This is a genomic window from Streptomyces sp. NPDC002851 (genome assembly GCF_053591935.1).
Map to the genome: position 1 here is coordinate 1 of NZ_JBSFUT010000008.1, position 56,730 is coordinate 56,730.

General features: G+C 70.0%; 44 protein-coding genes, 1 tRNA gene and 6 pseudogenes (1 of these 51 only partly in view). 31 read left to right on the plus strand and 20 right to left on the minus strand.

Going from position 1 to position 56,730, the window contains the following annotated elements:
* The 3 genes and pseudogenes from ACWD10_RS10920 to ACWD10_RS10930 form a co-directional block, all read right to left on the minus strand.
* Nucleotides 1-1,785, minus strand: a pseudogene (locus ACWD10_RS10920) (hypothetical protein); the annotation flags it as partial.
* Nucleotides 1,786-1,800: 15 nt separating this feature from the next.
* Nucleotides 1,801-2,151 carry a helix-turn-helix domain-containing protein gene (locus tag ACWD10_RS10925; RefSeq protein ID WP_451089288.1) on the minus strand — a complete coding sequence of 117 codons (351 nt, stop codon included), beginning with the start codon at nucleotides 2,149-2,151 and terminating at the stop codon, nucleotides 1,801-1,803.
* 4 nt (nucleotides 2,152-2,155) lie between these two features.
* Complete coding sequence (locus ACWD10_RS10930; protein ID WP_451089677.1) at nucleotides 2,156-3,295, minus strand: tyrosine-type recombinase/integrase; 1,140 nt, start codon at nucleotides 3,293-3,295, stop codon at nucleotides 2,156-2,158.
* A gap of 607 nt (nucleotides 3,296-3,902) precedes the next feature.
* Here ACWD10_RS10930 and ACWD10_RS10935 point away from each other — a divergent pair.
* Entirely contained in the window at nucleotides 3,903-5,045 is a 1,143-nt protein-coding gene (locus ACWD10_RS10935) for a DUF6183 family protein (RefSeq protein WP_451089290.1), read from the plus strand.
* Between the two features lie 89 nt (nucleotides 5,046-5,134).
* On the opposite strand, the gene ACWD10_RS10940 is transcribed toward ACWD10_RS10935, so the two are convergent.
* The gene (locus ACWD10_RS10940) at nucleotides 5,135-5,464 is read right to left on the minus strand and encodes a hypothetical protein (RefSeq protein ID WP_451089292.1); all 330 of its coding nucleotides are present in this window, start codon (nucleotides 5,462-5,464) and stop codon (nucleotides 5,135-5,137) included.
* A 963-nt stretch (nucleotides 5,465-6,427) separates the two neighbouring features.
* Here ACWD10_RS10940 and ACWD10_RS10945 point away from each other — a divergent pair.
* A tRNA-Trp gene (locus tag ACWD10_RS10945) sits at nucleotides 6,428-6,501 on the plus strand.
* A gap of 394 nt (nucleotides 6,502-6,895) precedes the next feature.
* Here the strand turns inward: ACWD10_RS10945 and ACWD10_RS10950 are convergent.
* Both ACWD10_RS10950 and ACWD10_RS10955 read right to left on the minus strand, forming a co-directional pair.
* Nucleotides 6,896-7,150: pseudogene (locus tag ACWD10_RS10950) on the minus strand (transposase family protein); the annotation flags it as partial.
* 257 nt (nucleotides 7,151-7,407) lie between these two features.
* Nucleotides 7,408-9,810 carry a hypothetical protein gene (locus ACWD10_RS10955; RefSeq protein ID WP_451089294.1) on the minus strand — a complete coding sequence of 801 codons (2,403 nt, stop codon included), beginning with the start codon at nucleotides 9,808-9,810 and terminating at the stop codon, nucleotides 7,408-7,410.
* 204 nt (nucleotides 9,811-10,014) lie between these two features.
* On the opposite strand from ACWD10_RS10955, the gene ACWD10_RS10960 reads away from it, so the two are divergent.
* Nucleotides 10,015-10,560: a hypothetical protein gene (locus ACWD10_RS10960; protein ID WP_451089296.1), complete on the plus strand. Its 546-nt coding sequence runs from the start codon at nucleotides 10,015-10,017 to the stop codon at nucleotides 10,558-10,560.
* Nucleotides 10,561-11,132: 572 nt separating this feature from the next.
* Here the strand turns inward: ACWD10_RS10960 and ACWD10_RS10965 are convergent.
* Complete coding sequence (locus tag ACWD10_RS10965; protein ID WP_451089297.1) at nucleotides 11,133-11,309, minus strand: hypothetical protein; 177 nt, start codon at nucleotides 11,307-11,309, stop codon at nucleotides 11,133-11,135.
* Entirely contained in the window at nucleotides 11,306-11,590 is a 285-nt protein-coding gene (locus tag ACWD10_RS10970; RefSeq protein ID WP_451089299.1) for a hypothetical protein, read from the minus strand. Before ACWD10_RS10970 ends, ACWD10_RS10965 begins: the two co-directional genes overlap by 4 nt.
* Nucleotides 11,591-11,849: 259 nt before the next feature.
* Here ACWD10_RS10970 and ACWD10_RS10975 point away from each other — a divergent pair, with 259 nt between their 5' ends.
* The 8 genes and pseudogenes from ACWD10_RS10975 (at nucleotide 11,850) to ACWD10_RS11010 (ending at nucleotide 21,268) form a co-directional block, all read left to right on the plus strand.
* On the plus strand, nucleotides 11,850-12,437 hold the full coding sequence (locus ACWD10_RS10975) for a GNAT family N-acetyltransferase (protein ID WP_451089301.1): 588 nt from the start codon (nucleotides 11,850-11,852) through the stop codon (nucleotides 12,435-12,437).
* 51 nt (nucleotides 12,438-12,488) lie between these two features.
* Nucleotides 12,489-12,803 (plus strand): hypothetical protein, encoded by a 315-nt coding sequence (locus tag ACWD10_RS10980; protein ID WP_451089303.1) that lies wholly within the window; start codon nucleotides 12,489-12,491, stop codon nucleotides 12,801-12,803.
* A 79-nt stretch (nucleotides 12,804-12,882) separates the two neighbouring features.
* Nucleotides 12,883-14,340 carry a hypothetical protein gene (locus ACWD10_RS10985; RefSeq protein WP_451089305.1) on the plus strand — a complete coding sequence of 486 codons (1,458 nt, stop codon included), beginning with the start codon at nucleotides 12,883-12,885 and terminating at the stop codon, nucleotides 14,338-14,340.
* 107 nt (nucleotides 14,341-14,447) lie between these two features.
* Nucleotides 14,448-15,704, plus strand: coding sequence for an AAA family ATPase (locus ACWD10_RS10990; protein ID WP_451089307.1), 1,257 nt, complete (start codon nucleotides 14,448-14,450; stop codon nucleotides 15,702-15,704).
* A 32-nt stretch (nucleotides 15,705-15,736) separates the two neighbouring features.
* Nucleotides 15,737-17,042 (plus strand): annotated as a pseudogene (locus ACWD10_RS10995) (vWA domain-containing protein).
* Nucleotides 17,043-17,615: 573 nt separating this feature from the next.
* Nucleotides 17,616-18,284, plus strand: coding sequence for a helix-turn-helix transcriptional regulator (locus ACWD10_RS11000; RefSeq protein ID WP_451089309.1), 669 nt, complete (start codon nucleotides 17,616-17,618; stop codon nucleotides 18,282-18,284).
* Between the two features lie 225 nt (nucleotides 18,285-18,509).
* Nucleotides 18,510-19,208, plus strand: coding sequence for a DUF4255 domain-containing protein (locus tag ACWD10_RS11005; RefSeq protein WP_451089311.1), 699 nt, complete (start codon nucleotides 18,510-18,512; stop codon nucleotides 19,206-19,208).
* Nucleotides 19,205-21,268 carry an ATP-binding protein gene (locus tag ACWD10_RS11010; RefSeq protein ID WP_451089313.1) on the plus strand — a complete coding sequence of 688 codons (2,064 nt, stop codon included), beginning with the start codon at nucleotides 19,205-19,207 and terminating at the stop codon, nucleotides 21,266-21,268. The genes ACWD10_RS11005 and ACWD10_RS11010 overlap by 4 nt, the downstream gene beginning before the upstream one ends.
* Nucleotides 21,269-21,303: 35 nt before the next feature.
* On the opposite strand, the gene ACWD10_RS11015 is transcribed toward ACWD10_RS11010, so the two are convergent.
* Nucleotides 21,304-22,719, minus strand: a complete 1,416-nt coding sequence (locus tag ACWD10_RS11015) for an RICIN domain-containing protein (RefSeq protein WP_451089315.1) — start codon at nucleotides 22,717-22,719, stop codon at nucleotides 21,304-21,306.
* A gap of 272 nt (nucleotides 22,720-22,991) precedes the next feature.
* On the opposite strand from ACWD10_RS11015, the gene ACWD10_RS11020 reads away from it, so the two are divergent.
* Nucleotides 22,992-23,804: a hypothetical protein gene (locus ACWD10_RS11020; RefSeq protein WP_451089317.1), complete on the plus strand. Its 813-nt coding sequence runs from the start codon at nucleotides 22,992-22,994 to the stop codon at nucleotides 23,802-23,804.
* Nucleotides 23,805-23,834: 30 nt separating this feature from the next.
* Here ACWD10_RS11020 and ACWD10_RS11025 read toward each other — a convergent pair whose 3' ends face one another.
* Entirely contained in the window at nucleotides 23,835-25,331 is a 1,497-nt protein-coding gene (locus ACWD10_RS11025; protein WP_451089319.1) for an eCIS core domain-containing protein, read from the minus strand.
* A 327-nt stretch (nucleotides 25,332-25,658) separates the two neighbouring features.
* Between ACWD10_RS11025 and ACWD10_RS11030 the strand changes: the two genes are divergently transcribed.
* From ACWD10_RS11030 to ACWD10_RS11045, 4 genes are all read left to right on the plus strand, one after another.
* On the plus strand, nucleotides 25,659-27,236 hold the full coding sequence (locus ACWD10_RS11030; RefSeq protein WP_451089321.1) for a phage tail sheath family protein: 1,578 nt from the start codon (nucleotides 25,659-25,661) through the stop codon (nucleotides 27,234-27,236).
* Nucleotides 27,237-27,316: 80 nt separating this feature from the next.
* On the plus strand, nucleotides 27,317-27,760 hold the full coding sequence (locus ACWD10_RS11035; RefSeq protein WP_451089323.1) for a phage tail protein: 444 nt from the start codon (nucleotides 27,317-27,319) through the stop codon (nucleotides 27,758-27,760).
* Nucleotides 27,760-28,209, plus strand: coding sequence for a hypothetical protein (locus ACWD10_RS11040; RefSeq protein ID WP_451089325.1), 450 nt, complete (start codon nucleotides 27,760-27,762; stop codon nucleotides 28,207-28,209). Before ACWD10_RS11035 ends, ACWD10_RS11040 begins: the two co-directional genes overlap by 1 nt.
* Complete coding sequence (locus ACWD10_RS11045; RefSeq protein WP_451089327.1) at nucleotides 28,206-28,364, plus strand: DUF6760 family protein; 159 nt, start codon at nucleotides 28,206-28,208, stop codon at nucleotides 28,362-28,364. Before ACWD10_RS11040 ends, ACWD10_RS11045 begins: the two co-directional genes overlap by 4 nt.
* A gap of 679 nt (nucleotides 28,365-29,043) precedes the next feature.
* On the opposite strand, the gene ACWD10_RS11050 is transcribed toward ACWD10_RS11045, so the two are convergent.
* Nucleotides 29,044-29,376, minus strand: coding sequence for a hypothetical protein (locus ACWD10_RS11050; protein WP_451089329.1), 333 nt, complete (start codon nucleotides 29,374-29,376; stop codon nucleotides 29,044-29,046).
* Nucleotides 29,377-31,401: 2,025 nt separating this feature from the next.
* On the opposite strand from ACWD10_RS11050, the gene ACWD10_RS11055 reads away from it, so the two are divergent.
* The 9 genes and pseudogenes from ACWD10_RS11055 to ACWD10_RS11095 all read left to right on the plus strand — a co-directional run bounded on the left by ACWD10_RS11055 (nucleotide 31,402) and on the right by ACWD10_RS11095 (nucleotide 40,980).
* Nucleotides 31,402-31,827 (plus strand): phage tail protein, encoded by a 426-nt coding sequence (locus tag ACWD10_RS11055; RefSeq protein WP_451089331.1) that lies wholly within the window; start codon nucleotides 31,402-31,404, stop codon nucleotides 31,825-31,827.
* Between the two features lie 61 nt (nucleotides 31,828-31,888).
* On the plus strand, nucleotides 31,889-32,629 hold the full coding sequence (locus tag ACWD10_RS11060; protein WP_451089333.1) for a CIS tube protein: 741 nt from the start codon (nucleotides 31,889-31,891) through the stop codon (nucleotides 32,627-32,629).
* Nucleotides 32,629-34,557 (plus strand): VgrG-related protein, encoded by a 1,929-nt coding sequence (locus ACWD10_RS11065; protein ID WP_451089335.1) that lies wholly within the window; start codon nucleotides 32,629-32,631, stop codon nucleotides 34,555-34,557. The genes ACWD10_RS11060 and ACWD10_RS11065 overlap by 1 nt, the downstream gene beginning before the upstream one ends.
* A gap of 50 nt (nucleotides 34,558-34,607) precedes the next feature.
* Nucleotides 34,608-35,093, plus strand: coding sequence for a GPW/gp25 family protein (locus ACWD10_RS11070; protein ID WP_451089679.1), 486 nt, complete (start codon nucleotides 34,608-34,610; stop codon nucleotides 35,091-35,093).
* The gene (locus ACWD10_RS11075) at nucleotides 35,093-37,051 is read left to right on the plus strand and encodes a putative baseplate assembly protein (protein WP_451089337.1); all 1,959 of its coding nucleotides are present in this window, start codon (nucleotides 35,093-35,095) and stop codon (nucleotides 37,049-37,051) included. Before ACWD10_RS11070 ends, ACWD10_RS11075 begins: the two co-directional genes overlap by 1 nt.
* Nucleotides 37,048-37,605: a phage tail protein gene (locus ACWD10_RS11080; protein ID WP_451089339.1), complete on the plus strand. Its 558-nt coding sequence runs from the start codon at nucleotides 37,048-37,050 to the stop codon at nucleotides 37,603-37,605. Before ACWD10_RS11075 ends, ACWD10_RS11080 begins: the two co-directional genes overlap by 4 nt.
* Nucleotides 37,602-38,894, plus strand: coding sequence for an NADase-type glycan-binding domain-containing protein (locus ACWD10_RS11085; RefSeq protein ID WP_451089341.1), 1,293 nt, complete (start codon nucleotides 37,602-37,604; stop codon nucleotides 38,892-38,894). Before ACWD10_RS11080 ends, ACWD10_RS11085 begins: the two co-directional genes overlap by 4 nt.
* Before the next feature lie 279 nt (nucleotides 38,895-39,173).
* Nucleotides 39,174-39,943: pseudogene (locus ACWD10_RS11090) on the plus strand (ABC transporter ATP-binding protein); the annotation flags it as partial.
* 36 nt (nucleotides 39,944-39,979) lie between these two features.
* Nucleotides 39,980-40,980, plus strand: a pseudogene (locus ACWD10_RS11095) (ROK family protein).
* 12 nt (nucleotides 40,981-40,992) lie between these two features.
* Here the strand turns inward: ACWD10_RS11095 and ACWD10_RS11100 are convergent.
* The 3 genes and pseudogenes from ACWD10_RS11100 to ACWD10_RS11110 all read right to left on the minus strand — a co-directional run.
* Nucleotides 40,993-41,511 (minus strand): NUDIX domain-containing protein, encoded by a 519-nt coding sequence (locus ACWD10_RS11100; protein WP_451089343.1) that lies wholly within the window; start codon nucleotides 41,509-41,511, stop codon nucleotides 40,993-40,995.
* A 52-nt stretch (nucleotides 41,512-41,563) separates the two neighbouring features.
* Nucleotides 41,564-42,532, minus strand: coding sequence for an asparaginase (locus ACWD10_RS11105; RefSeq protein WP_451089345.1), 969 nt, complete (start codon nucleotides 42,530-42,532; stop codon nucleotides 41,564-41,566).
* A 289-nt stretch (nucleotides 42,533-42,821) separates the two neighbouring features.
* Nucleotides 42,822-43,142: pseudogene (locus ACWD10_RS11110) on the minus strand (alpha-L-fucosidase); the annotation flags it as partial.
* 223 nt (nucleotides 43,143-43,365) lie between these two features.
* Between ACWD10_RS11110 and ACWD10_RS11115 the strand changes: the two are divergent.
* Entirely contained in the window at nucleotides 43,366-45,138 is a 1,773-nt protein-coding gene (locus ACWD10_RS11115; RefSeq protein WP_451089347.1) for a hypothetical protein, read from the plus strand.
* A 257-nt stretch (nucleotides 45,139-45,395) separates the two neighbouring features.
* On the opposite strand, the gene ACWD10_RS11120 is transcribed toward ACWD10_RS11115, so the two are convergent.
* The 4 genes from ACWD10_RS11120 to ACWD10_RS11135 form a co-directional block, all read right to left on the minus strand.
* Nucleotides 45,396-45,569 carry a hypothetical protein gene (locus tag ACWD10_RS11120; RefSeq protein ID WP_451089349.1) on the minus strand — a complete coding sequence of 58 codons (174 nt, stop codon included), beginning with the start codon at nucleotides 45,567-45,569 and terminating at the stop codon, nucleotides 45,396-45,398.
* Nucleotides 45,570-45,914: 345 nt separating this feature from the next.
* A complete protein-coding gene (locus ACWD10_RS11125; RefSeq protein WP_451089351.1) occupies nucleotides 45,915-46,418 on the minus strand; it encodes a hypothetical protein in 504 nt (167 codons plus the stop codon).
* Nucleotides 46,418-47,659 (minus strand): tyrosinase family protein, encoded by a 1,242-nt coding sequence (locus ACWD10_RS11130; protein WP_451089353.1) that lies wholly within the window; start codon nucleotides 47,657-47,659, stop codon nucleotides 46,418-46,420. Before ACWD10_RS11130 ends, ACWD10_RS11125 begins: the two co-directional genes overlap by 1 nt.
* A 408-nt stretch (nucleotides 47,660-48,067) precedes the next feature.
* Nucleotides 48,068-48,865 carry a VOC family protein gene (locus tag ACWD10_RS11135; protein ID WP_451089355.1) on the minus strand — a complete coding sequence of 266 codons (798 nt, stop codon included), beginning with the start codon at nucleotides 48,863-48,865 and terminating at the stop codon, nucleotides 48,068-48,070.
* 719 nt (nucleotides 48,866-49,584) lie between these two features.
* Between ACWD10_RS11135 and ACWD10_RS11140 the strand changes: the two genes are divergently transcribed.
* Nucleotides 49,585-50,166: an AMIN-like domain-containing (lipo)protein gene (locus tag ACWD10_RS11140; protein WP_451089357.1), complete on the plus strand. Its 582-nt coding sequence runs from the start codon at nucleotides 49,585-49,587 to the stop codon at nucleotides 50,164-50,166.
* A gap of 48 nt (nucleotides 50,167-50,214) precedes the next feature.
* Nucleotides 50,215-50,937, plus strand: a complete 723-nt coding sequence (locus ACWD10_RS11145) for a maleylpyruvate isomerase family mycothiol-dependent enzyme (protein WP_451089359.1) — start codon at nucleotides 50,215-50,217, stop codon at nucleotides 50,935-50,937.
* 119 nt (nucleotides 50,938-51,056) lie between these two features.
* Here the strand turns inward: ACWD10_RS11145 and ACWD10_RS11150 are convergent, their stop codons facing one another.
* Nucleotides 51,057-51,632 carry a CGNR zinc finger domain-containing protein gene (locus tag ACWD10_RS11150; RefSeq protein ID WP_451089361.1) on the minus strand — a complete coding sequence of 192 codons (576 nt, stop codon included), beginning with the start codon at nucleotides 51,630-51,632 and terminating at the stop codon, nucleotides 51,057-51,059.
* Nucleotides 51,633-51,735: 103 nt separating this feature from the next.
* Here ACWD10_RS11150 and ACWD10_RS11155 point away from each other — a divergent pair, with 103 nt between their 5' ends.
* Nucleotides 51,736-52,908 carry an epoxide hydrolase family protein gene (locus ACWD10_RS11155; RefSeq protein WP_451089363.1) on the plus strand — a complete coding sequence of 391 codons (1,173 nt, stop codon included), beginning with the start codon at nucleotides 51,736-51,738 and terminating at the stop codon, nucleotides 52,906-52,908.
* 167 nt (nucleotides 52,909-53,075) lie between these two features.
* Here ACWD10_RS11155 and ACWD10_RS11160 read toward each other — a convergent pair whose 3' ends face one another.
* Entirely contained in the window at nucleotides 53,076-54,470 is a 1,395-nt protein-coding gene (locus ACWD10_RS11160; protein ID WP_451089365.1) for an amidohydrolase family protein, read from the minus strand.
* Nucleotides 54,471-54,742: 272 nt separating this feature from the next.
* Here ACWD10_RS11160 and ACWD10_RS11165 point away from each other — a divergent pair, with 272 nt between their 5' ends.
* Nucleotides 54,743-55,978, plus strand: a complete 1,236-nt coding sequence (locus ACWD10_RS11165) for an acyl-CoA dehydrogenase family protein (RefSeq protein WP_451089367.1) — start codon at nucleotides 54,743-54,745, stop codon at nucleotides 55,976-55,978.
* A gap of 213 nt (nucleotides 55,979-56,191) precedes the next feature.
* Nucleotides 56,192-56,730: the 5' portion of a response regulator transcription factor gene (locus ACWD10_RS11170; RefSeq protein ID WP_451089681.1), read on the plus strand. The gene runs 100 nt beyond the window's last position; the window shows 539 of its 639 coding nt (coding positions 1-539); the start codon lies at nucleotides 56,192-56,194; the stop codon falls past the right edge of the window.

The window sequence follows — 56,730 nt, forward strand, 5'->3', positions numbered from 1 at the left end:
ACCGATCGAGGCGGTGCAGAGGTTGAACTTGCCGACGTTGACGGTGTTGAGGGCGGCGTCGAAGGCGGCGCGGCCGGTGTGCAGGACGTCCTCGACGTGCTTCTTCGTGATCTCCCGTGGGTCGCCGATGCCGGCCGCCTCCCAGGCCCGCAGGGTGGGGGCCACGTCGCGGACGTATCGGTTGATGGTCTCCGAGCTGCGGGGCAGGCTCGGCTTGCTCCCCTGGCCGGTCAGCACGTCGATCCAGGCGTGCACTGCGTCGCCGAACGCCTTGGGCAGCCGGTCCGCGATCCTGCGGGCCGCGGCGATCTGCCCGTCGACCGGCTCCTCGGCAGCCAGGAGGCCGCGGCGTCGCAGGTAGTTGACGACGCGGGCGCCTTGGTGGTTCGAGCTGAGGGAGGCCACCAACCTCACGTCCTTCTCGTGGATCGGTGCGTCGGCTCCGAGGTGGGCGACCAGGACCCGCAGGGTGCGGGTGCTGCCGCTCATCTGCGCCACTGTCCAGCCGCGTTGCTCGATGTAGGTGACGAAGTCGGCCATCACCGCCTCCGCCTTCGCGGTGAGCGCGGGAAGTTCGGCTTCGTCGAGCCGTCCCCAGTCCCGTGGCGGGGTGGGGAACAGCTCCAGCTGCCCGGGGTCGACGAGCTGGGTGGAGACGGGGCGGGCCGCTCTCTCGGCGGCCTGCGCGAGCTTGCGCTTGGACTCGAAGCGGCCCTTGCGGCGGGTTCCCGGGTAGCGGGCTTCGAGCGTCCGCAGCTGCGGGGCAGCCTCCCGACCGAGCCACAACTGATCGCCGCCGGCCAGGGCGATCCCGGCGAAGTCGATCTCGCTCTCCATGGTCACCACCCGGCAGAACCGGCAGAGGCCGTCGGACTCGGCGATCGGAAGGCCGCGGTGACAACGGCGGCATTCGCCAGTGCCGCGGTGCAGGTAGGACCAGTGGCGACAGCCCAGGCAGACCGTGAGCCCATCGTTGGCCCAGGCGAAGCAGTGTCCGCAGCTGCCGTAGTCGAGTTCGTCGGCCGGAACGAGCCGGGGCCGTTTGGGCGCCAGCAGCCCGGCCCGCCGCAATGCCTCGCCGACGGTGGGCTGCATGGTCGGCAGCTGCTGGACCAGCTCCGGGCGGACCTGCCGTTCGCCGGGCTCGCGGGCGGCCAGCGCGAGCCGGGCAAGGTTCCAGGTCATCCGGGACCAGGACGCGGCCGTGACACCCCGCTCGTCGGCGATCTTCCTCAACTCGTCGATTACGTGCGGGAGATCGGGGATCTCGCGGTCGTGGATGCGCCCGCCGTCGTACTTCGTGAAGGTCCGCCGCGGTGCGGGGAACAGTCCGAGTTGTCCGGGCATCTGTGGTGGGCAGATCCGCGGGTCGTCCCGCACCGGCGACGGACACAACTCCCTCACCCATGGCGGGATCTTCTGCCTCGCCATCGGTTGGTCGTGTCTCCGCAGCGGGTTCGCCTCGGGCGGGGTGACGCCGGCCAGGGAGAAGGTCAGCTGCCGGGGCCTGCCCGGCGGCAGGTAGCCGCGGCGGACCTCGGACCACATCCAGTCCTCGTCCTGGCCCGCGCGAACAGCCAGCAGACAGGCCCGGCAGGTGCCGTCCTGGGCGACCGGCTGAGGGTAGCCGCAGCGGCGGCAGGTGCCCAGGTAGCGGCCGTGGGTGCCGTTGTTCACCCAGATCCGCAGTCGCCCGCAGGGCGGGCAGAGCCAGTGCATGGTCACCTCGCCCCAGCTCGCGCAGTACTCGCAGGAGCCGGCCGGGGGCCGTTGCCGCCGTGCCATCGCATCGTCCCCCGGTCAGTTCGGCGGCATCGAGCGGCGTCGGCCGTTGCTGCCCGGCTTGGGGACCGGCCGTGCCGGGCCGTTCGGCCCGGCCTCGGCGCCGCCTGCGGCGGCCCGCCGTTCGGTTTCGCGGCCGCCGTCGGCCACCTCGACCGGTTCGGCCTCCATCAGGTCCGCGACCGTGCAGTCCAGCGCGGTGCAGATCATGTCGAGGTCGTCGAGGCGGACGGTGATCGGCTTGTTCGACCACAAGGCGGCGACCTTGCTCAGCGAGGGCGTGAAACCCACCTCGGCGAAGGCGGCCTGCAACTGGGTGGGGCGCCAGATGTCACGCCGGGCGGCGACCCAGCGCAGGTTCCACTTCATCGGATCACGACTCCATGCTCAGCCGGCGAACCGCTCGCCGGGAGGACTCCAGGCTCTGCCGTTCCGGGTCGCCTTTGGCGGTCGCGAGATACCCGACCGTTGTTGTCGCCCAGGTATGGCCCAACAAGACCTGCACGTCCCACAACGGCATGCCCGACTCGTAGTTGTGGGTCGCGCAAGCGTGCCGCAGCAGGTGCGGGAACAACTCGGTGACCGACCCCTTCAGGTGCTGCTGGGAGGCGGTCTTCAAGGCCCGGCGGAAGGTGTCCGGCAGCACCGCCGGGGCGATCGGCATGTTCAGCACGGCGATCGCCTTCGGCAATCGCTCGGAGGGGAACAACGGGGCGTGCGGATCGCTCGCGTCGTCGCGGAACTCGCCGCGGATCTCCTCGACGTACCACCACAGAAGTTCACGGCCGTCCTGGAACAGAAACGCCTCGCGTTCGCGCGGTCCCGAGCCGTTGGCGCCCTTGCCGTGGACGAGGAAGCGGCCCCACTGGCCGTTCTCCCAGTGGACGTCGCCGATCCGCACCGCGCAGAGTTCAGAGGCCCGCACTCCAGAGATGTAGGTGAGCTTGGACATCACGTAGTTCCTGGCGGCGACCGGATACTTCCGCTCGGTCGGCAGTGCGTCCCGCCAGGAGGCGAAGAACTCCTTCATCGCCCGCGCGGACGGCGGGATCCTCAGCCCGAAGTCGCCGCGGTGCCGGGGCCGGTTGAACGGGTCGATTGGCGACTCCACCGCGGCCCCGAACCGCCGCAGGATCTCGCCCGCGTAGCGCTGTTCGAGGAAGGCGAAGTAGCTGTCGATCTTCGTCAGCTTCGACCGCATGGTCGCGTGCCGGCCCGGCTTGCCCGGCCCGGCGAAGTACCGGTCCAGGTCCCGCGAGGTCAGCCGCCAGGGCACGACGTCGTAGAACGAGCAGACCTCCAGCACCGGCGCCACCAGCGTCTGAAGCGTCTTCGCCGACAGCCCCGCCACGTCCCTCGCCCAGCAGTACTCGGCGAGCGTGTCCTGGAACAGGGCCCTTTCATCCGCCGGCGTGGACGTCTCGAACGCCTGCCGTTGCAGCGTGAGCACGTCGGCGAGCCCGGCTTCCTGCCGGGGTTCGTCCTGTACACCCGTGCCCTTCTCTCCCGCGATGAGTGAGAAGCGACGTGTCCCGGAATCCGCCACGAGCCAGCAAATTACGGGCCGATCTCCAGGAATCTGCCAGTAACAGTGAGAACCTCACACGATCGTGTGGACCACGCCCATAGCGCTGCAGCCAGCACAAACAGCGGATACGTACGTACGGAAGCTGTACGGGAACCCGTCGGATCTCCAGTTCCGTGCACGGCATCGGGGACCGGGACGTCGCCGGCGCCCCGTCCTTCTCCAGCATCGTCGACCGGCTCGCCGACGTGCTCCACAGCAGGCGCGTGGTCATCTACCACGCGCCGTACCACGTCGGGCGCCTGCGGCATGAACGCACCGGATCGAACGACACCGCGCCAACGGCGGGGCGGCCCCGGCGGCGCCGGAGGATCCTCCAGGCGACTCCTCGACCTCAGCCGCCGTAAGGGCGCTGAGCGCCCGCCTCACGCGACAGCAGCAGGCTTACCACGCAGAGGTCGAGAGGCTTCGCAAGGCCCTGGAGGCGGCCCACGGCGAGAACCTCGACCTGCGCAGGCGTCTGGCCCGCTACGAGGCCGACCTAGGCCGCAAAAAGTGCATGACCCTCCGATCAGCCCTCCTTTAGGCTCACGACGTGAGCGACCGGATACAGAAGATCGTTACGCAACTGCCCGACCTGAAGAGCGTTACCAATGTGTGGGACACGGCCGAGCGAAGCCTTGCCAAGGGCGATTCCGCGTTCGTGGCCGACCTCGGCATCGCTTTGGCGAACCGGTACGGTTCCTCCGCTGCTCAGGTCTGGCAGTACCGCAGCGTTCTCGATCGTTGCCTACGTCTACTGACCACCACCCCAGGTCAGGAACATGTCGAGCAGGCGTTGCGGCTCGTGTCCACCGCCGCGTCCACCCATCGGAAGCTGGCCCGGTACGCGGCGTCACTGCTTGCTGCGGGCCAGACCCCGGAGAACCTGACCACGGTCTTCGCGGGCGGCAGCTCACGTGTCGGCGCCTCGGAGGAGCTCCGGATGTGCCTCGTCCACGAGCTGGTGCTCAGAGGCGTGACGCTCGGGGAGATGCCGGAAATCGAGGGGTGGGCCAGGTCACCGCACTGGCGCCATCATCCGCTCGGATGGCTGCCGCTGGAACTCTCCGCACTTGAGGAGACGCCGCCCCTGCCGAGTTACTCAGTGGGCGGGGGCAGCTACTCGATGCCCTACGGGCCGCAGGACGGCTCCGGCGTCACGCTGAGCAGCGTCACGCACGTTCCCTCGGCGACCGAGACGACAACGGAGACATTCAGCTCGGCTGTCGCTGCGGCTGTGGGCAACTGGGTCGATGAGTCCAACGGGCGCATCGAGGCCAGAACGTACGACCTTGCCGAGCCGGTCGAGACGGGCGGTCTTCCCGACCTGCTGGTGACGCTGGGCCTGGAGTGCCTGAGAGGGGTGGGTCCGCGCAAACGCTTCGCGCTCTCCTCCTGTCAGCCGGATCACGTTTGGCGCATGCTCTTCGCGGCGGCATCGACAGGCGGGGCGTACAACCATGGCGAGTACGGCGCATACGGGCGACTTGCCGCCTGGCGGTCCCTCGCTGCCCTGTCCGGCGCAACCGCTGAGGCACCGCCCGGTGAGGTGGAGCGGGAGGCCCAGGCATGCGGCTGGTACAGCTTCGGGGCCGCCACGAAGTGGTTCGAGCGCGTTGCCTGGGACATAGGGCTGGTCGCTGTTGCCCCGGGGTATCGACGGCTCGCGGTCCTGGCCGCCACGGACACGGACTGACCGTGACAGGTAATCCGTAACCTGTCCCATCAGACTCAGTGGAAGGTCGGCGGTATGTCGCTGACGCTTTGAACTGCAGAAATGCTGACTCAGGCCGTCGCAGGTACGGATACGAGGTGGTCGATGTCCAGGGCTCGGGCGTGGTCGACGTAGGTGTCGTCGTACCAGCTGTACCAGCGGCCGCCGTTGAGGGTGCAGCGGCCGGTGACGGTCGGGGCCTCGACGGCTTCCTCCAGAAGTACCTCGGATCGTGTGCTGCAGCCGTCGTGATCGGCGTCGATCCAGTGACGGAACAGATCCCGGTCGTAGCCGGTGCGGTCCTCGTCGGCCACAGGGAGTGCCGCGACAGCGGAACGGAGCCGGAAGCTGATGCTCTCGGCGTGGGCCGGAGAAGCGGCGGTGAGCACACTGATGGCCATAACTCCCGCCAAAAGCAAGCGCATTGGAATCTTCACGACGTGGGGCATGCCCACACACAGAAGGGCATGACGCGCCACTTGGGCGACGCCACACCGGAGAGTGAATTGTCAGACGACGCTATTCGGGTTTGCCCGCCGAAGGGGCGATGCCGGTGCCGTCATCTCCCGGCTTGAAGGAGATGGCCGCTCACCCCAATCCCCTTCGACATCACCGAGCAGCCACACCACGCCCCGGCCAGCCAGCAACCCATGCCTGCGACTCCCGCCTGGCGCATCGTCTCGAGGGCGAGACCCGCTGTAGGCAGCGGAGCGGCATGCTTCAGCAACCCCGCTGCCTGAGCTGCTCACCAGCGAACGACTCGGTCAGGGTCCGCAGCTGCTTCGCCGTGACGCCGGAGGCGATCGCGTCGCTGTCGCCTTGAAGGTGACCGCCTCGCCCCTGCATCGGGCCGTCACCGTGCCGGGCAGGCGTCGCCCCTCGCCGTCGTACCGGAGACGTTTTCCCCAGTCCCCGTACCAGGCACCCAACATCACTTTCGGATAGCGGGACTTTGCGCCCCAGTGGAGATCGCACCGTACGGCGTGCGAGGCCCGGGTACCACTGACCGAGACCCGCGCCCGTGTGGGCAGATCCGCGTGAGCCATCCAATTGCAGGGGGTAGCCGCTGCTTTGTTCGGGGCCACCGGCTGGGGCTCGCGATACACCTTGCCCGTCGGCGGCTTCAGCGGCTTGGCGCCGCAACCGAGTCTGCGGGATGCCTCGTTGGCCGGGACACCGCTGACTTCACGAGCTCGGGCGGGGCCGGTTCGCCGGACCAGGCCCAGCTCTTCTCCACCGGGGAAGAAGGCGTGCAGTGTCAGCCAGTTTGGCGAGCCCCAGTCCACCACGAGCCACTGACAACCGCGGTGCTCTACCCGCCAGTTCAGTCCCCGGCCTCGGGCAGCTAAACTCACGCGTCAAGGTGGGGCGTAGCGCAGTGGTCGTCGCGCCGGTCTCCAAAACTGTGAGGACGCCGGTTCGAATCCGGCCGTCCCACCCCACCTCAGGTTCACCTCCGCTCGCGCGGAGACCACACTTCCTGACCTGCTCTTCTATCGCGGCATTGCCCTTTCTTTGCCATCCCTTTGGAAGGCGACGAGTGTGAGGCCGTCGAAGTCTCTCGGGGTCCGGCGTCGTGTTCCTGCGGTGCGGAGTTCGAAGCCTGTTCATTGAAGCCCCGCCATCTTGAAGTCGCAGGTCATCGGGGTGGCACGGCGTCGTGTCGGGATGCTCGTGCTGGTCGTGGGCGGAGTCTGCGCTCTTGATCGTCTGTCAGGGTGTGACTTCGTGGTTCGAGAGGACCAGCAGGGCGCGCAGAAGGTCGGTGGCGCGGGCGGGGTCGGTGCACTCGGCCGTCAGCAGTCGCCCGGAGCCGTCGCTGGTGGTGGTGGTATTGGCGGTGTTCTGCTTCCTCTGCCGGATACGAACGCCTTGCGGCCCGCCCGTCCGGCCATGGGCCGCTGTACTTGCACCTCGGTGCCGTCGATACGGAGGTTCACGCCCTCGGCCTCGGCGTAGGCGAAGACGTCGGCCAGGGTCCGCAGCCGCACGCCGGGCCGCTGCGGGACGGCAAGGCCACGCAGCGCCAGCAGGGGACGGACCTCGTGGATCGCGCGGGTGACGGTGGGCCGACCCACCCCGTGCAGCTCGGCCGGCGCCGCGTGAGGCAACCGAGGACCGCAACGCCGAGGCCACTGCCGCCCTACACGCCTCCATGGCATGTAGGGCCCACGTGTTCCCCGGCTCGACCATCCGCCGGCCGCGGCGGGAAGTTCTGGACTGCGTCACCACCGGAGAGGACAACTGACCGGGCCGCGGCGGCCCTGAGCATGCGAGAGGCCCCCTCCCCAGCGTAAGCAGCAGGGAGGGGGCCTCTTCGCGTAGCTGTAGCTACGGGTTGAACTCAGCTGGTGGTGGTGTCCGCCTTACGGCGGCGCATCCACCACGTCAGCGCTCCGCCTGCCGCGACGGCGGCGGCGGCGATGGCGCTGATCAGGCCGACCGGGGTATCCGATCCGGTGTCGGCGAGGTCGCCGTCAGGGTCCTTCGCCGGGGGCTGGGTGGGCTTGCCGGTGTCACCGGGGCCCGGGGTGGTGGGATCCGGCGCCGGAGTCGACGGGGCGTCGGTCGGCGTCGGCTTCCCCGTGTCCGTGGGGGTCGGCGTGGGGGTGGGGTCGGGCTTGCCGTCGTCGGTCTTCGCGGCCCCGTTCCCACCGAGGAACGTCACATCGGCATCCCGCGCGGAGGTCTGCGCCCGCACGCTGTCCTTCGTGGTCTGGGGAAGGCGCCGGTGTTGGAGCTGGAATTCCACGGGGGTGATGTTGCGCTTGGGGGCCTTGGAGAAGTCGACGCCGCCGACGAAGAAGGTGTAGACGCGTCCGTCGCCGAGGGGCCATTCGTACGTGAAGTCGCCCTTGGTGAAGGACTTCTCCATCTCCTTCCATACGGTGCGCTTGTCCCAGTCGGCGTTCTCACCCCGCAGCGGCCACCGCTTGAGATTGTTGCTGTTGATGATGGGCCGGAAGTCGGTGGCCTTCTTGGCGTCCTGCTGCCGGATCCACTCGGCGGCTACCCGGGACTTGTAGACGCGGCGCAGGTCGGCGTACTTCTTCTCGGTGTTGATCTGCTTCTCAACGTGCGGAACGAGGTAGCGGGTGATCAGCCGGTGGCTGCGCTCCTTCTCCGCCTTGGTGAGCTTCTTCGAACAGTCCTCGCCCTGCACGGGGGTGTCGAAGTCCATCGCCGCGTGGTTGACCTTGAGCGGGGCGTCGAGGATGTAGATGCCGCCGTCCTGCTCGCGGACCTTCGCCCGGCCGGGAACGATCCAGTTGCGGCCGGATCCCCAGCACGGCACCCCGTCAACCTTGGGGGTGGCGTTCATGAACTCTTTGCCGGGGGACTTCTTGGGGTCCATGGCGCGGGAGAAGTCCCGCTTCATCTCCATGTCGGCTTCGAGGAGGACGCGTCCGGCGTCGGTCTCCCCGAACCCCTTATCCATGATCTTGTCCGGCTGATCCGGATTCAGGTTCACCCACTGCCTGTCGGGGGTGAGGGCCAGCCACGTGAACAGGGCGTCCGAGGCCAGCTCAAGTTTCGCTTGCCCACCCCAGCCGGGATTGTTGTCCTCGTCGGGCATGAAGTCGGCCTTCATGCTGTAGTCCAGCCCCTCGCCCTTGACGGGGCTGCCGACGTACTGGAGCTCCAAGGTGGAGAAGTCGACGCCGCCGGGGCCGCGGCCGAGGACACCGCGGGTGTTCATCTGGTTGTGCTGGTTCTGGATCTGCCGCGCCTGCGCCGGGTTCTTCCCGGAGCCGTAGGCGATGGAGTTGATCGGGCCCTGGGTGCCGGTGTTCGGCCGCGGATTGAACACCGGGTAGGACTTGGTGTACTTCGTCTGCGGCCACAGCCCCTTCGCCGTCGCCCGCCGCTCCGCGATCCGGATCGGGTTGTTGCCCGACCCTCGTTCGGCGCGGAGCTTGGCGTTCTCCGCCTTGTACTCCTTGGTGGTGGCCCCGTTGGGCTTCTCCCCGGCGAACATGGTGAACTTCGACTTCGTGAAGTCGTACTTCGCGTCCTTGTGGCGAAGGATGATCTTGTCGTTCTTGAACTGGCCGGTCTTCCGCTTGCCGTCGGCCTTGAACTCGCCCAGGTCGCCGGTGCGCTGGTTGTAGGCGTCGTAACGCCGGGAGGCGATCTTGTTGCCGTCCTTGTCGAAGATCTCGACCTTCACTTCGCACAGCCAGTCCGGGCCGACGAGGTTGAAGTTCTGGACGGTCTTCCGCTCGAAAACGCCGCCCTTCTCCCGGGAGTGCTGGGCGCCGATCAGGTTCTGCGGCACCCACTTTTTGAATGCCTTCGGGGACGGCTTGTCCTCGGCGTAGCGGGCGTAGCGCGCCCAGATCGCGCGCTTCATGTCCTCCGGGTTCTTCGACGCCCGGTAGGCCGCATCCCACTTCTTGACGTCCGCGTCGGTGTTGCCGACCTTGTCCAGGTCGGCCGCGGTGGGTGCGGGAACGTTCTCGAAGCCCTTGAACTCCAGGTTGAAGTAATACTCTTCGTCCGGACCGCCCTTGGTCCAATGGTGCTGGCCGGTGGGGGCTCCGGAGTTGTTCGGGGTGCGGGGGAACGTCTTGCCGAGGTGCATTTTGTCGCACCGTCCGCCGGACGTGACCTTGGCGTAGTCGCCGGGCGCTGCGTTCGCGGTGGCGGGGAAGCCGACGAGCATCATCCCGGCCGCCGAGGCGACCGCGAGGCAGGAAGCCAGGCGCCGCCGGAGCCGGGTACGGATGGGTATCTGTGTTCTCATGCGTGTCCCTGGTCATGGGGCCACGGGACTTACGTGGCGCGGGCGGGCAGCTGGTTGGGGCCCCGTGTCAGTCTTTCGCCGACCGTCCGGCCAACACACTAGAGGCTCCCAACGCCTCGCGTACAAAGGGTTGTTGAGCGAGTCGGGTGTCAACTTGGCAGCACTGCAATGGTGGTGTCAGTGGTGTCTACTACCGTCGACGGCATGACCGAACCTGACGAGACGTACGACCCGACCCGGCACCCCGACCTGCTCAGGTGGCTGGGTGAGCGCCGGCACGCCCACGAAAGGTGGGCCGAACAGACCTCGTTCGCGGGCGCGCTGGACTTCACCCCGGCCTCCTTGGGAATCCTGGACGATCTGATCCGGGAAACCGCGAACAGCATGGAGGAGGTCACCGACCAGCGCATGACGCCCTTCATCCAGGGCGCGATCTGGTACGTGGGAGAGGTGTTCTGCCGCCACCAAAAGATGGTGTGGAAGTACATCCCCGACATCGTTACCGGGGAGCTTGAGCCGTTCTTCAACACGGCCAGGAAGGTCGCCGCGCTCGATCACCCCTGCGTCGGCGCTCCCGGCGATCCGGAAAGCTACCTGTACCCGCTGAACATGCTCCGCCGGATCCTCCTCACTGAGGACGAGGTCGGCAACCCGGTCGAAGAAACACTGTCGTCGATCTTCGCCAATCCCTTCGACGAGGACGACGAAGACGACGGCGAGGAGCTGGACCCGACCGGCGGTTGGGGATGACCCCGGCCCGCACGCCGACGGTTGCGGCCTCGCCGTTCCCGCAGAACCGACTCGCACCGCGCCGTCCAGGGACCGGCCAGCTCCTCGAGCAAATCCCGAGATGTGCACGATCAAGGCCGCAGAAGGCAGGATGAGACAGGGCCGCGCGTGCCGAGAAGGACGTCACGATCCGCTCAACCCGCGCCCGTCGTCACGTCACAGACCCGGCTCCTGTATATGCCCCGGGGCCGTCATAGGCTCCTGTCCATGCGTGCGCACCTGAATCAGTGAAGCCCCGCCATTTTGAAGTCGCAGGTCATCGGGGTGGCATGGCGTCGTGTCGGGGGATGCTCGTGCTGGTCGTGGGCGGCAGTATGCGCTCTGCCCAGGCGGCAGGGCACGCCAGCGCGAGCCGATCTTCGTGAGGTGACGCTCAGCAGGCCGGTGCAGTGTTCGTTGGTTTTCCGGGACACCGGCAGACGGGACTGGTAGACAGGGAAGCCGGTGTCCCCGGCAGGCTTGTTGATCCTCTTCGGGCACACGTCGAGCCAACGATCGCCGAGGGCACGCCAGTTACGGGTACGACCCCGTACCTACGGCGTGATCTGGAAGCGCCCGTCGGGCAGTTTGTGCAGCCAGCCCCGCCCGGCGAGCTTGCTCAACTTGCCGCGTAGCGGCTCCAGCCGACCCGTCACCTCGACCTCGAGGCCCAGCTCGACGCCGACGTCCTTGACCCGGGCCGGGCCACCGGCATCCCGCACGATCTTCATAAGCCGCTGGTGGTCCGGTGGCAGGATGTCCTCGCCCGCGCCCGGCTCACGGTGCGGGACCAACAGCACGCCCCGCCCGCCCACTTGAACGTTTCCGCCTGCGCCGACGGCTTTTCCGTGTCCAGCTGGGCATACATCCGTTCCCACACGCGCATCGCCACCACGAGTTCCTCGCGCTCGGCACGGACCGCATCAAGCCGTTCGGCCAGGAGTTTCTCCTCCTCATCGAGCTCCGGCCGGCGAGCCGCGACGCGTTCGGCGACCTCGTTGATCTCCGTCATCCCGCGCGCCTACGAACCCGTACACCTCCGCGACCTGGAAACGAACAGACCGGCCTTGACCGCCGCCTGACGATCAAGTGCGCAGACTGCCGCCCGCGCCCCGCGCGAGTATCCCGACACGACGCCATGCCACCCCGATGACCTGCGACTTCAAGATGGCGGGGTTTGAATGCCCTGGCGGTTCCCGGGCGGGCACGTCATCGCGGGGCCTCACCAAGGACGACGGGGCGTACGCGGGCCGACCGACCACCGCGTCAAGATGATCTCCGTCTACGGGAAGATTGCTTGTGTGAGTCTTGCCCAGCTGGTGATGCCGACCGCCGCTCCGTCATTCGGGAACGTACGCCTCCGAGCCTTTGAGGAACGCGATGTGGGCATGCTCATGGACCTGTCGACCGATGCATACGTGCCCAAGACCGGCTCGCTGCCTGGCAACGCCAGCCGCCAGGAAGCCCTCGCATACATCGAGCGGCAGATCAGCCATCTCCGCACCGGGACTGGCTACTCCTTCTGCGTGGCGGACAAGGACACCGATGAGGCGCTCGGGACGGCTGGTCTGTACCTCGCACCCATCGCCGCGGGCCGGGCTACAGCGGGATACTCCGTCGCGCCTCGCTCCCGGGGTCGCAAGGTCGCGAGTCACGCGCTCACCGCGCTGACACGGTTTGCCTGGTCCATACCGGAGCTCTATCGCATCGAGCTCTACATAGAGCCATGGAATATGGCTTCCTTGCGCACGGCTGAACTCGCAGGATTTGAGCGCGAGGGGCTGCTGCGAAGCCATCAGGAGATCGGCGGCAAGCGCGTGGACATGCTCCTGCATGCCGAGATCAGACCGACAACGTGACCGAATGACAAGTTGGCCCGGAGGCCCAGGACGTTCTTCCGGTTCGGCCCGATGCAGGACCACTTCCTCGGACGCTCCACCAACGCGATGGGGCCGAGGACACCCGTTCTCGGTTGTGAATGCGGTGCGTGGGGATGCTGGCCGCTCACTACCCGGATCGCCGCGACAGCCGACCTCGTGACCTGGGACGCCTTCGAGCAACCGCACCGCAAGACCCGCGACTATGTGGCATTCGGTCCGATCCCATTCGACCGTCACCCATACGATGACGCCTTGCGGGCCCTGTGCGCGGTGTTCGTCTCCGACGTCGACGACACGCGCGCATCAGCGCTACCGGGCGCGGCCTACTGGACTGACAGATCGTGACTGCGGTGTTTATGATGCTGACGATGATGAACTTCTCCTCGTACGGATTGGGGGACTCGTTCGCACAAGGTGAGTGCTGATGGCACATCACTTCGCGAACGGGATTCCGGCCCGACTGTTGATGTGGCAGCGCGTACGCGAGTACGCCGTGCCACTGTCCATGAACGAGACCGCGACCGCACGGCGTGTGGCCGGTGACTGGGCGGGGGCCTGCGCCGCCGCCTGGATCGACGTCGATCTCGATCTGCGCGCCGTGCGCAACCGCCACGGCACCGATCTCGCAACCCGCCTCCGTGCGGATCTGCGCCGGTTGGCACCGGATCTGCTGCGTTGGCACATGCCTCGGATCGCCCCCGACGGGCGGCTCCGCCCCGGCCTCACCCTCTCCCTGACCCGTTATCGGGGTTCCGGTGCCACCGCGCTGCATCTGGTGGTGCGGACGCCGCCGGCCTGGGCGGACGCCGGACAGCGGATGGCTCTGTCCCTGTGGGAGGAGTCCAGGAACAGCGCGCCCGCGCACCATCCACACCCGCATCCCGACCGGCGTTTCCGGCTCGACCTGCATCGGCATCTCTGGGACGCCGGGCGGAGCGGGGAACTGGCGCGGCGGTGCGGGGCGGGCAGGGCACCCGGCGAGCCGGTTCCGTCCTCTGTTGGCCACGACTCCTCGTGGGCGGTGGCCAGTTGGGCCACCGAGGCCGAGTTGCTGTTGCGGGCCGAGGGTCGCCCTCGCGGAGCCTTCACCGTACGACTCGGTGCGCGTGACCGTGCCGTGCTCGAACTCGTCGCCCCCGACGACAGTCATGTCCCCACGTTCCGGAGGATGTCGGAGGAACTGCCGCCGCAGGAAGTCGCGGTACTTCCGGTGCTGCCGGAGGCGGCGGCCCGCGTCCTGCCGGATCTGGAGCTGCTGCGGGCCGGGCTGGTCACGGCCGATCGGCTGCATCCACTCGTCGCCACAGCATTGACAACGTGCGGCTCGATGGCGACGTCCGGCTCGGCGCTCGCGGCCGACCCCGCCGCCGGTCCGGGCGATCCGCACCGGGTGGAGTGCCGGGGCGAGGTCCATCGGATCGCGCTGCGGGACGGGGTGCTGACAGCCATCGATCACGACCCGGCCCAACTGCGCCGGGAGGAGCTGCTGGCGGCGCTCGGCGGTCCGCCGCTGCCCTGTCTACGGGCGATCGACACGGTGCACCGCAATCCGGAGGCACTACCGGCGGTCCGGGAGCGGCTCGGCCACGGAGACGTCGCCGGGGCGCTGGCTGTGGTCGAGAGGCTCCTCGGTCCCGGTGCCGTGCTGCGCGACGGACCGCTCCGGGAGGAACTGGAGTCGGCCGTGGCCCGCCGCATCGACCACGGGCTCTACCGCTCGGGGCTGATCGTCGGCCACCCCGGCGCCGGTGCCGCAAGAAACGCCTCGGGCTCGGGGCACGCGGAGGCGGGCCATCGGCCCCGGCTCGACCGCCGTACGCCTCTCGCGGTGCGCCGCAAGCGGAGCAGCCGGGCCCGGCCCCGTACCGGTCAGGCCTGCTGACCGGGCGCCTGCCCACGACCCAAGTCCCCTGCCCGCACCGGGCGTTTTCACGACATCCGGGACGAGCTGTCCCCGCCCTGTTCCCTTCTCCCACCCAGGTGATGCCCATGACTTCCAGCGCCCTTCTGCCCGTCGCCCCCCTCGGAACCAGCACTCAACTCGCCCTCGCCGACGACCTCCTGGCACTGCTGCGGACGACCACCACCGAACCGCGCCCCGACGACCAGCTCGAAGCGCTCACCCTGGCCGTCGCGGCCGACCTGCCCGTGCTGCTCTGGGGTGAGCCGGGCATCGGCAAGACCGCGGCCCTGACGCAGCTCGCCGACTCCCTCGATCTGCCGCTGACGACCGTGATCGCCAGCGTCCACGAGCCGACCGACTTCTCCGGGCTGCCCATCGTGGGTGACGACCCGGCGGTGCAGGGCGTGCCGATGGCCCCGCCGCAGTGGGCCGTGGAGCTCGTACGAGCCGGGCGGGGCCTGCTCTTCCTGGACGAACTCTCCACCGCCACCCCGGCCGTTCAGGCCGCGCTGCTCCGGGTCGTCCTTGAGCGGAGGGTCGGTGCCCTGCAACTGCCGCCGGGGGTACGGATCGTGGCCGCCGCCAACCCGCGCGCGTCGGCGGCGGACGGGTGGGAGCTGAGCCCGCCGCTGGCCAACCGGTTCGTGCATCTGCACTGGGTGCACGACCGCGACGTGGTGGTGCGGGGGCTTGGCGGGGTCTGGCCCCGGGCCGAGCTGCCTCGCCTGGAACCTGAGCGGCTGCCGGAGGCGGTGGCTCTCGCCCGGCGCGCGGTCTGCGGCTTCCTCAAAGCCCGGCCCACGCTGATCCACCGGCTGCCCAGCACCGAGACGCGGCGCGGGGGCGCCTGGCCCTCGCCGCGGAGCTGGGAGGCCGCGTTGACCCTGCTGGCCTTCGGCACGGCGGCCTCTGTCTCCCGTGAGGTCCTTGCGCTGCTGGTACGGGGCGCGGTGGGCGACGGGCCGGGGCTCGAACTCCTTGCCCATCTGGACCGGATGGACCTGCCGGACCCGGAGTCGCTGCTGGCTGATCCGGCCGCCGCCGAGCTGCCCATGCGGGGCGATCTGCGTCAGGCCGCGCTGGAGGCGGTGGTGGCCGCCGTCGGGGCGCGGCCGCAGCGGGAGCGCTGGGAGGCAGGCTGGGCCGTGCTGGTCCGTGCCCTGGAGACCGGAGCCCCCGATCTGCTGGTCGCCCCCGCCACGGCACTGGCCGCGCTGCGGCGCGACGACTGGGAGGTGCCGGAGGCGGTGGAACGGCTGGCCGGGGTCATCGGCATCGCCCAGCGGGCGGACCGGTCGGTGGCGCGGACCCCGGGCGGGCACACGCAGGGGGCGCGCCGATGACGGGGGTCACGAAGCGGCCGCTGCCGCGCCCGATGCCCCCGCCCCCGGCGCCGCGCCCGGTGCGGGCCACTCTCCCGAAGCCGCCGGTCGGTTCCGGCGACCCGGCCGGCGGGCCCGGACTCCCGCTGGACTGGGACAAGTTGCTCGCCGCCCGGCTGCACGCGGTGCAGGTGCGCCCCTACCTGGCCGCCGCGCTCTTCGCGCTGCATGTGGTGGAGGACCGGTCCGTGCCGACGATGGCGGTCGACGCGCACTGGCGCTGCTACGTCTCCCCCGGCTTCGTGGCGCGCGTCCCCGTGGAGGAGCTGGCGGGCGTCTGGGTGCACGAGGTCTCTCATCTGCTGCGCGATCACCACGGGCGGAGCGAGCGCTACGCGCGGGAGAACGAGGAGCACGGGCCGGGCGAGCGGCTGCGGCGGAACATCGCCGCCGACTTCGAGATCAACGACGACATCTACGGCGACGGCCTGCCTCGGCCCACCGGGGCGGTGCGCCCGTCGCTGCTGCGGCTGCCCGACGGGCTGCTGATGGAGGAGTACCTGCGGAGGGCGTCGATGTCCGGGCTCACCGCCGACCTGGCCTGGCTGGACTGCGGCAGCGGTGCCGACGGACAGGAACGGCCGTGGGAGCTGGGGCCCGCCGGGGCCCACGGGCTGACCAGGCAGCAGCGGGACGCGGTGCGTTTCCGGGTCGCCGAGGGGATCAAAGCCCGGCCGGGCGACGCTCCGGAGGGGTGGCGCCGATGGGCGGACGAAGCGTTCCATCCGCCGCAGCCGTGGCGGCAGTTGCTGGGGGCGGCCATCCGCTCGGCGGTGGGTGCGTCAGGGGTGGGCGAGAGCCACAGCTACCGGCGTCCGTCCCGGCGGTCGGGCCGCCACCCCCGGAGTGCTTCTGCCGGGCCTGCGCCGTACCCCGCCCCGGGTCTGCGTCGTGATCGACACCTCCGGGTCGGTGAGCGACGCCGAGCTGGGCAGTGCACTGCTCGAAGTGGCGGCCATTTCGCAGGCGGTGGGCGGGCGGCGCGACCTGGTCTCGGTGGTCACCTGCGACGCGGCGGCCGGAGTCGCCGTACCGCTCTGCCGCGCCGAGAACATCGAGCTGATCGGCGGCGGGGGAACGGATCTGCGCTCCGGTTTCGCCCGGGCACTCCGCTCCGGGCCCGGTCCGGACGTGATCGTCGCCCTGACGGACGGCCAGACACCCTGGCCCTCCACGCAGCCGCCCTGCCGCACGGTCGTCGGTCTCTTCCCGCGCCATGGCGGCGCCGCGGACGAGAAGAACCCCGAGTACATGCCGGACACCCCGCCGTCGTGGGCACGTGTCGTCACCATCGGTTGAGCAGGCGCAGAACCGCCACCCTCAGCGCGTCGAGGGTGGGCGGGTCCTGTTCAGCGGGTCCTGTTCAGCGGGTCCTGTTTGTCGACCCCCTTGCCGGTCAGCAGGTCCTCGCCCGCGAGGTCGCCGAAGCCTGCGACGGTCATATGGGCAGCGACAGAAGACGGACCGGCCCGTGAGGCCACGACGCGGTGTCACTGAGGGGCAGCCACCTGGCAGGTACGGGGAGCCAAGAAGCTGACCGGCATCGTGCCCCACCCGCACGGAGGCTTTTGGGTTGCGGACGAAGGGATCGACGCTGTCCGGTGCTTCCTGTACGCAAAGTAGCCCCCGCTCCAGGCCGTGGCGTGGCCGGATTCCGGGGCTGGGCAGGGGAGTTGGGGCTTCCTTCCTTGGCCGGTTTCCGGTGGGTCGGGGGTGTTTGTTTGTGAACGAGGGGAAACGCCTGCACGAACCACTCTTCTTTTCGCATGCGAATGTGCGAGCCTTTGTGGTGCGGCTCGTGTCCGGTGTTGTTGTCTTCCGTGAGGTCTGTTCGGCACGTCGAGTTGGGGGAGAGAGTTGGGCGAAAAAGGGTTGAGCAGTCCGTTACGCAGCACGGGGCGCGGTCTGGGGCCCGTGCCCCGCGTACCCGTGGTCGTGCATTCAGAGGATCCCATCTCCCGGGCGGGGACGGTCAGTCAGTTGCGGCCGCATCCGGAGATCGACCTTCGCGACGCGACCGAGACGGCCGTCCCCGGGACCGTGGCCATGCTGATCGACGAGACTCCGGACGAGAGCACGCTCGCGCGCCTGCGCAGACTCGTTCGCGGTGAGGGCGCCCAAGTCGTCCTGGTCGTACGGAACTTGCGTGAGGCCGAACTCCTTGAGGTCATCGAGTGCGGTGTGGGTGCGGTGGTCTGGCGTCATGAAGCCACCGAGCAGCGGCTGTTGCAGGCCGTGCTCGCGGCCTCGCGGGGCGAGGGCGATCTGCCCGCCGATCTGCTCGGTCGGCTCCTGCGCCGGGTCGGCACCATGCAGCGCTCCGCCGCTCAGCAGTCCAGCGCTCCCGTCACGGGCCTGGTGCCGCGCGAGGTCGACGTCCTGCGCCTGGTCGCGGACGGCCTGGACACGGCGGAGATCGCGGCCAAGCTCGCGTACTCCGAACGTACCGTCAAGAACGTCATGCACGGCATGACCACCCGCCTGCACTTACGCAACCGCGCGCACGCCGTGGCGTACGCCCTGCGCGAGGGCTACATCTGACCCGAGGACACGGCGCATCGGCGCATGGGGGCACGGGGCACGCCCGTCAGGGCAACGGGGCGTGCCCCCGTGCCGTCCCCGGCGTGCCCTGTGGGGACGGGGCGGTATGGGCACGATCAGTACGAGGCCACGGCGCACGTACTACGACAACGGCGCGGCGCACGGGCACCGTTCACGGCACCACGGCACGTGGGACCGGGCCGAGCAGACGTGGGAGCGTAACCGGTGATCCACGAGGTGGACGAAGTCCTCAAGGCACTGCTCGACGGTGGCACCCTGACCGGTTCCGGCATCGACCTCGCCTTCGAGGCACCCACCCGCGACTGGGCGGCACGACGCAACGCCCCGGCCCTGAACCTCTATCTGTACGACATCCGTGAGGACGTCAACCGGCGCCAGCGCGGCACCATGCCCATCGCCGACGACCAGGGAGCGATACTCAAGCGCCGCCAGCCCCCGCGCTGGTTCCAGCTCTCCTATCTCCTCACGGCCTGGACGAAGAAGCCCCAGGACGAGCACCGGCTCCTTTCCGCCGCACTCGCCACCCTGCTGCCGCGCGAGGTGATACCGGCAGCGGAACTTCCGGGCACCTTGGGCCAGTTGGGGCTCTCCGTGCCGGTGACCGTCGCGGGGGTCCAGACCGAGGCCCGCTCCCTCGCGGAGATCTGGTCCGCGCTCGGCGGCGAACTCAAGCCGTCCCTCGACGTGGTGGTGACCGCGCCGTTCCCGACGGCTGTCGAGTACGACGCCGGGCCGCCGGTCACGGAGGGCGCGGGGGTGCGGGTGCGCGGGATCGACGGCACCCCGGAGGCGGGGCGGGAGCGGATCCACCGACCCCACCAAGTCGCCGCCGCCCGCAGGGCCGCTGCCGGGCGGGCCGCCGCCCGCGGCTCCGCGGCGCCCGTGCGGCGACGGCAGCGATGACCACGTACGCCTCCGGACACCCAGGCGGCTCCCGGCCCGCGCCGACCTCGGCCGACGCCGACGCCCTGCTCGCCCGCCTGACCCAACTCCGCGAAAGCGTAGCCCTGCTGGTGGAGCGGCGCAGCGCCGCCGACCCCACCGCGGCCGATCCGCTGCGGGGCCTGTACCTCTCCGATACGGCGATACGGCACCTCCTCGACACCGGGGCGCCGGGCCGCGCGGCGGCCACCGAGGGCGCGGGCATGGAGGCGGTGGCCGACGAGGGCGTCGACCGGCTCGGGCAGCTCGCGCGGCGCCTCGGTCTCACCGCGCTCGACGTCCACCTGCTTCTCGTCGCCCTCGCACCCGATCTCGACCGTTCCTTCGAGCCGTTGTACGGCTACCTCAACGACGACGTGAGCCGACGCAGGGCCAGTATCGGACTCGCCCTCGACCTGTGCGGACTACCCGCGCACGGGCCGCGGGGGCGGGCCGCGTTCCATCCGGCCGCGCCGCTGTCCGCGTTCGGGCTGCTCCGGGTCGACGAGCCCGAACGGCCCTTTCTGAGCCGCTCGTTGTGCGTTCCCGACCGGCTCGTCGGGCATCTCCTCGGCGACGACACTCCGGATGTCCGCGTCGCCGGGCGGCTGCGCCCGCTGACGGCGCCGTCGGCTGCGACCACGATGGTCGGTGCCCAGGTTACGCACCGGCTCGCGGAGCGGCTCACCGTCGGGCCGCTCGTCGCCTACCTGCGGGAGCACCGCGAGGGAGACGGACTCAGCTGCGCCGCGTCGGCGCTGCGCGCGGCCGGTCTGGACGCCCTGCACTACACGCCCGGTCCGGCCGCTTCCGGAACCACCGAACCGTACGACGACGTGCTCCGCGAAGCCCGGCTGCAGGACCGTGCCCTGGTGGTGTCACCGCTGCCGGACGATCCGGGACCGCTGGTCCGGGCGCTCGCCGTGGCCGATGTGCCCGTCCTGTTCACCGGCGTTCGGCCGTACGATCCGCGCTGGTGCGAGCGTGACCCGCTGGTCCTGGAAGCGCCCCGGCCCGCTGACGGGGCCGCCGAGGCGTGGGCGGCCGAGCTCGGCGTGCGCCCGGACTTCGATCTGGCGGCCACCGTCGCCCCGTACCGCCTCTCCGGCGACCGTCTGGTGCGGGCCGCGCGGGCCGCACGCGAGCTCGCCGCCTTCGACGCCACCGCGGTGACCGCGGCCCACGTACGCCTGGCCGCACGCCAGCAGGCCGCGGCGTACGGCCTGGAACAGCACGCGCGCCGCATCCGGCCCGACGTCGGCTGGGCGGACCTCGTGCTGCCGGACGGGCCCCTGGCCCGGCTGCGGGAAGTCGCGCTGCGCGCTCGGCACCGCCACCGCGTCCTCGGTGACTGGCGGCTCAGCGCCGGTGGCGGCCGGGGTCGCGGCGTCCTCGGGCTCTTCGCGGGCGAGTCCGGCACGGGCAAGACCCTGTCCGCGGAGGTCGTCGCCGCCGAACTCGGCCTCGACCTCTACGTGGTGCAGCTCTCCTCGGTCGTCGACAAATACGTGGGCGAGACCGAGAAGAACCTGGAGCGGATCTTCACCGAGGCCGACCGCACCGACGCCGTGCTGCTCTTCGACGAGGCCGACGCCGTCTTCGGGAGACGCTCCGAGGTGAAGGACGCGCACGACCGCTATGCCAACCTGGAGAGCGCCTATCTGCTGCAGCGCCTGGAGTCCTTCGACGGCATCGCGCTGCTCACCACCAATCTGCGCGCGAACATCGACGAGGCGTTCACGCGCCGCCTCGACCTGGTGGTCGACTTTCCCTTCCCGGACGCGGAGCAGCGCCTGGCGCTGTGGCGGCACAGCCTCGCGCGGGTGCCGTGCGCGGAGGGCACCGATCCCGGGCCGTGCGCCCGCGAGTTCGAGCTCGCGGGCGGCTCGATCCGTAGCGCCGTCGTCACCGCCGCGTACGCCGCTGCCGGGAGGGCCGCCGCGGGCCATAACGCAGCGGTGACCACGGCCGACCTCCTTGAAGGCGCCCGCCGCGAGTACCGCAAGGCGGGGCGCCTGGTGCCCGGTGAGGGCAGCTGGTGAGGGGCGGGCCCCGGTGCTGGGCCCGCCGTTTCCGGTCAGCTGTCCTGCGTCTTGACGATCTTCCAGCCCTGGTCGTCGGTGTTGGAGCAGTCGAAGAGCGTGAGGTTGGCGTCGTCGCCGCCGGTGGCGCGGCCGGCCACGTTCAGGCACTTGTTGTTGCTGGCGAAGTTGCGGATCCAGTAGGTGCCGTTGTCCTGCTTGGCCACCCACCAGAGCTGGTTGTCGTCGGTGGTGCCGTTGCAGGGCGCCTGGGTCACCGGTGTCTGGACGGGCTGGGCACCGAAGTCGGGCAGGTCCATGCAGAGCCCGTCCTTCGCGTTGACGATGAGGAAGAGCGCGCTGCCGCCGGGGCCTTGCTTCGGGAGCTTCACGTCCAGGTTCCAGCGCTGGTTGTCGCGGGCCGACTCGTCGCAGTTGAACTGCCGTACGGGACCGCCGTCCTGGCCCTTTTCGTAGCCGGGGATGTCGGCGCACTTCTTGGTGACCGGGTTGTGCAGGACGACGTTCCGCGCGGGCACCGGCCCCTTCTTCTGTGGAGGCTTCGGCGGCGGCTTGGCACCCCCACCGCCCTCTTCGCCCTTGCCACCTCCCCCGTCATCGGGTTTCTCGGACTGCTCCGGCTCGGAGGGCTGGGCGGGTTCGGCCGGTGCGTCGCTGGGCGTGGGCTGGATGCTCGTGCCGGGGCCCGCGCCCTTCTCCGTGGCGGCGGTACGGACCTGCGGCTTGTACGCGATCCACAACACCACGAACGTGATGGCCAGGGCCAGGAAGACGGTGAGGAACGTGGCGAGCCAGCGCGGCAGCACACCGCGCTGCACATAGGTGCCGTCGACGTCGAGCGGCTCCACGCCGGAGCGCTGCACGGCCATCTTGTACGGGCGTTGCTGCTTGGACCCGAACCACACGATCTGCCGGGGCCGCACGGTGGCGTCCACGAAGGCGGCGCGTCCGGGCTCGATCTGCACATTGCTCGGCCGGATCTCGTACGAGAGCTCGTCGGCGGTGTCGCTGCCGCTGATGGAGGCGGTGAGCTTGGTGTTGCCGAGATTGTCGACCGCCAGCTTCGGGCGCCCCCGGAATCGGCCCTTCACGGTGGGGGGCACGAGGTCGGCGCGTACTTCCGTGAACGGCGTGACGGTGAGGTTGCCCTCCGGGACGGTCACCGCCTCGGGGTGCTCGGTCGGCGTGATGCGGACGGCGTACGGGTGCGGCCCGGCCGCGGCGTCCGGGGTGCGGGGCGGGGCGAACGTCAGCTCCACGGTCCCGGTGGTGCCGGGGTACAGGCGCAGAGACTGCGGCTCCACTTGCGTCCACGGGGCGCTGTCACCGACGGGTTCGAAGCGGTACTCGTCGACGACGTCACCGGTGTTGCGGATGCGCAGCCGCACGGTGGTTCTGCTGCCGGGGTCGACGGTCGCGGAGGCGGGTTCCAGGGAGGTCCACAAGCTCATACGGCGACGCTACGGAGGCGGCCCCTGCCCTGTCGCAAGCTGAGGGGTAGCGTCCGCTGCCCGAAGGCGCAGCGTGTACTGACCTCTTGGGCAGCGCGGCGTGCGGCCGGTGCGGGGGTGGAGCGCGGAGGTGCCCGACTCGCCGTCCGCACAGTCCGCTTGGCCTCTCGTGGCAGGCGCCCGCGGCTGCCCTTGCGGTCCTTCCGACGGCCTGGCGGGCGTCGTAGAGAGGACGCCGGACGACACCATCGGGGCCGAGGGCGGGAGAGGCCATGCGGGCACGACGCGAGCGTGAGGCCGACCGGGCAGGGGGCCGCAGTGGGCCGCTCATCCGGTCCGGCAGGGAAGACCCGGCCGTACAGCGGGTACAGCGGGCGGTCCGGGCAGGCGGCGACCCCCCACTGACGCCCGGTCAGGCCCTGGCGTTGCAGCGCGCCGCGGGCAACGCGGCCACGGCCGGGTTCATCGAGGGGCCGATGCAGCGGGCCCCCGCCGAGGACACGGGGCAGCAACCCGCGCAGCCGTCCTGGTCGATCGCGGCGAACCCCGGTGCCAACCCGTGGCTGTACAGCGACTTCCAGGGCCACTACTGGGTCGGCCCGTACGGACAGGAGCCCGACGGCTACATCGAGATTGAGCAGCACTGCGCCTACCTGGCGACCCACTGGCTGCTTACCGGGCACGGCGCGGGCGGCCTGCGCTATGCCGACCTCGACGAGGCGGCCCGGATCCGGGCCTCCGACACGGTGCGGCAGTGGGCTTCGGCCGGAGGCCGGGACGCGCAGACCGAGCACGCCCGTGCACACCTCGGCGGCCACGAGGTCACGCGCCAGAACCTGACCAGCGACGCTACCGCGAACACCTTGCCGGTGGGCACCCGGATCTGGTTCGGCACCGACCGGCACGCGGAGGCCGCCGTGGTCGTCGACAAGAACGTCTTCCTGATGTACGACCCCAACACCGGCCGCGCCACCCGCCGCAGCGGCAAGGACTTCGCGGCGTACATCGCGAACAAGAACGCGTTCGTGGTCGCCCTCGGACCGGACCCGGACCCGGAGTCCTGCAAGTGCTGCGCGGTCATGTGAACCGTCGGGGCCGTTCGTGTGGCCGTGGCCTCAGTAGCGCTTGACCCACTTGGCGCGGACCTGCTCCCACCGGTCGTAGTCGGGCGGGGACAGAATCGCGCCCTTGTACCGCTTCAGATGCACGCGTTGTGCCTCCCGCAGCTTCTCCGCGACGGCCGCCCAGTCGACCGGGGTGCTGCTCGCCAGGGTCTCTGCCTCCGCCAGGGCGTCGGACCGTGGCGTCATCCGGCCCGACTCCGGGTCACGGTTGTAGTCGCTCCCGGAGCCGGGGTCGTCCTGCCTCTTGTCGGCCGCCGGGCCCATTTCGAGATTGGCGGGCATGTTCTCCAGGGCCTTCTTGTTTCCCGTGGCCTTGCCCACGCCGATCGCCTCCTTGACCTCGTCCAGGAACGCCAAGAGTGGCCGCGCTTCGCTCCCGGCCGCCTCCGCCGCCTTGAGGATGGAGTTCAGCTTGGCGCGGGAAATCTTGTGGTGGAGCGTGGTCTCGTCGCCCCACTTGTCGTACTCATCGCGCAGCTGCTCATGGGCCTTCAGTACGGTGCCAGCCGCCCAGTCACTCCGGCCCGCTCCCTCCTCGTCGTAGCCTGGCTCGTATTGCACGCGCCCCATCTTCTTGGTGAATTCGGCCAGGATTTCTTGGTCGTTGGCCACATCGTCGAGCGACATAGCATCCATGAAGCCGATGTCCCGAAGGATGTCCTCCTTCTCGTTCGGCTTCTTGTTCTTGAATTCTTCGCTCTGCGTGTCGAAGAACTCGACGACCCTCTCGTACTCGCTCTTCTCGGGGCCGGACGACTGCCCGGCAGTGGGTTCGCCCGTCGCGTCGTTGTTCTTTTTCTTCTTCTTGTCCTTACCCATGCGCTGGACCGAGGCGGTCGGGGAGGTCGTGCGTGGTGCCGCCGCTCCGGCGGTGTCCTCGGTCGGGCCGGGTCGCACGTCCGCCTCGCCCCGCATCACCTGCTCCGCCTTGCGTTCGGCCGACACCTCGAACTGGTCGGAGGGGTCACTGACCTTGAGGCCGCTGCCGTCGTCCGTGCCGGCCACCTCACCCGCGCGCTGCTGCCGGACGTGCTCCAGCTCGTGCGCGAGGGTCTTCTTGTCGACCGTGCTGCGGAACACGATGTGGCTCGTGTTGGTGGTGTACGCCTCGGCTCCGACGGCCTCGGCCGAACGCCGGGCGGCGGTGCCGGTGTGCACGGTGACGTCGGAGAAGTCCTCGCCCCCGAAGCGGTCCTCCATCTCCTGCCGCAACGACGGGGCCAGGCGGCTGCCCCCGGACCGCACCACGGACCCCACCTCGTCGGCGGCACTCCGCTGCACCGCGGCGTCATGACCGCACCCTGCGCCGTGCTGATGCCCCTCAAGCATCCGGGCCACCGCCGCGTTCCCGGCGGTGCGTTGCAGGGCCGCGACCGCATGCGGCGTGGTGGCCCCCGTGGCGGGCTGCGTCACGGGGGCCGTCTGCCGCGGCGGGTTCGGCGCGCGGTGCGGGGCGGGCTTCTTCTCCGGCTGTTCCTTGGCGTGCATGGCGGGACTCCTTGAGGCTTCGTGCATGCGCGGTATTCCTGGCCTACGAGGCATTCGTGGCATACGGGGGCTTCCTGCATACGGAGGCGGAGGGCGGCCGGGAAGGTCCGTACGGGCAGCCGCGGGTGCACGGCCGCTCGCCGGACGGTGCGGGCACACCGGCCGTGGCACGGCCGGAAGGCTCCGCGAAGGCGCCGGGCCCGGGTCGGCGAACTGTCCCTGAGGGCACGGAAGTTGCCTCCGGGCAGGTCCGGCAGGTCGTACCACCAGCAGGCCGGGGCCCGGAAGGTGGACGGCGTCCCATCGCGTACCGGAGGAGAGTCGAGCATGCCGTCCTACCTGTCGCCCGGCGTCTACGTCGAGGAGGTGGCCAGCGGGTCGCGCCCCATCGAGGGCGTGGGTACGTCGGTGGCGGCCTTCGTCGGTCTCGCGCCGAGCGGGCCGCTGAACGAGCCGACCCTGGTCACCAATTGGACCCAGTACGTGGCGGCCTTCGGCGACTTCACCGACGGGTACTACCTCGCACACAGTGTCTACGGCTTCTTCAACAACGGGGGCACGGCCGCGTACGTGGTCCGTGTCGGGGGAACGTCGGGCGGGCCGGAGGCGGACGCCAGGGCTCAGGTGAACGGCGCCGCCCAGCCGGCCGAACTCCCGCCCGGCGAGCCGACGGAGCTCGGTTCCTTCCAGGTGCGGGCCGTGGCGCCGGGCTCCCTGTCCGTGGAGGTCGCCGACGCGGACGGTGAGGGGCCCGCCGAGCGCTTCAAGCTGATCGTGAAGGACGGCGACAAGGTCGCGGAAACCTTCAACGTGAGCGCCAAGAAGAGCAGCCGCAATTACGTCGTCGCCCAGGTCAAGGAGCGCTCCAAGCTCATCGTCGTGCAGGAGGCGGCCGCCGCCGCTCAGCTCGCACGGCCCGACAACCAGACCGTGACGCTCACGCCGCCCGCGCCCGCACCAGCCCCGGCCGTGCCCGACGCGGAGCCCGGCTCCCACCCCGGCCCCGCCGAGTATCTCGGTGACTCCGCCGACCGCACCGGCTTCGGCGGTCTGGAAGCCGTCGATGAGATCTCCATGGTCGCCGTGCCCGACCTGATGGCCGCCTACCAGCGTGGCGCGATCGATCAGGACGCCCTGAAAGCCGTGCAGTTGGGCCTGATCGCACACTGCGAGCTGATGGGCGACCGGGTCGCCGTCATCGACCCGCCGCCGGGCCTCAACGCCCGCCAGATCCGCGAGTGGCGCCAGCACAGGGCCGGGTACGACTCCAAGTACGCGGCCCTGTACTACCCCTGGATCAAGGTCTTCGACCCGGCCACCGGACAGCCCCGCATGGTCCCGCCGAGCGGCCATATCGCCGGTATCTGGGCGCGCAACGACTCCGAGCGCGGCGTACACAAGGCACCGGCCAACGAGGTCGTACGCGGAGCGGTGGACCTGGAGATCCAGATCACCCGCGGCGAGCAGGACCTGCTCAACCCGCTCGGCATCAACTGCATCCGGGCCTTCCCGGGCCGCGGCATCCGCGTCTGGGGCGCCCGCACCATCTCCTCCGACCCGGCCTGGCGCTATCTGAACGTGCGCCGCTACTTCAACTACCTGGAGGAGTCCATCCTCATCGGCACCCAGTGGGTGGTCTTCGAGCCGAACGACCACGCCCTGTGGGCCCGTATCCGCCGCAACGTATCCGCGTTCCTGGTCAACGAGTGGCGCGGCGGAGCCCTGTTCGGCTCCCGGCCCGAGGACGCCTTCTACGTGAAGTGCGACGAGGAGACCAATCCGCAGGAGTCGGTCGATCTCGGCCGCGTCATCTGTGAGATCGGCATCGCGCCGGTCAAGCCCGCCGAGTTCGTGATCTTCCGGCTCGCCCAGTTCTCCGGCGGGAGCGGGGAGTTGGAGGAATAGCCCCCACCAGCCCCCCTCCTCCCCCTTTCTCCGCCATTCCCCACCGGACGTAGCAGGACAAGGAACCCAAGGAACCGGACATGAGTCTCCAGCCGGGTGACGCGCTCACCTCACATAACTTCGGCCTCCAGATCGACGGCGTCATGGTCGAGTACCTCGCGGAGGTCAACGGCCTGAGCATCGAACAGGACGTCATCGAGTACAACCAGGTCTCCGCGCAGGGCAAGGCGATGGTCAAGAAGCTTCCGGGGGTGAAGAAGGCCGGTACGTGCACGGTCGTGCGCGGCATGACGCAGTCCGCGTCGTTCAACCAGTGGATCAACGAGTCCATCAACGGCCAGATGGACTCGGCCCGTAAGAACGCCACGATCATGATGCTGGACTTCCAGGACAACCCGGTGAAGCGGTACAACCTGCGCAACGCCTGGTGCAGCAAGATCGACACCAGCACCGTGAAGGCCGGGGAGGCGGCCGCGCTCACCGAGACCGTGACCATCACCTTCGAAGAACTGGTCATCGAGTAATGCGGCGTACGGCAGCTACGGCTCCCGCCCCGGCCGCGACCCCAGCCCCAGCCCCAGCAGCCGAGCCCGCGGCCCAGCGGTTGCGTACGGAGTTCCCCTTCGAGCTGCCGCGCGGCTATGTCGACGAGTCGGGCGCCGTGCACCGCGAGGGCGTGATGCGGCTCGCCACGGCCCGGGACGAGCTCGTGCCGCTGCGGGACGTGCGGGTGCAGGAGAATCCGGCGTTCCTGTCCGTGGTGCTGCTCGGCCGCGTGATCACCCGCCTGGGCACGCTGCCCGCGGTGCACGACGGGGTGGTGGAGCACCTGTTCGCCTCCGACCTCGCGTTCCTGCAGGACTTCTACCGGCAGATCAACGCCGAGGGCCACACCCGCGCGGGCGTCACCTGCCCGCACTGCGAGCAGCCGTTCGAGGTCGAGCTCGGCGGGAGCCGCCTGGGGGAATCGTGACGTACGCGACCGACCGGCTGCACGCGGAGATCGCGTACGTCGCCTACCACTTCCACTGGAGCCTGGAGGACATCCTGGACCTCGAACACCACGACCGCCGCGCGTACACCGAGCAGATCGCGGACCTCGTCACCCGCGCTTCGGCGGAGGGGTGACGGGCGGCATGGGACTTCTGGGACGACTCAGGGGCGGCGTGGGTCGGAGTCGGTCGGCTTCGGCCGACTCCGGGCAGCCGCATGCGGACGGCCCGGCGCCTGCGCCGCCCGAGCCGACGGGATCGGCTGACGGTGCCCACGCCGCGGGCTGGTCCGGGCTGCCGCCCCTGCAACGGGTCACCGCCCGGGCGACGGCGCCGGTCGCGGACACCGGCTTCGGCCACCGCCTGTCCACGTGGCAGAACCCCAGCTTCGGGGGGACCTTGTCCCATGCGGTGCTCGATGGGGCGCCGGGTGGGGTGGTCTCGATGGTGCCGTCTGTGGCCGGGACACCCGTTTTCGGACTTGAAGCGCCTTCGCGGTTCTTGCCTGTCGTGGCGTACGGAGAGGCGTACGGGGATGGCAGTGGCGGGGGCGTCGGGGTCAGTGGGCCGGATGGTGTTCGGTCGGCGGTGCCGTCGGTGCAGCGGGCGGCGCGGGCTTCGTTTCCAACGGTCGTGCCCCAGAGGGGAGTTGAGGTGAGTCCCGTACCGGCGGCATCCGCGGAGCGCGCGGCGGATCTGCCGGGAACGACGGAGGCCGGGGCGATGACAGGGGCGGTGCTGCCCGTGGCGTTGCGGTCGGCGGCGAAGGCTCGGTCGGCAGCGGTGGCGGGGGCGGTGGAGCGGAGCCCGGACGCTCAGGCGGTGGCGGTGGAGCAGAGCTCGCCGGACTCTCGTGTGCAGACCAGGGCGGTGCGCCGTCCGGCGGGCAAGGCGATGCTCAAGGCGCGGCGCGCAGCTGCCGTGCAGCGGCGGTCGCTGCCGGTGGCTCCTACTCCCGTGACATGGGAGCCGGGTGCCGCGCCCGGGGCGGATTCGGCCGTCCCGTTCACGGCTTCGGCCAAGGGGTCGGGCGCGTCTTCGTCTTCGTCCTCGTCGGTGGAGCCGGTGATCGAGATGTCGGCGGGTACGGTCGCTCCTCCCTCGGTCGAGAGCCTGGGCTCCGTCGTACCCGGGACGGCCGAGATCACGTCACCGAAGGGCCCGACGCCGCATCGGCCGCACCATGCGTCCGGTCACCCGTCCGGTCACGCGTCCGGTCACGCGGGGGCGAAGGCTGCCGCAGCCCCGGCCGCCGCTCCCCATGCCCTGCCGTCGCGGCGCGGCGGGGCGTCTGGTCCGGACTCACCTTCGGCTCCGGCTACGGCCCCGACCCGGGACCCGCTTTCGGACGCGAGGCAGCAGTCGGCACCTGTGCAGAGGAGTGCGCCGCCAAGAGCCCAGCGCACCGACGCGAGGAGCGCTCCGGGCGGAGACGCTGCCGGGCCGACGGCGACGGGGCTCGGCACCCCCGCGTCGGGCGAACCGCCGCCGATCGCGCGCGAGGCACGCCCCCGCAGCCGTCCGCTCCTTGGCGCGCCCGTTGCGGCGCCGCCTGCGGACGCCAGGCCACTCCTGGGGCGTGGCGCACCCGAGGGGCCGGGCAACGGCGCACCCGAAGGGCCGGGCAGCAGGGAAACCCCTGCTCGGGCCGGTCAGTTGGCCCCGGTCAAGGGCTCGGCGGAGACAACTCGGCCCGCCCCGCTGTCGACCGAGCCGGGACGATCCGGTCCGCCCACGGTGCACCCCGTGGCGGGCCCTGTACAAGGCGCCCCGTCGTCGACGTCTCCAGGTCCGGACAGCCGGGCGGCGAGCGACGCGGCGGCCGCTGGTCCGGCGGACCTGCCGGCACCGGCCACCCTCTCGGCACGGGCTGCCGGAAGGCGCACGGCCACGGAGGGCAAGGGGACGCCCTCCTCTCCCGCCCCTGTGGGCGTACGGCGCAGCTCGGCGACCGAACCCGGATCCACCCCACGGCCAACGACCCCCGTACAGAAGGCTCCTGGGAGGACCGGCAAGACAGGGAAGGCGGGAAGGACGGGGAGGACCGGGAAGACGGGAATGACGCCCGAGCCCACGGCGCAGGCCGAGCGGAAGGCGCGGACCGAGCGGAAGGCGCGGACCGAGCGGGCGGACAGGCGGGTCGACCAGGCTATGCGGCCGGGTGCGAACGAAGTGACGGCACCGGGCCAAGCACCGCTGGTGAACGGCGAGGAGGCCCAGGGCCCGAGCCCCGAAACCAGCCCCGGCCCCAGCCCCAGCCAGCGGCTCGCGCCCCGTTCCGTGCGCCCGCTCGCCTCCGCGCGTGCGCTGACCCCCTCGCTGGCGTACTCACCTGCCCCGCCCGTCGCAGGCTCGCGTCCGACCCCTCAACCCTCAACCGCCGTGCCCCTGCGTCGAGTTCGGCACGCCCGACCCTCCGTACAACCCACCGCTCGCACCGTGCAGCGTTGCGAGGGCAGCACCACAACCGCCAAGCCCCGTCGCCCCGCCGACGCCAGCTGTACGGAAACCCCGGCCGTACGCCGAGCCGTACCCCTACGACGCAGCACCAGCGCCGACTCTCCGACCGTTCTCGCGCCCTCAGCACCCCGCCACACCGCAAAACCGCCCCCGACCGTCCCGCTGTCAGGTCAAACCGCCCCAAGCACCCCACCGGCCGCACACCCCGTGCAACGCGCTGAGGCCACCCCCGCCGTCCCCCCGCCCACGGACACCGAAACGCCCGTACTCCCCACAGTCCAGCTCAAACGGCGGGCACGGCGCGCACCCCGGGCCCGGGCGAAAGCCCCTGCGACGACCCACACGTCTGACACCCCAGCCACAGACCCGTCATCCCAGGGCGTCTCACCCACAGCACCACCCACAGCCCCACCCACAGCTCCACCGTCCTACACCGAAGCCGTATCGACGTCGACAGCGACGCCGACGGCGACGGCGACGGCGACACCCCCACCCCCGTACACCCCCATCCCCGACGGAGAGTTCGACCCACGAGCCCTCACTGAGTTCCAGCTCGACGAACTCACCCACCGGCTCATCGGAAGGATCACCCGGAAGCTGCGGACCGAACTCCGGCTCGACCGGGAGCGCATCGGACAGCTGCGCGACCCACGGCACTGACCGACTGGCCGACCGCCCCTTGGCCCGCTTCCCGAACCCAGAAAGGCAGCTGGATGCCCAGCGATCTCGACCCGGCCTCCACCGTCTTCTTCACCCTGACCATCGACGGGGAGAGCCTGGGCTACTTCAACGGGTGCGAGGGACTGTCCTCCTCGGTGGAGATCGAGCAGCGTCACGAAGGCGGCAACAACGGGTTCGTCTGGCAGCTGCCGTCGCGGGTGACCTTCGCCACCATCCGTCTGACCCGGCCGCTGACCCCTGACACCGCCAAAGTAGCGGCGTGGATCTCCTCGATCACCACGGGGGTCACCCGGCCGACCGCCCAGATCGCCGCGTTGCGCGCCGACGGCACCGAGGTGGCCCGCTGGGGCCTGATCGACGTACTGCCGGTCAGTTGGCAGGGGCCACGGCTCGATCCGTCAAGTCCCGGTGTGGCGACGGAAGTTCTGGAGATCACCCACCACGGATTCACGGACTGAGCCGTACGACTGACCAGCAGGACCACAAGCACCAGCACCAGCAGCAAAGGGGAAGCAGCACATGGCAGGCAGAGGTGGCAGGGGCGCCAGGGGCGGTGCGGGCAAGAGTCTGGTGCGGGCCTCCTTGGCCATTCACGAGCCGCCGATCGGGCAGAGCACCACACCGGGCGCGCTGATCAAGAACTTCTCCTTCGACTTCAACCCGTCGCAGCTGGCGCTCAGTCGGCGCGCCCAGTGGAAGACCACGCCGACCGCCGCCGTGCGCGACGGCGCCGTACCGGAGTTCATGGGGCCCGAGCCGCGGGAGATGACCGTGGAGATCTTCCTCGACTCCTCCGACAAGCCCAGCGGCAATGGCGTCATGAAGAAGGTCGAGTCGCTCTTCTCCTGCTGCGAGGTGACGCGGAAGAGCATCGCGGCCAAGCAGCCCTCCACGCCGTGGGTGGTGTTCCAGTGGGGGTCGTTCAAGACGGCGCGGTTCACCGCGTATGTGTCCTCGGTGGACGCCACGTACTCCCTGTTCGGTACGACCGGGGTGCCGATCCGGGCCACCTGTCAGGTGCGGCTGCACGAGATCCCGACCAAGGCCAAGAGCCAGAACCCGACGTCGGGCGCGCTCACCGCGCAGCGCGTGCACCGGGTCGTCGCGGGCGACTCGCTGCAGTCCCTGGCCTGGCGGGAGTACGGGGACGCCACCGCGTGGCGCGCGATCGCGCGGGCCAATGACATCGACGATCCGGCCCGGCTGCCCACCGGGGCCGAACTCGTCCTTCCTGCCGCCGAGGAAGTGGGGGATCTCTGATGACCAAGGCGTCCTTCTCCAATGTCGTGCACGTGAAGCTGGGCGGGGCCAAGCTGCCCGACAAGGTCGCCGACGACCTCGTCGACGCGTGGGTGGACCTGGGGGCCGGAGTGCCGGGCGCGTTCCAGCTCACCTTCCGCGATCCGCACGGGCGGCTGCTCGGCGAGCAGAAGGTCAGGTTCGGCACGAAGGTCGTCATCGCGCCCGTCGCGGACGGCCGTGGCGCGCAGCAGCCGCTGATCACCGGCGAGGTCACCGGCATGGAGAGCGACTACGACGGCACCGGCACCTTCACCGTCATCCGCGGCTACGACAAGGGCCACCGCCTGATGCGGCAGCGCCGGGTCGCCGCGTACCGCAACCAGACCGCCTCCGACATCGCCCGCAAACTGGCCCGGCAGAGCGGCATCCCTCTGGGCAAGGTGACGGCCACCCGGACGGTGTACGAGTTCATCAGCCAGGCCAACGTGTCCGACTGGGACTTCCTCTCCCGTCTCGCGGACGAGAACGGGATGGTGATGTCCCTCGACGCGCGGGGGAAGTTCCGGTTCGTCAAGCCGGACCCCGCGGCCAAGGCGCCGCCGACGAGCATGGAGGGCGACAAGAGCCCCTTCGTGCTGCACGCGGGCAAGGACGTGCTGCGCTGCCGGGCGGCCATCTCCGCCGCCGAGCAGATCGGCAAGGTCGAGTCGCGCGGCTGGGACGTCACCACGAAGAAGGCGGTCACCGCCACGGCCACCGCCACAAGCACGCGGTCCGTCGCCATCGGGCAGCAGCCCGCGGAGGCCGCCAAGGCGTTCACCGCGCAGAAACTCGTCGAGACCCGGATGCCGTACGACAAGCAGTCCGAGGTCAAACACGCGACGGACTCCCTGGCCGACGATCTGACCTCGTCCTTCGCCGAGTTGGAGGTCACGGCCCGCGGCAATCCCGCGCTGCGCCCCGGCCTTCCGGTGACGCTCAGGGACGTGGGCGTTCCCTTCGAGGGCAAGTACACGGCCACATCCGTACGGCATGTCTTCTCCGATGACGCTCCGTACCAGACCTGGGTGACCGTCAGCGGCCGCCAGTGGCGCTCCCTGTACGGCCTGACCTCCGGTGGTGACGGTGCCGCCGCGGCCAAACTGCCCAGCGTGGCGGGCGCCCTGGTCACCGACGTACAGGATCCGCTCAAGCAGGGGCGGGTGAAGCTTCAGTTCCCCTGGCTCGACGAGACGTACGTCAGCGACTGGACCCGCACCGTGCAGCTGGGCGGCACCGCGGGCGGCGGGATCTTCCCCCTGGACGTCGGCGACGAAGTGGTCGTCGCCTTCGACCGTGGGGCCCTGGACCATCCCTTCGTCATCGGCGGCCTCTACAACGGCCGGGACAAGCCGACGCCCGTCAAGGACGTCCCGCTGCACGACGGCGTACGCAAGAAGGCCGTCCGGCACACGCTGTCCGACCGCCAGGGCAACCGGGTCGATCTGCTCAGCCAGCAGTCCCGCAGCCGTAAACAGGGCGTCCGCGTCGCCAGCGGCGACGACAAGCTCACCATCAACCTGGACCGCACCAAGACCGAGATCACCGTGACCAGCAAGGGGGCGGTCCGGATCAAGGGGGGCGGCGCGGTCTCCGTGGACGCGGGCGGCAGGCTCGACCTGCGCGGCGGACAGGCCGTCTCCATCCGCAGCGGCGGCCCGCTCACGCTGCAGGGCCAGGGGGCGGTCACCCTCGGCTCGCTCGGCGGGCTCGTCAACGTGAACGCGGCGGGAGCGGTGAGCCTCCGGGCCGCGGGCGCCGCGTCCATCGCCGCCGGGGGCGCCGCGACGGTCAACGCGGGCGGGACGGTGCAGCTCCAGGCCGCCGCCAACCTGGGCCTGCGCGCCGCCACCCACCTGATCAACGGGGTGGTCCTGGTGAACAACAAGCCGTATCCGATCCCGTGAGATCCCGTGAGGGCACGGCAGTGCGTGTGGAGAAGGGAAGTGGCTCGCTGATGGCCGAGCAGTTCGTCGGGTCCGGCTGGGGGTTTCCGCTGCGGATCGGGCCCACCGGGGGCATCGCCCTGGTCAGCGGAGAGCTGGAGATCGAGGAGGCCATCCGCCTCGTGCTCGCCACCGCGCCGGGAGAGCGGCCGCAGCGCCCCGAATTCGGCTGTGCCATCCACGACTTGGTGTTCGCACCGGTCAACGAGGCCACCGCGGGCCGTATCCAGCACGAGGTGTACGCGGCGCTCGACCGCTGGGAGCCGCGGATCGAGGTCAATGACGTCGAGGTGACCGCGGGCGCCGACCTGGGCGTGCTCTATATCGACGTGCGCTATGCGATCCGCGGCACCAACAACCCGCGCAGCCTGGTCTTCCCGTTCTACGTCATCCCCTCCCACGACGAGCCGGGCGGGCCCGGTGAGGGCGACATGACCGCGGGCGGCACGGGCACCTCCGGCGCGGGCACGTCTGTGGAAAGCGAGAGCGAAGACTGATGACACTGCCCTCCCCGAACCTCGACGACCGTCGCTTCCAGCAGTTCGTCGACGACGCCAAGCGCTACATTCAGCAGCGCGCACCGGAGTGGACGGATCACAACGTCTCCGACCCCGGCATCACGCTCGTCGAGACGGTCGCGCACATGGCCGACCAGATCGTCTACCGGCTCAACCGGGTGCCGGAGAAGAACCATCTGGCGTTCCTCGACCTGATCGGCATCACGTTGTTCCCGCCGTCGGCCGCCCGTACCGACGTCACGTTCTGGCTGTCCGCCCCGCAGGAGGAGGCCGTGCTCCTTCCGGTCGGCACCGAGGTCGCCACCCTGCGTACGGAGAGCGAGGAGGCAGTCGTCTTCGCCACCGAGCGCGAACTCACCGTCGTACCCTGCGAGTTACGCCACCTGATGGTGCAGCACCAGGGGCAGCGGGTCACCGACCGGACCACCGATCTGGCCGAGGGCAAGGACCTGATGTGCTTCGCGGAGGCGCCGCGGCCCGGCGACTGTCTGCTGTTCGGCCTGAGCGCCGCCGTGCCGCACTGCGCGATCGCCCTGGAACTCGACAGCCGCGTCGACGGCGTCGGCGTCGATCCGCGGCAGCCCCCGCTGGTCTGGGAGGCGTGGACGGAGGACGGCTGGGCGGCCTGCGAGGTCGACCGGGACGGCACCGGCGGCCTCAACCGGCCCGGCGAGGTGGTCCTGCACGTCCCCGGCGGCCACGCCGCATCGCGTACCGGCGGACAGCAGGCGGGCTGGCTGCGCTGCCGCGTCACCGAACCCCGGACGGAACAGCCCTTCTACACCACCTCGCCGACCGTGCGCTCCGCGGAGGCGTGCACGCTCGGCGGCACCACCCGCGCCGTGCACGCCGAGCCCGTGTACGACGAGGCGCTCGGGGAAGCCACCGGCCTGCCCGGCCAGCGGCTGCGGCTCGCCCATGCGCCCGTGGTCGGCGACGACCCGCCCGTGCTGCTGCAGAGCTCCGAGGGCGAGGGCTGGCAGGACTGGCAGGTCGTGCCCCACTTCGCCGCTTCCGGGCCCGACGACCGGCACATCACCCTTGACGCCGCCACCGGAGAGCTCGCCTTCGGGCCCGCGGTGCGGGAACCCGACGGCTCGCTGCGGCAGTTCGGAGCGCTGCCCGCCAAGGGCGCCGTGCTGCGCGCCCGCCGCTACCGGATCGGCGGGGGCCGGGCCGGGAACGTGGCCCGGGGCGCCGTGCAGGTCCTGCGCGACTCTGTCCCGTACGTCTCCGAAGTGGTCAACCGGGAGGCGGCGCGCGGCGGCGTCGACGGTGAGACGGTCGAGGAGGCCAAGACCCGCGCCCCCATCTCGCTGCGCGCCCAGGAGCGCGCCGTCACCCTGCGCGACTACGAGGAGCTGGCCCGCCGCGCCGCGCCCGAGACCGCCCGCATCACCTGCCTGGAGGGCGACGAGAGCGAGCACGGCGCCTATGCGGTACGGGTGTTGGTGGTGCCGCAGGCCGTCCCCGACCCCGGGGGCCGCCTGCGCTTCGAGCAACTGGTCCCTGGCGAGGCCCTGTTGCGCCGCATCACCCGCCACCTCGACGAACGGCGGCTCATCGGCACCCGGCTCGCGGTCGGTCCGCCGTACTACCAAGGCGTCACGGTCGTGGCCACCGTGCACGCCTTCCCCGGCGTCGACACCGACCGGGTACGGCGCCGGGCGCACGACGCCCTCTACCGCCACCTCGACCCGCTGACCGGCGGCGCCGACGGCACCGGCTGGCCCTTCGGACGCCGGGTCCAGGCCGGGGAGATCTACGCCGTGCTGCAGCGCGTCCCCGGTGTGGAACTCGTCGACCAGGTCCGCCTGCACCCCGCCGACCCGCTGACCGGCAAACGCGGCGACCCCACCGACCGCATCGACCTCGAACCGCCCGCCCTGGTGTTCTCGTACGACCACCGGGTGCGCGTGATCGGAGACGGCACATGAGAGGGTCCATCGACGGCCTGAGCTCCTCCGCGCCGCTCGGCCTGACACTGCCCGCGATCTTCGCCGACGACCAACTGGCGCAGCACTTCGTGGCCGGACTCGACGAGGTCGTCGCGCCCATCCTGAACGTCCTGGACTGCCTGGACTCCTACTTCACGCCCGCCCTCGCCCCGGCGGACTTCACCCGCTGGCTCGGCGCCTGGGTGGGCGCCGAGACCGACGGCAGCGAACCCGAGCACCGTCTGCGCGCGGCCGTCGAGGTCGCGGCCCAGCTCCACCGCATCCGCGGCACCCGCCGCGGCCTTTCCGAGACCATACGGCTCGCGTTCGGCGTGACACCGGAGATCACCGAGAGCGGGGCCGCTGCCTGGAGCGTGCGCCCACGCGGCGCCATCCCCGGCGAACCCCGCCCCCGCCTGCACGTCTCCCTGCGCCTGCCCGCCCCGACCCCCGCGGACGAACACCGCCTCGACACCCTCGTGGCCGCCGCCCGCCCCGCCCACATGCCCTACACGGTCCAGGTGACCACCGCAGAGAGGAGCACGGAACAATGAACAGCCAGACCTCCGGCACCGGGTCCGGGCGGAGCGCCGGACGGAACGGCCCCCTCAACTGCCCGGACTGCGGCGTACGAGCGGAGCCCGGCCAGTCCTTCTGCGACTCCTGCGGCGCGGTCCTCGGCTGGACGGCTGAGCAGCCGGTGAACGCGGAGCCCCCGGAGATCGCGCAGACCACGCAGGCCGCGCAAACCGCGGGAGGCGTCGGGACCAGGGTGGGCGCGGAGGCGGCGGGGACGGCGACGACCGGCCCGGCACCCAGCGGCCAGGACCAGGCGGACATGGGTACTCCCCCGAGCGGCGCCGACGGGGCCGACGGGGCCGACGCACCGGTCCCGTCGACCCCACCGGCGCCGCCGACGCCGCCGACGAACCCGGATGACACGGTGGCGCGGGCCCGCTCCCTCCTCGTACCGGTCGAAGACCCGGACTCCCCGCAGTCGCCACCCCCATCGGTGACCCCAGTCCTACCGGGCCGTCCGGATGCGGACCACCCCCAAGTCCGCGCCCCAGCAAGGGAGTCGGATGAACGCGGCGGGGTGCCCTGCCCCTGGTGCGCCACCCCCAATCGCCCCGATCGGCATTTCTGCGGTAGCTGCGCCATGCCGATGTCCCGTCATGAGGACGCCGCACCACCGGTGGGCCCGCGGCCCTGGTGGCGCCGCCTGCTCAACTCCCGTAACGAGGAAACACCCTGGGCCGGAGACCGGCCCCGGTTGCGCCGCGGCTTCGGCCGCATCTTCAACTGGATCGTCGGAGCTGTCGTCCTGGGGCTCCTTGCCGTGGCCGCACTCAACGCCAACACGGCCTACCACGCGGTGCGCGACCACTTCGCCAAGCGGGCCCCGGCCGCCCCCAACTCGGTCAAAGCCTCGCGCTCCTTCCCGGGCCACAAACCCCAACTGGCCTTCGACAAGCTCAACAACACGTGGTGGGGCCCCGGGGTGAACCAATCCGGTGCGGGCGAATGGGTAGAAGCCCGCTTCGAACAGCCCACCCGCCTCCTCGACGTCATCATCACGCCGGGCATCTCCGCCCGAGCCGACCAGCTGTCGAAGTCAGCTCTACCGCACCGCGTGGAAGCGACCATCACCAAGCCCGACGGTAAGAAGGAGACCCATTTCCTCACCCTCGACCAGGGCGCGGGAGGCCAACTCCGCCCCTTCAAGGTCGGCTCCGTCAGCGCGGTCCGGTTCACCGTACGCTCGTCCTATGCGGCCTCCGACGACAAACAACTCTCCATAGCCGAGATCGAGTTCTTCGGCCCGTCGAACGGCGGCAGCTAGCCGGAGGGAGGGGCAAGGCAGGTAAGGGCAAGGCAGGTAAGGACAGGGCAGGGATCAGGGAGCGATCTTCTTCCAGAAGCACACCCGGTCCTGGCCGGGCCCGTCGTAATCCGTATGTACGGGGAGCCCGTTGACCTCGCGGTCCCCTGCGGCCCACACACCCGTACACCAGGCGGCTGTTGGCGGCGGTACCGCGCCTTGGGTCGCCGAACCCGAGGAGGACCCCGCTCCCCCAGCGGCTGCTCCCCTATCGGCTGCTCCCCTGGCGGCGGGCCTGGATCCGGTCCAGTGAACCCGGGCGAAACCGTCGGCCTCGTGGGCGAGTCCGGTTCCGGCAAGTCGACGGTGGCCCAGGGTGGCGCTCGGTCTGGTCCCGCCGTCCAGCGACTCGGTGTCGATTTTCGGCACCGACCTGCGCCGGGCCCAGGGGTGTGCGCGCCGCCGCCTGCTCTCCGGGATGGGCGTGGTGCTGCAGGACCCGGTCGCCTCGCTTGACGCGCGGATGAGCGTGGCGCAGTGCGTGGCCGAGCCGCTGCACGTGCACCGGCGCGGCATGCCGACGGCCGAGCGGCGGGCCAGAGTGGCGGAAGCCCTCGAACGCGTCGGACTTGCCCGGGAGTTGGCGGGCCGCGGCCCCCGGGAGCTCTCCGGCGGCCAGCGGCAGCGGCAGCGGCAGCGGCAGCGGCAGCGGCAGCGGCAGCGGCAGCGGCAGCGGGTGAGCCTGGCCCCGCGCGCTGGTGCTCGAACCACGGCTCCTTGTCGCGGACGAGCCGACGAGCGCACTGGACGTGAGTGTGCAGCAGACCGTGCTCAAGGTGATCACCGAGTTGCAGCGCGAACTCGGGTTCGCATGCCTGTTCGCGTCCCACGATCTCGCCGTCGTGCAGCAGTTCGCGCCGCGCGTCGTCGTGCTGCGGGCAGGGTGCGTCGAGGAGCAGGGGCCGACCGGATCCACCCTCCTGAGCCCGGGCACGGAGTACACGCGCCGACTCGTCGCCGCCGTGCCCGTACCGGATCCGGTGGTGCAGCGCCGACGGCGCGGAGCGCGGGATGTCCACGACCGCCGACGGAAGGGGAGTCACCGCGTGACGCCGCCACCGGAGGTACTCGCGGGCGTCGACATCGGCGGGACGACCTCCCAAGCGGTCCTGTGCACGGCCGACCTCGCCGTCACCGACCGGATCGAGGTGCACACCCCGGCGGCCGAGGGCGGGCAGGCGATGGTCGACGCCGCGCTCTCCGTCGTACGGCACCTGCTCGGCCGTACGCCCCCACGGTTGCTCGGCGTCGGGGTCGGCGTGGCGGGCGTCGTGGACACGGCTGCGGGGCGGGTGCTCGTGGCCAGCCGGTCCTTCCGTGACTGGGCCGGTTTCCCGGTGGCGGCGGCGGTCGAGAAGGAGCTGGGCCTTCCGGCGTTCCTCGACAACGACGTCAACGCGTTCCTGCGGGGTGAGGTGGCGCGCGGCGCGGGCGAACGGCACGTGCTCGGGATGACCCTCGGTACCGGGGTCGGCGGGGCGCTGTGGCTGAACGGCGCGCTGCACGACGGGCCGCACGGCGCGGCCAGCGAGATCGGTCACGTGCCCGGCTTCGGCGACCTGCCCTGCACCTGCGGGGGCCGCGGCCACCTGGAGACCCTCGCCTCCGGCCGGGCCATCGCCGCCCGCTACAGCGAGCGCACCGGGCTGGACCTCACCGCTCGGACGGTCGCCGACGCGGCGGGACAGGGCGATGCGGACGCGGGCGCCGTGTTCACGGACGCGGGCGCCGCCGTGGCCCGCGCCCTGCTGATCACGGCGGGCCTCCTCGACATCACGACCTGCGTGATCGGCGGGGGCGTCAGCAAGTCGTGGCGCCTCCTGGAGCCGTCGGGCGCCTCCTGGAGCCGTCGATCCACACCGCCCTCACCACCGAACCCCCCGTCAGCGGGCATCCGGTCCGGGCCCTGCCCGCAGGCCTGGGCGACGCGGCGGTCCCGATCGGTACTGCGGTCCCGATCGGTACCGCGGCCCCGGCGGGGCGGAGCTCGGGGTGGTATCGCGGGGGTAGGGGCGGCGTGGCCGGGTGGGCTCGCGTTCAGGAGTGATGGTCTGGAGGATCAGAGGTCTCGGGTGTCGGGGCGGTGCGCGGTGGCTTCGGCGAACAGTCGGCGATAGAAGGGGCCAAGTCCCCTGGGGATGGTCAGGGACCGGAACGCCTCCTCCGCCGTCAGGAGACGGCGGTGAGCCATCTCGAAGCGTGGGTCCCACGGGTCCAGGCGCACCTCCGCTCGCCACATCGACCGGATCAGCACCAGCCCTTCCTGCGGACCTCGTACGCACATGCCCCGGCTGAACCCGAGAAGCCGGGCATGCATCACCTCGGCGCAGGCTTCCTCTTGGACCTCGCGGCGCATCGTGTCCGCCCACTGCTCGTGCCGCTCGGGTCGACCGGCGGGCAGGCCCCATCGCTGTCCGTCCGGGCTGACCACGACGATCCGGTCACCCGCCACGCACACCGCCTCCGCGCCATGTGGCGAACCCGAGGGCGGGTCTGGTGGTGGATACCACGCGACGTGCCATAGCTGGCCGTTGATGGATGCGGTGAAGTCGGCGCCGTTGCCGGCGATTTCGTCCATGGTTCGCTCCAGCGAGGGGATCGAAGCGGCTACGGAGAGCGCGTCGACCCTCTCACGGGCCGATCATGATCTGTACGGCACCGACCCTGCGGCCGCCGCCCTCGATGGGTACGTCTTCGAGTTCGGGCAGCGGCGGCAGTGGCTGCCCGGTCGCGCGCAGGGCGGCGACGGCGGTGGCCGTGGTGGCTCGCGGACTGCCGTCGACCGCCTTGACCGCGACGGTCGTGCCGTCGCCGAGCGCGGCGAGCAACACGCCCTCCGCGCCGCTCTTGGCGAGCGATCCGGGGACCAGCTGGGCGAAGCGGGTGCCGAGGTGGCCGGTGCCGCCGACGTACTCGGGGAACTCCCGCATCGCCTCGGCCACCGCCCGTTCGGGACTGCCCGGCCCTGCGGTGGCGAGTGCCGCGCCGGCGCGCGCCAGGCCCGACAGGGGCAGGGCCGGACAGGGGGCACCGCAGCCGTCGACGACGACGGTGTCGATCACCGCTCCGGAAAGGCGGGCCAGGGTGTCGCGCACCTGCCGCTGCACCGGGTGGTCGGGTTCGGGGTAGGTGGTGGTGTTCCAGCCCTGGCGGACGCTGGCGGCGAGCATCGCGGCGTGCTTGCCGGAGCAGTTCATCGTGACCGGCTCCGGGCCCCGTCCGGCACGCACCCACGCATCGCGGGCGTCGGTGTTCCTGGGCAGGTCCGGCACGTTGCGGAGCGCGGCGCGCGTCAGTCCGCAGCCGTGCAGGATCGTGTCGACCGCCTCGGTGTGGAAGGGCTCGCCGGTGTGGCTGCCGCAGGCGACGGCGAGTGTCCGGCCTGACAGTGCGGCCCCGGCGGTCAGCGAGGCCAGTGCCTGGAAGGGCTTGAGGCTGGAACGGGGCAGGATGAGGACGTCCGGATCGCCCCAGGCCTCCTTGACGGTCCCGTCGGGCGCGACGACCACGACGTGCCCGAAGTGACGGCTCTCCACGAAGCCGCCGCGGACCACCCGGGCCAGTTCGACGGCCCCGGTTCGCTCGGCCTGCTCTGCCATGCGGCGCCTCCTTCGATCGCGAGCACGGCCGCTCCCGCGCCGCGCAGGTCCTCGCCGTGCAGCTCCTCGCCGTGCAGGTCCTCGGGCACCGCGAAGGTGCCGTCCCGGCCGGTCTGCACCGCCGCGGTCCGCCCGGTGCCTGCCAGCACGTGGTGCGCCCGGCCGCGAGTGCGGCCACATCGGCGGACGGCACGAACACCCCGCGGCCCGGGTCCAGATCGGCCACGTACAGCGTGCCCTCGCGGGTGGTGCAGCACACGGGGTGCCCGGCCGGGTCGGTGTGCCACCGTCACGGCTGACTGCCGTGGCTGGCAGGCGAGTTGACGGTCAGCCACCCCCCCAGCGCGTGCAGGCGCGCGACCTGGTTCTCGGGCAAGGAGCCGTCCGCACGGGGGCCGACGTTGATCAGCAGGTTGCCGTTCTTGGCCACGGTGTCGAGGAGCAGGTGGATCAGGTCGGCGCCGGTGATGAGGTGCCGGTCGTCCTCGGCGGTGTTGTGTCCGAAGGACTGGCCGAGGCCCCGGCCGGCCTCCCACACCCGGTCCGTGGTCCGGCGACCCGCCGCTCGCTGACGTACTCGCGGGTGGTACGCCGAAGTAGGCACGCCCCACCAGTCGTTGACGAGGTCGTGGGGCCCCGACGGTCATCGAGACCGAGGCCAAGGGCTGTTACGTCGTCCACTGTGGCTGGCGAACACGAATACCGTGGAGCTGAACCTGGGCAAGGTCCAGGTGTGCGGGCGGGCGGAGTAGCCCGTGCCGTCGTAGCACCAGAGATCCATCTCCCCGCCGCCTTCCCTCAGTTGTCAGTGCCATGCCCTACCTTCGGACCGCATGGACGCCAACTATGCGGGCTGGGACGCCTATTACGCGGGCAAGGACACACCGGAGGGCACGCCCGCCCACTCCCTGTACCTATGGATCGAGTACCTGCATGAACTCATGGACCGGCTCTGCGACCAGTTCACCGGCGAGGACTGGGAGCACGACTACTCGATCGATTCTCTGAAGGTCCTGGAGGAGGAACTCGTCACCCGCTGCGGGACGGGTGACGGTACGGACGCGACCGCCATGTTCATGGAGTCCCTGGCGGGCTATTTCGGCGAAGCGCTTCTACGGGCAGGCGGCGGGCGCTGGGTGTGGGACGCGAGCGCGGGTGCCTCAGGGCTGCCCGCCGTACAGACGGATCCCTCGCTCGGCCTGGAACCGATCGTTCCGATGCTGCTCGTCGGCCAGGCGGTCTACGAGAAGACGCGGAACATCTTCACCACGGTCGCCCTGCGTCTGCGCAAGGCGACCGTGGACCACGCGGCGGCGCACCCGGGGTGGAAGCCGCAGCGGGTCCGTACGCCGTGGGTGCGCCGCCACGAGCTGGACGCGTGCAGCGGCAGGTGGAAGCAGTGGCCCGAGGAGTGCCGGTACGCCTACCGCACCTGGTGGGCGGACAAGGCAGGCGGAGGCGTCCAGCGATGGGACTTTCAGGCCGCGTCGCTCGACGCCCTCGAGGAGCTGCTGCGCAACCGCCTCAGGACGGTCGAGAAGTACGACAAGGTCGCGGGCCGGAACTTCTGGACCATGGTCGCCTGGTACATCGGTGAGTACGTGGTCCGCCACAAGGACGCCAGCTGGCAGTACCGCGCGGCCAACCCCGAGGCACCGGCCGGGACTTGGTACGCCAAGGACTCCTACTGGACGGACTCCGCGTTCGTCGCCCAGCGGCTCCGTTACGACGGCCATGCCGAGCACCCCGGCGCAATGGTGCGCGACGTCCTCGCGGGCGCGAGCCTGCGCGAGGTGGTGGACCGCTTCCCGGACCCCGTCACCAAGCCTGCCGCCCCTGAGTCCCTCGACGAGCCCGCCGACCCCGCTTCCTGCGACGGGAGTGCCGTCGACCCCTGGCCCAAGCTCCTCTGGCCGCTCGCCGCCCCGGAGCACCTGCCGCCGCCCCTTACCCCGCGGCAGCGCGAGGAACTGGCCGAGGAGGCCCGGCAGTTGGAGGGGGACCCCGTCCTCGGGCCCAGAACGGCCGCCAAGCCCCGACGGATCACCTACATACGGGTAGCCGAAGTCCTCACCGACCTCGGCATGATCACCCAGGAGAAGGCCCAGAGCGTCCTGGACGACTTCAGGGACTTCGCGCACCACACACTGGATGGTCCCCGTGACATCGCCGGCACGCTTGAGGAATTCGGCGTGGCCGTCAGTATCCACGCCGATGACGTCGACTTCGCCGACGAGCACTACGCCTGGCTCCTGGACGAAGCCGCGGCGCTCACCGGAGGGAAGGTCACCGTCGCCAACTATCGCTTCGACAAGGAGGACGAGGACGACGAGGAGGACGGCCGCGGGACGCTGTACTTCGACCGCAACGGCGAGGAGCTCTCCTTCTGCATAGAGCAGGAATCAAACGATTACCTCGACATGGGCGCAGCCCAGGCCGCGATCGAAGCGCTCAGCCCTGACGACGACCCCCGGTCCTTCCGCTGTGTCGACAACGGCCCCACGAACCCTCCCGGAACCAGGGACGACATCATGGTCCTGGCGACCGCCGAGCAACGCGACGGACTTCTCCAGCACTTCGGCATCGCGTTCCACGAACCGTGGTGAGGCGCGGCAGTCCCCACCTAACCTTGTCGTTGGAACAGCTACCGACGTGGTCGCCGCCCAGTCGCCCCAGACGGCACCAGCGCGAGCTACCGGCGACACACAGCAACGGCGGTGAAGTTCGTCCGGCCTGAGAGAGCCGATTGACGGGAGGGCTCCCGCAACCGGGCTTTGCCTCGGTTGCGGGAGCCCTCGTCTTCCCAGGATCAGCGGGCTAGGTCAGCCCCAAGGTCCTGGGTACGTCGTGACCGGAGCTGCTGCTACAGGTCGCGGTCAATCTTGTTCTCCGGGACCTGCTCCCGCTGCCTGTTCTGGTCGTTCTCGATGGTGTACATCGCCCTCTGACCGCTGCCCTGGACGTTCTGGATCGTGCCCTGGCACTTCTGGTCCTGTTCGTTCCGGTACTCGACCCGCTGGCCCTCGTTATGAGGCATGGAACTCTCCACTTTCCGATGTAGGCGGGCAAGACCTGGCCCGGCTCTTCGGCGCGGACCCTCTCGCCCGGCGCCCGCTCCATCGCGATGCGCAGTATCAGGCCACCAGGTGAGCGCATGACCGGCGACCCCGGAGAGCCGGATGGGGGAACCTTGCGACAAGAGCCCTCACGGACCCCTACCGGTTTCACTGTCGGGAGGGTAGCCGGATCGCTTCGCCGTGATCCGGCCCCCTCAGCACCGGACGTGCGCCACTAAGCCCATCCGGCTCAAGCAAGCCTCAAAGACGTTGCAGGTCAGCAGGGTTGTATGGCCCGTTTGCAGGCGTCTTGAGACGGCCTGTGGTCAGTGTTCCTGGACGCCGGTGCTGTCGTGGATGAACAGGGTCCGGGTGTCCGAGGTGCTGTAGCGCTCCTTGACCTCGAACTCGTCCGCGGTACCGGCCACCGGTGCGTCCGGCGGTTCGAAGTACAGGACGTAGGTCTTGGCCGTGTCGGACTGGCTCTCCAGCTGGAGCCATCCCAGGTAGCCCGCCGCGGGAAATGTTCCGGTCGCCTTCACCGTGACCGTACTGGGTGAGCGAGTGACCGTGAACTGGGCCGTGCCGAGCTCAAGGCGTTTGAGACCGCCCTCCCGCCAGCGCTTGAAGAGATCGATCCATTCCTGTGGCCACGGCCCGCCGAGCGCGGTCGGCGGCATGTTCCCGTCCTCCAGGCGGTCGAGGATGTGCTCGGCGTGCTCGACCACCTGGTCGTACTCCCAGAGGTCAAGGCCATGGGGAATCATGTGATCGCGGTCGGTCGCGCTGAACATGGGCCGGATGTGCAGCTCGTACACCGGGGTGCGCATCAGGAGTACACCTCCATGCGCACGCCCTTCAGCTCGACCTCGTCGAGGGGCGGTACGGGGTGCGGGGGCAGGCCGGTCGCGCTGGGTGCGGGGATGAACTGCAGGCTGAACACCAGGTCGGCACCGGCCGCCCCGTGCGAGTCCACCGCGCGCGTCACGTCGAAGCGCGCCGTACGCGAGACGGGGTGGTGGGCGACGGGCGGACCGTCGTGATGGTGGCCGTGGCCCGAATGCATGTGCGGGTGGGCGCGCCACAGGGTCACGTAGCCGACACCGAACCGACGCGTGAACTCGCTGTCGTCGGGCTGGAAGGGGACCTCGGAGGGATGCACGAAACCGCGCAGCATGTAGCTCCCGGTGTTCGGCACCTTGAGCTCGTCGAGCCGCACGAGTAGCCGCTCTCCCCGGGTCTCAGGCACCGTGACCCCGAGCCGTACGAGCTCCTTGTCCTGCAGCTCCGTCACGAGGTCGGCGTCGCCGAGCGGCATGAGCGGCTCGGTCGCCAGCAGATTGATCGGGGCCGGGGGTGGCACTGGCGCGGTGAACGCTGCTTTGAGCTGCTCCGTGTACTCGTACTCGTAGTCGAGGTCCGCGATTTTGGTGAAGTCGGAAACCTTGTTCTTGGGCTGCGTCGTGAAGCCTCGCAGTACGTGGTCCGGCGAGGTCAGCGGCGGTGTTCCGTTGCGGTGCTGCCACTCGGCCCACATCAGGTCGATGAAGCAGTGGAAGCTGAAGTAGATCGCGTCCTCGGCCGCTGCCGAGGGGTTCGCCATTTTCCCGCCGATGTAGAAGCTGTGCATCGTGTCGTGCGGACCGCTTTCGAGCCGTCCGGTGTCGCCGAAGGGATCACCGTCGGGATAGCCCGCGAATTCCTTCTGGTTCGTCTCCGTAGTGACGATTTCGAGCGTGTTCGGCGGCAGCGGCGTGGCCGTGGAGTTGCGCGGGGATTTCAGTCCGGGCTTCTTGAATGCGAGGGGGAATTTTTCGGGTGCCTGCTCGCTGATCCAGTCCCAGTACGGAATGGTGACGTGCTGTGTGCGCGGCGGGTCGGCCGCTCGGAGCAGCTCTTCGAAGTAGTGCAGGTGTGCCCGGTGCCAGGGCAGGAAGAGGTCGCTGCCGTGCTCGCAGGGGCCCGCGGAACCGTTGTGCAGATCCGCCTGGAACGCGTACCCGGTCGGATCTTCTTCGTTCGCCTCCGAACGCTGCCGCAGAATGTCGAGCGCGTGGATATAGTCATCCAATTCCGCGTCGGTAAGCGAGTTGATGTCTTTGCGGACCTTGGGCATTTTGCCTCCCGTGGGGCGTAGCTGCGGCGGGCAGTTCGCCCGCCTGCTTCAACCAGGTGCCGTGCGGCGCCAGGCGGACCAGGGGCGCGCCGTGCTCCAGGTCGTGCTGCTGGCTGGACTTATTGCGGGACATGTCGGGGGGCGGTTCCGCACGATCAGCGGCCGCGCGGGGCGGCACGCAGGAGTCAACGCCGGGGCCTGGGCGGTGAGTTCGTCGCGTGGACCGCAGCAGCCGCCCCCAATTCGCCAGCGCCGGCCACGACTTCACCCCGACGAACTCAACCCTGAGGCCACCGCCGCGCCCTGCTGGATCTGACCGCTGTGGCCGAGTGCGGTGGCGGCGGCCTCGAAGCCGGACGTGGCTCAGTTCCCGACCGGGGCGAGCACGACGAAGTCCGCGTTCGACGGATCGAGGCAGACGGCCAGCCGGCCGACGTCCTCTGCGTCATCAGGCCCCATCTGCACGCTGCCGCCGTTCTCGGTGACCTTGGCGACCGCGGCGTCGCAGTCAGTGACGTTGAAGACCGGGTGCCAGTACGGTCGTCCATTCGCCAGGGCGAGGTCCTCCTTGGAGAGTTGCATGACGCCGCCCTGCATGCGCTCCTCGGGAAGTCCGCCGGGGGTGATGAGGGAGTACGTGCCCCCGCCGCCGGGCAGCTCCATGTCGCTGAACCGCCAGCCGAAGAGCCCACCGTAGAACTCCTTCGCGGCCGCGGCGTCGCTTGTGTAGAGCTCGGTCCAGGACAGCGAGCCCGGCTGGTCCACCTGCTCGGCGCCCTTGTTCTTTCCCGGCTGCCAGACGGCGAACTGGCCCCCCAGCGGGTCGCTGTACTGCGCCATCCGACCCCAGTCGTCGAGGTCCATCGGTGCCACCCGTACGGTGCCGCCGGCACGCTCCACGGCCTGGGTCGTGGCGTCCGCGTCGGTGACGGTGAAGTAGATCATCCAGGCGGAGCGCGCCCCCTTCTCGGTGAGCTTGCCGAGCCCGGCGACGATCTTGCCGTCGTTCCGGAACATTCCGCCTTCCATGCCCTCCCCGTCGCCCATGGCCTCGTAGTCCCACCCGAGCACGGCGCCGTAGAAGGCCGCGGCGGCGGGGACATCGGGAGCGCCGAGGTCGAGCCAGCAGGGGGAGCCCTGGACGAAGTCCGTGGTGATCATGGCGGTGATTCCCTTCCGTACATCGTGTGTGAACCCAGCGTGACACCGGGCACTGACACTCGCCCGTCGGCCGCGCTCCGTGGGCGGCGCGGCACGGCGGGATCGGCCACCGAGGCATCGGGCACCATCCTCAGCGACTGCCGCAGGGCCTGCGGGGGTGCCCCCGAATCGCCCCGGGGCGAATGCCCGAGCGGGCAGCCCGCCTGGCTCCGTCCTGGCACTCGTCCGTCCCGGGCGGCCGCGGCTCTGGCGCTCACCGGCGGCTCAGTACTTGAACTTCCGGGCCGTGGCCACGAGATCGCAGACGACGCCGGCATATCAACCGCGGCATGCCCGGACGGCATTACGGCAATTCCCTCGTACCCCACTGACCACCGGCCCCTGAGCCCGACCGTCCGTGGCCGCCGGGCCCCCGCCCCTCCCTGCGCCTGCTGCTGCAAACCCTTGGCCTGGTCTTTGATCCGGTCCCACGTCGATCCGGTCCCACGTCGATCCGGCCCCACATCGCCACGGCAGCACACTCTCGGCTTGGCCTCCGGTGTGGCTCAACACCGGCCATGGGGTTTGGGTGGCCGGTTCGTGGCGTGTGCGGGGTTGGGGGATGGCAGGATCGCGTGGTCCGGGTCGGCGGCGTACAACCCTTCGGCACAGTCGCCGGTCCGTGTAGGCGTATGAGATACGCGACGCGACTCCGCGACAGAGCGACACTTGGGGTGGGAATGCGACGGTTTGGTGCTGTGCTGGGTGCGGTCATGCTGGCGGGTGTGGGGGTGCCGGCGACGACGGCTTCGGCCGCTGCGCCCGACGCGGGGGCGGTGAGCTGCGAGGCCGGCTGGGGAAGCGCGAGCAAATCCGGGCCGGTCAACGACTACACGCCGTTGGTGAACATCAGGGCCGGGCAGCATGAGTGCTATGACCGCCTGGTCTTCGACATCCGTGGTGAGGGCGGTACGGGCGGGGAGCCCATCGGCTATCGGGTGGGGTATGTCGACAAGCTGCACCAGGATGGTTCGGGCCGTCTCATCCCGGTCGGGGGCGGGGCGATCCTCGAAATCCGTGTGGCCGCGCCGAGTTACGACGCGGAGACCGGCGGCGAGACCTATCCCGGGCGGGTAGCGAAGCCGCTTCCCGGCGTACGGATCGATGGGTACCGGACGTTCAAGGACACCCGGTTCGCAGGGAGCTTCGAAGGTGACACTCAGGTGGGGCTGGGGGTCCGTGCCCGGCTGCCGTTCCGGGTTGTTCAGGCGTCCGACCGGCTCATTGTCGATGTTGCTCATTCCTGGAGCATGGGTCGCTAGCCGACCCAGGGCGGGTATGGGAAGTGGATCAACAGCTAAACTGCGACAGTGGTCAACTCGCCCATAGCTCCTGACGATGTGGTACTCCGGGTCTCGCAAGCGCACGCCCGGGTGCTTGAACTGGTCGATCAACTTGATGACCAGCAGAAGGATGCCGCCTCTGCCCTGCCGGGATGGAGCCGCGGGCATGTCCTCAAGCACCTCGCCGACAACGCCCGTGCCTTCGAGCGGCAGGCACGGGCAGCTCTGCAGGGCAAGGTCGTCGACATGTACGACGGCGGCCAGGCAGGGCGTGACCAGTCCATCGGCCGCGGTGCCGCCCACCCCCTGGCGGAGTTGCATGAGGAACTGCAACTGGCCCAACACGCCCTGGAAGTTACGTGGAGTCGGCTGACGACAGCGGACTGGCAACGCGCGGTCCGGTTCCGCCATGCCACCGTCCTTGACACCGCGCTGGCGCGGTGGCGAGAGGCAGAGATCCACGCCGTTGACCTCCAGGTCGGCTACCACCCCCGTGACTGGCCGGTGGACTTCGCCCGGCACACTCTGGACTTCCTGGCGGATCGTGCCCCAGTCGGTACTCGCCTGAGCTTGCGGGCCACTGACGAGGAGTTCACCCAAGTCCTGGGCGAGGGGGCGCCGGTCGAGGTCTCCGGAGCAGTGCGTGACCTTGCGGCGTGGATGGCTGGCCGCAGCATTGACGGCCACCTGAGCACGACCAGCCCCCACCTGCCGGAACTGCGACCATGGCCGCCTGACCCGGCAGATTGAGCGATCCGCCGGAACGGCTCTGGGCGAGGTGTCCCGGCTGGCCAGGGCGGCTTGACGGGCCTGGACCAGGACCCCCGGAGCGCCGAGTCTGGTCGTGCCGACTGCGAAGAGCCGATGAATCACTCCGCTGATCTGGGGTTTTTGCGCTGGTTGGCATTGAAGCGCGCCTTCTTCTGACGATTCCCGCACGTGTTCATGTCACACCATTTGCGAGTGCGACTTTGGCTGGTGTCGAAGAAGGCGGCTTGGCAGGTTGGTGATGCACACAAGGCCAATTTTCCGTCTCGTTCGCCTGCGATGATGCTGATCGCGTCGGCGGCGATCACGCTGAGGGCATCTTCCACACAGGAAGCCGAGCTGAGCCGCCATCGCCGCTTACCCTCGGGCGTCAGGATCGCCGCGGCCCGACCCTGAGCGCTGCAGTCATTGATGACTTGGACAGCAGACGCAGGGAGAGCGACCTGGAGCGCGGCCGCTGTCGCGGCGGCGTGAATCGCCTCCCTCAGTTCCCGAGCGAGGTCGAGCTGGGCAGTGGTGCAGGAGTCCACGGCGAGGCCGTTCACTGCCAGCCAGTCGATGAGTCGGTGCGGCGTGGGGATGCGCTCCACAGCGTTGCCATGACGCTCCGACAGAGTCCCCGTGAAGCTGGTCGCCAGCACGTTACCGAGGCGGAAGTCAGGGAACGCAGCACGCATGGAACCACCTTAGCCGGTTGCAGCGTGGCTCGGAGGACTGCTAGAACCGTCTTAGCCGGTTCGCGATAGGTCGTAGCCGGTTCCACGACGGCCAGGAGGTCTCATGCCCCGTCCAGCCAGCGACGTGCAAGCATTTGAAGCCCACGCAGCCGACGCTGACCTCGACGATCTGCGCGCGCGACTGGCCGCGGCGCGACTACCGGAGGCTGAGACGGTCCATCGCGCCGCGCCCGACCCTCGCCGATGGGAACAGGGCGTTCCTCTCGCCGACCTCGTCGATGTCGTGAACTACTGGCGCACCGGGTACAACTGGCGGTCGTTCGAAGAGCGCCTTAACCGGATCGGCCAGTTCCGCACGACCATTGATGATCTGGGAATCCACTTCCTGCACCGCCGATCCGCGCGCGCAGATGCCACTCCTCTGATCTTGACGCACGGCTGGCCGGACAGCATTGCTCGGTTCATCGATGTAGTGGACGAGCTGGCAGATCCGAAAGATGCAGACGTGCCGGCGTTCCACGTCGTGGTTCCATCGCTGCCAGGCTTTGGTTACAGCGACAAGCCGACCACCACCGGGTGGGGAACCGAAAAGATCGCGGCCGCATGGGTGGAACTGATGGGAAGGCTCGGCTACAGCAAGTTCGCAGCGCACGGCGGCGACTGGGGAGGTAATATCACCACGGTTCTCGGCGGCAGGTTCCCGGCGCACGTTCTCGGCATCCACACAACGTTCGCGGAGGCGCCGCCCGGGTTGACAACGGACGGGCTGACGGCGGTCGAGCGCAAGTGGGCCGAGGAAACCCGCGATTTCTGGCGCCACCGCGCGGCGTACGCGAAGCAGCAGGCGACCCGACCGCAGACCATCGGCTACTCGCTCGTCGACTCACCGGTCGGACTTCTTGCCTGGATCCTCGACAAGTTCGCCGAGTGGACAGATACCGAAGACAGCCCGTTCGAGACGATTTCCAGAGACCGCGTTCTTGACGACGTCACCCTGTATTGGCTGACGCGGACCGGCGCATCGGCGGCCCGCATCTACTACGAAAGCCACAACTCGCTCGACCCCGAACTTCGGGTCGACGTTCCGTCCGCACTCACTATGTATCCCCGCGACGTCGAGAAGTGTCCGCGCCCCTGGGCACAGGAGCGGTACCGGCAGATCGTCCGATGGAGGTCGCCCGAAACCGGGGGACATTTCCCGTCGCTGGAGGTTCCCGAGTATTTCGTCAAAGATCTACAAGAGGGCCTTGCGGCAGTGCTGGCCGCTCATCGGTGAACGCGGCCCGGCGACCCGGCACTCGAACACTGCCTGATCCGGCTCAAGGCGTTGCCCGACGGCTTCCGGACCGAGCTCAATCGAGACGGCAGAACGTGGTCAGACAGGGCGCGGCGAAGACAGCGTGGAGCATGTCGAGGTCTTTCGGTCCGTGGATCCGATCGCTGCTAGTCCGGGAGGCGGGCGGCCGCTGCCTCCGCCTCCCGGACGGTCTCCGCCGTGTCGACGTCGAGCAATTCGCCGCGGGCCTTCAGCATCCGGCCGTCCACGAAGACGTAACTGACATTGGGCGGCTGGCCGTTGAGCACGATCTGATTCGTCCAGTCGAAGCGTGGCGCGAAATTGAGCGTTCCCGGGTCGAGAACGACCACGTCGGCGCGCTTGCCCGGGGTCAGTGAGCCGATCCGGTCGTCCATGCCTATGCACTCGGCGCCACCCGTGGTCGCCATGCGCAGCACGGCCGGGATCGTCGGGTGCACCTCGGGGTCCTGGTGCAGGGCCCGTTGGAGGCCAACCGCCGCCTTCATCAGGCTGAACATGTCCGAGGTGTCGTTGGTCCCGCCGTCATGGCCGAGTCCGATCTTCACGCCGCGCGCGTGCAGGTCGGGGAGGCGCATGATGCCGGAGGCGAGGCGCATATTGCTCAGCGGGCAGTGCGCCAGGCGCACATCGTGCTCGGCGACCTGGGCGATCTCGTCGTCGGTCAGGTGGATCGCGTGATTCATCAACAGCCCGGGCCCGAACGCGTCGGCCGCGCGCAGCGCCCCGATGGGGTCGTCCCCCCGGTCCTCGCGGTGCTCCAGGACGTGGGAGTTGAGCATGACGTCCAGGTCGCGCGCGAGGTCGCGGAACAGGCGCACCCGGCCCACTTCCGACATGCCGGCGTGCAGGGCCACTTGGGCCGACGCGAGCGGCAGCGGGTCGAGGAGCTCCTTCTTCACGCGGGGGATGAGGTCCTCGTTCCCGTCGCTCTGCGTCATCGCGTGGACGAAGCGCAGCCCGGACTCGTCCATTGCCCTGATGTAGTGCTCGCTCGTCTCGAACGGGATCGCGTGCACCCAGTCGACCAGGGTGGTCACTCCGGCCTGCAGCGCGTCCAGGGAAGCGAGACGCACGAAGCGGTACATGTCCGGGCCGTCGATCTTGGGAAGCGTGGCGCTGTTGCAGTCTTCCAGCCAGCCGTACAGATCCTGGGTGGCGCAGCCGCCGCGGATGCTGGACTGCCAGAGGTGGTTGTGGATGTCCACGAATCCGGGCAGCACCAGCATGCCGGACGCATCCACCGTGCGGCATCCCGCGGGGACCGTGAGGTCACGTCCGACAGCGGCGACGCGCCCGTCACACAGCAGCACATCGGCGCTCTCCAGGATCCCCAACTCCCCCTCACCGAGGCCGGGGTCCATGGTGAGCACCAGTTCCGCGCCGCGCAGCACGGTGTCCGGGCGCCCCTCCCGCTCCCCCTCGGGCGCCCGGGACGCGGCCGAGGCGACCGCACCCCACCCCAGCGGGATGCTTCCGATACCGGCGAGAACACTGCGACGTCCGAGGCCCGTGATGTCCATTGCGGATTTCTACGCGGCTCAACTACCGCGCCACAAGAGTTGATCAGGCCAGGTGCACACCGAGGGACGAGCTTCGCGCTGCCGTACGACATATCCGGGGGGGGCGGAGAGTCCGGCGCGGGAACCCGTGGACCGGCGCAGGGAGTAACGCCGTTGCCCTGCACGGGAATTGGCCGAAACCGCGCACTGCAGTGCGCGGTCGCCGTCGGCAGACTGGAAGGCTCGCAAGGGGAAATCCCAGTGACGGACGCTCTCGTGGCCGGAGGTCATCCATGTCTTCTCCCTCAGCCCCGCTCTCCGACACTTCTCAGCCGGAATCCCGTTCCTCCGACGTGCCGCACTCCGCAGGCGGTCTGCTCGACCGGGTACGGGGCCTGCGGCCGCTGCTTCGTGAACACGCGCTGCGAGCGGAACGGGCGGGGCGGATGACGCCGGAGATGGTCGCGGCGCTGGCGGAGTCCGGAGTCACCAAGATGTCCGTTCCCCTTCGGTACGGCGGGTATCAGATGGATTTACGCACCCAGTTCCAGGCACTGAGTGAGATTTCCACCGCGTGCGGCGCCACCGGTTTTGTGACCGCGATCCAGTCGGGCGCCGCGTACGTCGCCGCACTTTTCCCGGACGCGGCGCAGGACGAGATCTTCAAGACGTCCGACGTACGGATCAGCGGCAGTCTGGTGCCCGGCGGGAAGGCCGTCCCTCGGGACGGGGGGTACGTCGTCAACGGCAGGTCGCCCTTCGCCACGGGCTGCCGGAACTCGGACTGGCACCTGATGACCGCGGTCCTCGACCACACCGGTCCCGGTGACGGACCACCGCGAGGCCTGTGGCATGCCATCCCCACCTCCGAGCTGGAAATCGTCGATGACTGGAAGGTCTCTGGGCTCTCCGGCACCGGCAGCAACAGCGTGGTCGCCAAGGACGTGTTCGTTCCCGCGCACCGCGTCATGCCGGTGGACGACTTCCTCGCCGGTTCCTCGCCCTCGGTGAACGCCGAAGACCCCTTCTACCGCGTACCGGTTGTGCTGCTGTTCGTCACGTTGCTGGCCCCGAACGCGCTGGGAATGGCACGTTCGTCGCTGGCGGAGTTCAGGGACCGAAGTCACCGACGGGGCATCACGTACACCTTTTACGAGCGGCAGAACGAGGCCGCGGCCACGCATCTCCAGGTCGCCGAGGCGGCCATGAAGTTGAACTGCGCGGAACTACTGACGGCTGACCTCGTCCATCTCCTTGAGTCGCGGGCGGCGAGCGCTTCCCCCTACACGTCGGAGGAACGGGCCAGGGTCCACGGTCAGAGCGGCTACGTGCTCCGCCTGTGCAAGGAAGCCGCGGAGATCCTGGCCTCGGCATCGGGCGCGTCCTCTCTGCACCTGGACGTCCCCATCCAGCGAAACCTCCGCGACCTGCATGCCCTGAACCTGCACGCGTTCGTGGCCCCGGCCACGAAACTGGAGTTGTACGGTCGGCTCCTCTCCGGGTTGGACGCCAACACACCGTTCCTGTGAGTGCCGGGGTCCGCTTCCCGAGACGAACAAGCACCCCATAAACCCCACGCCAACGGCGTCCCTGCCATGGCCTATTACGCCGCTTGGGCCGCGGACTGACCGTTGCTGGCTGTCCGTCGGCGTCGGGAGAAGGCGGGGCGCCTTCCGGCAACGCTGTGGACAAAAGGGGATACTTCGTGCGGCGTCGTCGGAGTGTCCGGGGCGTGTCGCGTGATGGAGGCCGCGTACGGCCGGGCGGGAGCAATGTTGATCCGTGTTCTGCTCGTCGAGGAGACAGATCTGGTGCGCGGGGCACTGGCTGCCCTGCTGTCACTGGAGGAGGACATCGACGTGGTCGCGGCGTCATCGGGACACAGTCAGACGGTCACGCGGGTCCTTTCGTACCGGCCCGATGTGGTCGTCATCGACATCGACGGCTGTGCGGACGGAGCGCTTGGCACCTCGCGGGAGCTGGCCGCCCGGCTGCCGGAGTGCCGAATCCTGCTGGTGGCCGACTCGGCGACACCCGAATATCTGCGACACGCGCTGGAGTTGGGGGTCGCCGGCCTCATCGGCAAGCACGGCTCCTGCGACATCCTGGCCCAGGGGGTCCGCAAGGTGGCGGCGGGCGAGCGGTTCATCGATCCGGACCTGGCGTTGCTGGCGCTTTCCTCGGCGGAGAGCCCGCTGACCCCGAGGGAGCTTGAGGTTCTGCGGCTGGCGGCGGACGGCACACCGACGCGTGAGATCGCCGAGCGGCTGTCGCTGTCGGT

What these genes read in the sequence shown, in the direction of transcription:
- ACWD10_RS10965 (WP_451089297.1), bottom strand. Translation starts at nt 11,309, where the DNA reads ATGAAGATCGTGCGGGATGCCGGTGGCCCGGCCCGGGTCAAGGACGTC.
- ACWD10_RS11070 (WP_451089679.1), top strand. Translation starts at nt 34,608, where the DNA reads ATGGCCGAGCAGTTCGTCGGGTCCGGCTGGGGGTTTCCGCTGCGGATC.
- ACWD10_RS10955 (WP_451089294.1), bottom strand. Translation starts at nt 9,810, where the DNA reads ATGAGAACACAGATACCCATCCGTACCCGGCTCCGGCGGCGCCTGGCT.
- ACWD10_RS11120 (WP_451089349.1), bottom strand. Translation starts at nt 45,569, where the DNA reads ATGCCTCATAACGAGGGCCAGCGGGTCGAGTACCGGAACGAACAGGAC.
- ACWD10_RS11065 (WP_451089335.1), top strand. Translation starts at nt 32,629, where the DNA reads ATGACCAAGGCGTCCTTCTCCAATGTCGTGCACGTGAAGCTGGGCGGG.
- ACWD10_RS10975 (WP_451089301.1), top strand. Translation starts at nt 11,850, where the DNA reads ATGATCTCCGTCTACGGGAAGATTGCTTGTGTGAGTCTTGCCCAGCTG.
- ACWD10_RS11165 (WP_451089367.1), top strand. Translation starts at nt 54,743, where the DNA reads ATGTCTTCTCCCTCAGCCCCGCTCTCCGACACTTCTCAGCCGGAATCC.
- ACWD10_RS11125 (WP_451089351.1), bottom strand. Translation starts at nt 46,418, where the DNA reads ATGCGCACCCCGGTGTACGAGCTGCACATCCGGCCCATGTTCAGCGCG.
- ACWD10_RS11035 (WP_451089323.1), top strand. Translation starts at nt 27,317, where the DNA reads ATGAGTCTCCAGCCGGGTGACGCGCTCACCTCACATAACTTCGGCCTC.
- ACWD10_RS11100 (WP_451089343.1), bottom strand. Translation starts at nt 41,511, where the DNA reads ATGGACGAAATCGCCGGCAACGGCGCCGACTTCACCGCATCCATCAAC.
- ACWD10_RS11105 (WP_451089345.1), bottom strand. Translation starts at nt 42,532, where the DNA reads ATGGCAGAGCAGGCCGAGCGAACCGGGGCCGTCGAACTGGCCCGGGTG.
- ACWD10_RS11020 (WP_451089317.1), top strand. Translation starts at nt 22,992, where the DNA reads ATGCGGGCACGACGCGAGCGTGAGGCCGACCGGGCAGGGGGCCGCAGT.
- ACWD10_RS11085 (WP_451089341.1), top strand. Translation starts at nt 37,602, where the DNA reads ATGAACAGCCAGACCTCCGGCACCGGGTCCGGGCGGAGCGCCGGACGG.
- ACWD10_RS11060 (WP_451089333.1), top strand. Translation starts at nt 31,889, where the DNA reads ATGGCAGGCAGAGGTGGCAGGGGCGCCAGGGGCGGTGCGGGCAAGAGT.
- ACWD10_RS10940 (WP_451089292.1), bottom strand. Translation starts at nt 5,464, where the DNA reads ATGGCCATCAGTGTGCTCACCGCCGCTTCTCCGGCCCACGCCGAGAGC.
- ACWD10_RS11115 (WP_451089347.1), top strand. Translation starts at nt 43,366, where the DNA reads ATGGACGCCAACTATGCGGGCTGGGACGCCTATTACGCGGGCAAGGAC.
- ACWD10_RS10985 (WP_451089305.1), top strand. Translation starts at nt 12,883, where the DNA reads ATGGCACATCACTTCGCGAACGGGATTCCGGCCCGACTGTTGATGTGG.
- ACWD10_RS11150 (WP_451089361.1), bottom strand. Translation starts at nt 51,632, where the DNA reads ATGCGTGCTGCGTTCCCTGACTTCCGCCTCGGTAACGTGCTGGCGACC.
- ACWD10_RS11010 (WP_451089313.1), top strand. Translation starts at nt 19,205, where the DNA reads ATGACCACGTACGCCTCCGGACACCCAGGCGGCTCCCGGCCCGCGCCG.
- ACWD10_RS10980 (WP_451089303.1), top strand. Translation starts at nt 12,489, where the DNA reads ATGCAGGACCACTTCCTCGGACGCTCCACCAACGCGATGGGGCCGAGG.
- ACWD10_RS11075 (WP_451089337.1), top strand. Translation starts at nt 35,093, where the DNA reads ATGACACTGCCCTCCCCGAACCTCGACGACCGTCGCTTCCAGCAGTTC.
- ACWD10_RS11015 (WP_451089315.1), bottom strand. Translation starts at nt 22,719, where the DNA reads ATGAGCTTGTGGACCTCCCTGGAACCCGCCTCCGCGACCGTCGACCCC.
- ACWD10_RS11080 (WP_451089339.1), top strand. Translation starts at nt 37,048, where the DNA reads ATGAGAGGGTCCATCGACGGCCTGAGCTCCTCCGCGCCGCTCGGCCTG.
- ACWD10_RS11030 (WP_451089321.1), top strand. Translation starts at nt 25,659, where the DNA reads ATGCCGTCCTACCTGTCGCCCGGCGTCTACGTCGAGGAGGTGGCCAGC.
- ACWD10_RS11155 (WP_451089363.1), top strand. Translation starts at nt 51,736, where the DNA reads ATGCCCCGTCCAGCCAGCGACGTGCAAGCATTTGAAGCCCACGCAGCC.
- ACWD10_RS10925 (WP_451089288.1), bottom strand. Translation starts at nt 2,151, where the DNA reads ATGAAGTGGAACCTGCGCTGGGTCGCCGCCCGGCGTGACATCTGGCGC.
- ACWD10_RS11055 (WP_451089331.1), top strand. Translation starts at nt 31,402, where the DNA reads ATGCCCAGCGATCTCGACCCGGCCTCCACCGTCTTCTTCACCCTGACC.
- ACWD10_RS11040 (WP_451089325.1), top strand. Translation starts at nt 27,760, where the DNA reads ATGCGGCGTACGGCAGCTACGGCTCCCGCCCCGGCCGCGACCCCAGCC.
- ACWD10_RS11140 (WP_451089357.1), top strand. Translation starts at nt 49,585, where the DNA reads ATGCGACGGTTTGGTGCTGTGCTGGGTGCGGTCATGCTGGCGGGTGTG.
- ACWD10_RS10970 (WP_451089299.1), bottom strand. Translation starts at nt 11,590, where the DNA reads ATGACGGAGATCAACGAGGTCGCCGAACGCGTCGCGGCTCGCCGGCCG.
- ACWD10_RS10990 (WP_451089307.1), top strand. Translation starts at nt 14,448, where the DNA reads ATGACTTCCAGCGCCCTTCTGCCCGTCGCCCCCCTCGGAACCAGCACT.
- ACWD10_RS10960 (WP_451089296.1), top strand. Translation starts at nt 10,015, where the DNA reads ATGACCGAACCTGACGAGACGTACGACCCGACCCGGCACCCCGACCTG.
- ACWD10_RS11025 (WP_451089319.1), bottom strand. Translation starts at nt 25,331, where the DNA reads ATGCACGCCAAGGAACAGCCGGAGAAGAAGCCCGCCCCGCACCGCGCG.
- ACWD10_RS11135 (WP_451089355.1), bottom strand. Translation starts at nt 48,865, where the DNA reads ATGATCACCACGGACTTCGTCCAGGGCTCCCCCTGCTGGCTCGACCTC.
- ACWD10_RS11160 (WP_451089365.1), bottom strand. Translation starts at nt 54,470, where the DNA reads ATGGACATCACGGGCCTCGGACGTCGCAGTGTTCTCGCCGGTATCGGA.